Below are 57671 nucleotides of genomic sequence, written 5' to 3'. Positions count from 1 at the left end.
GAGCGAAGTGCTGGCTCTCAACCCGGACGGCGTTTTCCTGTCCAACGGCCCGGGCGACCCTGAGCCTTGCGACTACGCCATTCAGGCGATCAAGGAAATCCTGGAAACCGACATCCCGGTCTTCGGCATCTGCCTGGGTCACCAGCTGCTGGCCTTGGCCTCCGGCGCCAAGACCGTGAAGATGGGTCACGGCCACCACGGTGCCAACCACCCGGTTCAGGACCTCGATACCGGTGTGGTCATGATCACCAGCCAGAACCACGGCTTTGCGGTAGACGAAGCGACCTTGCCTGGCAACGTGCGCGCCATTCACAAGTCGCTGTTCGACGGCACCCTGCAGGGTATCGAGCGCACCGACAAGAGCGCGTTCAGCTTCCAGGGCCACCCTGAAGCGAGCCCAGGCCCGACCGACGTCGCGCCCCTGTTCGATCGTTTCACCGATGCCATGGCCAAGCGCCGCTGAGTCTCCTGCTTCAAGGCCCCGGGCGGCATGTGCCATGCCCGGATGCGCCTGACCCAGATTGTTCAATGCGGCTTGCCGACTGACCCCGGATTTGAGTGACAACCATGCCAAAACGTACAGACATCAAAAGCATCCTGATTCTCGGCGCTGGCCCGATCGTGATCGGCCAGGCCTGCGAATTCGACTACTCCGGCGCCCAGGCTTGCAAAGCCCTGCGCGAGGAGGGGTTCCGCGTCATCCTGGTGAACTCCAACCCAGCCACCATCATGACCGACCCGGCCATGGCCGACGCCACCTACATCGAGCCGATCAAGTGGCAGTCGGTGGCCAAGATCATCGAGAAAGAGCGCCCTGACGCCGTCCTGCCGACCATGGGTGGCCAGACTGCGCTGAACTGCGCCCTGGACCTGGAGCGCCATGGCGTTCTGGAGAAGTTCGGCGTGGAAATGATCGGCGCCAATGCCGACACCATCGACAAGGCCGAAGACCGTTCGCGCTTTGACAAGGCCATGAAGGACATCGGCCTGGAGTGCCCGCGCTCCGGTATCGCCCACAGCATGGAAGAGGCCAATGCGGTGCTCGAGAAGCTTGGCTTCCCTTGCATCATCCGCCCGTCGTTCACCATGGGCGGCACTGGCGGCGGCATCGCCTACAACCGCGAAGAATTCGAAGAAATCTGCACCCGTGGCCTGGACCTGTCGCCGACCAAGGAACTGCTGATCGACGAGTCGCTGATCGGCTGGAAGGAATACGAGATGGAGGTGGTCCGCGACAAGAAGGACAACTGCATCATCGTCTGCTCCATCGAAAACTTCGACCCGATGGGCGTGCACACCGGCGACTCGATCACCGTCGCCCCGGCGCAGACCCTCACCGACAAGGAATACCAGATCATGCGCAACGCCTCCCTGGCGGTGCTGCGTGAAATCGGTGTCGAGACCGGCGGTTCCAACGTGCAGTTCGGCATTTGCCCGAACACCGGCCGCATGGTCGTCATCGAGATGAACCCGCGTGTGTCGCGCTCCTCGGCCCTGGCTTCGAAAGCTACCGGCTTCCCGATCGCCAAGATCGCCGCCAAGCTGGCCATCGGCTACACCTTGGACGAGCTGCAGAACGACATCACCGGTGGCCGCACCCCGGCTTCCTTCGAGCCGTCGATCGACTACGTTGTGACCAAGCTGCCACGCTTTGCTTTCGAGAAATTCCCGAAGGCCGACGCTCGCCTGACGACCCAGATGAAATCGGTCGGTGAAGTCATGGCCATCGGCCGTACTTTCCAGGAATCCTTGCAGAAAGCCCTGCGCGGCCTGGAAGTCGGCGCCTGCGGCCTCGACCCGAAAGTCGACCTGGCCAGCCCCGAGGCTGCCAGCATCCTCAAGCGCGAGCTGACCGTGCCGGGCGCCGAGCGCATCTGGTATGTGGCCGACGCCATGCGTTCGGGCATGACCTGCGAGCAGATCTTTGACCTGACCGGCATCGACATGTGGTTCCTGGTGCAGATGGAAGACCTGATCAAGGAAGAGGAAAAGGTCAAGACCCTGGCCCTCACCGCGATCGACAAGGACTGCATGCTGCGCCTCAAGCGCAAGGGCTTCTCGGACCAGCGTCTGGCCAAGCTGCTGGGCATCACCGACAAGACCCTGCGCCGTCACCGCCACAAGCTGGAAGTGTTCCCGGTGTACAAGCGCGTCGACACCTGCGCCGCCGAGTTCGCCACCGACACCGCCTACCTGTATTCCACCTACGAGGAGGAGTGCGAGGCGAACCCGTCGACCCGCGACAAGATCATGATCCTCGGCGGTGGCCCCAACCGCATCGGGCAGGGCATCGAGTTCGACTACTGCTGCGTGCACGCCGCCTTGGCGCTGCGTGACGACGGTTACGAGACCATCATGGTCAACTGCAACCCGGAAACCGTTTCCACCGACTACGACACCTCCGACCGTCTGTACTTCGAGCCGCTGACGCTGGAAGACGTGCTGGAAGTCTGCCGCGTCGAGAAGCCCAAGGGCGTGATCGTGCACTACGGCGGCCAGACCCCGCTCAAGCTTGCCCGCGCCCTGGAAGAAGCCGGCGTGCCGATCATCGGCACCAGCCCCGACGCCATCGACCGTGCCGAAGACCGTGAGCGCTTCCAGCAGATGGTACAGCGCCTGAACCTGCTGCAGCCGCCAAACGCCACCGTGCGCAGCGAAGAAGAGGCCATCAGCGCCGCTGGCACCATCGGCTACCCGCTGGTCGTGCGTCCATCCTACGTCCTGGGTGGTCGTGCCATGGAGATCGTCTACGAACTGGACGAGCTCAAGCGCTACCTGCGCGAAGCCGTTCAGGTGTCCAACGACAGCCCGGTGCTGCTGGACCACTTCCTCAACTGCGCCATCGAGATGGACGTGGATGCGGTCTGCGACGGTACCGATGTGGTTATCGGCGCCATCATGCAGCACATCGAGCAGGCCGGCGTTCACTCCGGTGACTCGGCATGTTCGCTGCCACCTTACTCGCTGAGCAAGGAAGTGCAGGATGAAGTGCGTGTGCAGGTCAAGAAAATGGCCCTGGAGCTGGGCGTAGTTGGGCTGATGAACGTGCAGCTGGCCCTGCAGGGCGACAAGATCTACGTGATCGAAGTCAACCCGCGTGCCTCGCGTACCGTACCGTTCGTGTCCAAGTGCATCGGCACGTCGCTGGCCATGATCGCCGCCCGCGTCATGGCAGGCAAAACCCTGAAGGAACTGGGCTTCACCCAGGAAATCATCCCCAACTTCTACAGCGTGAAGGAAGCCGTCTTCCCGTTCGCCAAGTTCCCAGGGGTTGACCCGATCCTCGGCCCTGAGATGAAATCGACCGGTGAAGTAATGGGTGTCGGTGACAGCTTCGGTGAAGCCTTCGCCAAGGCCCAGATGGGTGCCAGCGAAGTACTGCCGACCGGTGGCACTGCGTTCATCAGCGTGCGCGACGACGACAAGCCGCAAGTGGCCGGCGTTGCCCGCGACCTGATCGCCCTGGGCTTCGAAGTGGTGGCAACCGCAGGTACCGCCAAGGTCATCGAGGCGGCCGGCTTGAAGGTGCGCCGCGTGAACAAGGTGACCGAAGGCCGTCCTCATGTGGTCGACATGATCAAGAACGACGAAGTGTCGTTGATCATCAACACCACCGAAGGCCGTCAGTCGATCGCCGATTCCTACTCGATTCGCCGCAATGCGCTGCAGCACAAGATCTACTGCACCACGACCATTGCGGCCGGTGAAGCCATCTGCGAGGCGCTGAAATTCGGTCCGGAAAAAACCGTTCGCCGCCTGCAGGATCTGCACGCAGGACTCAAAGCATGAGCATGACCAAATACCCGATGACCGTCCAGGGCGCTCGCGCCCTGGAAGAAGAACTGCTCTTTCTGAGCAAGACCGAGCGCCCGCGCCTGAGCCAAGCCATTGGTGAAGCGCGTGAGCTGGGTGACTTGAAGGAGAACGCCGAGTACCATGCCGCCCGCGAGGAGCAGGGCATGGTCGAGGCCCGTATCCGCGACATCGAAGGCCGTTTGCAGAACTCGGTCGTGATCGACGTGACCGCCATTGCCCATACGGGCAAGGTCATTTTCGGCACTACCGTCGATCTGGAAAACACCGAGACGGGTGATCAGGTCACCTACCAGATCGTTGGCGAGGATGAAGCCGACGTGAAGAAAGGCAAGCTGTCCAGCAGTGCGCCGATCGCTCGCGCCATCATTGGCAAGGAAGAGGGTGACACCGTTGTCGTCAAGACGCCAAACGGTACGGTCGAGTACGAGATTGTCGAAGTCAAGCACATCTGACCGGCGCCTGCGGGCGCCTTCCCTCGAGGGGATCCTCTGGCAGCTGGCCCAGGTATTCTGGGTCGGTGGCCTGTGGGTGTTCCACGTGGGGTTGGTGCCTGCGTTGAAAGTCAGCGGCCTTGCGCCATTGCTTGTCCAGGACATTGCCGGGCAGATCGACCGTTGGTTGATCGGCGTGGCACTGCTCGGCTTGATCACCCAGCTGGCCGTATTGGCGAGGGTGGAAGGCCTGGCTGCCTGGTGGCGCCAGTTCCGTGGCCAGATGCTGTTGCTGGGCCTTGGGGCCTGCATCGGCTACTACACCTTGCGCTACGGGATCTCCGTGGGCGAGCGCTGGCAGATGTTCTGTTTCCTGGTGCTGGGCTTTTCCGGCATCGTGCTGGTCGCCCAGCCCGTTCCACTCAGGGCGCGACATTCGCGCCACTGAGCGGCGCCACCGTTACTTGTAACGGTGGACGTTGGACAGCTGCTTGTTCGGCTGAGGGTTCTTGCGGTAGATCAGCGCCTTCTTGCCGATGGTCTGCACCAGCTCGGCGCGGCCGGCCTTGCACAGCGCGGCAATGGTCTCGGCACGCTCCTCGCGGTCTTCGGAGCGAATTTCGACCTTGATCAGCTCGTGGTCGGCCAATGCGCGTTCCAATTCGGCGACGACACCTTCATTCAAACCGTTGCCAGCAACGATCAGGACCGGCTTGAGGTCATGACCAATGGATTTGTATTGCTTCTTCTGCTCGTTATTGAGCGGCATAATCTGACCCTTTCCGTCTGATTCTGTAAAATTGACCGGCATTTTACCCGAGGGCCACCGGCTCCGCCCAGTCAATCACCACGCATATCATCGAGGTGCCCCGTGGTACAACGTTCCAAAAGCAGCGCAAACTGGCTGCGAGAGCATTTCAACGACCCTTTCGTCAAACAGGCGCAGAAGGACGGCTACCGCTCGCGAGCAAGCTACAAGCTGCTTGAGATCCAGGAAAAGGACCGCCTGATCCGTCCTGGCATGAGTGTCATCGACCTGGGCGCGGCGCCGGGCGGCTGGTCCCAGGTGACCAGTCGTCTGATTGGTGGTCAGGGTCGACTGATCGCCTCCGACATCCTGGAGATGGACTCAATCCCCGATGTCACCTTCATTCAGGGGGACTTCACCCAGGACGAGGTGCTACGGCAAATTCTCGAAGCCGTCGGCGATTCACACGTAGACCTTGTGATTTCGGACATGGCCCCCAATATGAGTGGTACGCCCGCGGTCGACATACCGCGAGCCATGTTCCTTTGCGAGCTGGCCCTGGATTTGGCAACCCGCGTGCTTCGGCCCGGCGGTGATTTCCTGATCAAGATCTTCCAGGGTGAAGGTTTCGATGTGTACCTCAAGGACGTGCGCACCAAGTTCGACAAGGTACAGATGCGCAAACCGTCTTCATCGCGGGATCGCTCCCGCGAGCAGTACCTGCTTGGCAAGGGGTTCAAGGGCGCGTGAACGGTACTAAGCGCAGCGGCCGATAGTTAATTCCAATCGGCCACGGCGTCAGGATCGTCCGAACTTCGTGTAGTCTGGATTTCACAAAGGGTTACAGACGGTGCCTGCGGTTGCGTGGGCAATGTAGTAAGTTAGGGCGATGAATATCATGCGAGGCACGGCTGCGTCGTGCGCCGGCCTCAGAGGGTAGCGAATTGAACGACATGGCAAAGAATCTGATCCTGTGGTTGATCATCGCAGCTGTCCTGGTGACGGTGATGAACAACTTCTCCAGCCCTAACGAGCCGCAGACCCTCAACTACTCCGACTTCATCCAGCAGGTCAAGGATGGCAAGGTCGAGCGAGTGACCGTCGACGGTTACATCATCACCGGCAAGCGCTCCGACGGCGACAGCTTCAAGACCGTGCGCCCGGCGATCACCGACAACGGCCTGATCGGCGACCTGGTGGACAACCACGTTACCGTTGAGGGCAAGCAGCCCGAGCAGCAGAGCATCTGGACCCAGTTGCTGGTTGCCAGCTTCCCGATCCTGGTCATTATTGCCGTGTTCATGTTCTTCATGCGCCAGATGCAAGGCGGGGCAGGTGGCAAGGGTGGCCCCATGAGCTTTGGCAAGAGCAAGGCGCGCCTGCTCTCCGAGGACCAGGTCAAGACCACCCTGGCTGACGTCGCCGGTTGCGACGAGGCCAAGGAAGAAGTGGGCGAGTTGGTCGAGTTCCTGCGCGACCCGGGCAAGTTCCAGCGCTTGGGCGGCCGCATTCCGCGCGGTGTGCTGATGGTGGGCCCGCCCGGTACCGGTAAGACCCTGCTGGCCAAGGCTATTGCAGGCGAGGCCAAGGTGCCGTTCTTCACCATTTCCGGTTCGGACTTCGTTGAAATGTTCGTCGGTGTCGGTGCCAGCCGTGTACGCGACATGTTCGAGCAGGCCAAGAAGCACGCCCCGTGCATCATCTTCATCGACGAGATCGACGCCGTCGGCCGCCACCGTGGTGCTGGCATGGGCGGGGGTCACGACGAGCGTGAGCAGACCCTCAACCAGTTGCTGGTAGAGATGGACGGCTTCGAGATGAACGATGGCATCATCGTCATCGCCGCGACCAACCGCCCCGACGTGCTCGACCCTGCGCTGCTGCGCCCCGGTCGCTTCGACCGTCAGGTCGTCGTTGGCCTGCCGGACATTCGGGGTCGTGAGCAGATTCTTAAAGTGCACATGCGCAAGGCGCCGATCGGCGACAACGTCAACCCGGCCGTCATCGCCCGTGGTACGCCGGGCTTCTCCGGTGCAGACCTTGCCAACCTGGTCAACGAAGCCGCGCTGTTCGCCGCTCGCGCCAACAAGCGCCTGGTCGACATGAAGGAGTTCGAGCTGGCCAAGGACAAGATCATGATGGGCGCTGAGCGCAAGACCATGGTCATGTCCGAAAAGGAAAAGCAGAACACGGCCTACCACGAAGCCGGTCACGCGATCGTCGGTCGCCTGGTGCCCGAGCACGATCCGGTCTACAAGGTGTCGATCATCCCGCGGGGTCGTGCACTGGGTGTGACCATGTTCCTGCCCGAAGAAGACCGCTACAGCCTGTCCAAGCGTGCGCTGATCAGCCAGATCTGCTCCCTCTACGGCGGTCGTATCGCCGAGGAGATGACCCTGGGCTTCGACGGCGTCACCACCGGCGCTTCCAACGACATCATGCGTGCCAGCCAGATCGCGCGGAACATGGTCACCAAGTGGGGCCTGTCCGAGAAGCTGGGCCCGCTGATGTATGCCGAAGAAGACGGCGAAGTGTTCCTGGGTCGTAGCGCAGGCAGCCAGCAGACCAGTGTTTCCGGTGAGACGGCCAAGCTGATCGACTCCGAAGTGCGCAGCATCATCGACCAGTGCTACGCCACTGCCAAGCAGCTGCTGACCGAGAACCGCGACAAGCTCGATGCAATGGCCGAAGCCTTGATGAAGTACGAAACCATCGACGCCGAGCAGATCGACGATATCATGGCCGGCCGTACGCCTCGCGAACCTCGCGATTGGGATGATGATTCGGCTTCCGGTACACCGGCTGCCCAGGGTGACCGCCCGGAATCGCCCATCGGTGGTCCAGCGGCTCAACACTAAGGGCACCTATGAGCTCAGTGCAGCACCCGACCCGATTGCCTTGCGGCAATCGGGTTCTTGATTTGTCGCGTACCCATGTCATGGGTATTCTCAATGTCACGCCCGATTCCTTCTCCGACGGTGGCCGCTTCAGTCGGCGCGACGAGGCTTTGCGCCACGCCGAGGCAATGGTGGCTGCAGGCGCCACGCTGATCGATGTGGGCGGGGAGTCCACCCGCCCGGGTGCGCGGCCCGTTTCGGTCACCGAAGAGCTTGAGCGCGTGGCGCCGATGGTCGAGGCCATCCACCGTCATCTCGATGTCGTGGTGTCGGTGGATACGTCCACGCCTGCCGTCATGCGCGAAGCCGCCCGCCTGGGCGCTGGCCTGATCAACGATGTGCGCGCCCTCGAGCGCGATGGGGCGCTGGACGCCGCTGCTGCAACCGGGCTGCCGGTGTGCCTGATGCACATGCGCGGCGAGCCGGGCACCATGCAGGACGACCCGCATTATGAGAATGTCACCCAGGACGTGGCGCGCTACCTCCAGCAGCGCATGGTGGCCTGTGCGGACGCGGGCATCGAGGCCGACCGCATCGTGCTCGATCCAGGCTTCGGTTTCGCCAAGACCCTGGCCCACAATCTCAGCCTGTTCAAGCACCTCGAAGCGCTCCATCGCCTGGGGCGTCCGCTGCTGGTAGGCGTTTCCCGTAAAAGCATGATCGGCCTGACGCTCGAGCGTCCTGTGGATGAGCGTCTTTATGGCAGCCTGGCGCTCGCGGCGCTGGCCGTGACCAAGGGCGCAAGGATCCTGCGCGTGCATGATGTAGCGCAAACCGTTGACGTGGTCCGCATGATCGCCGCCGTTCAGCACGCCGAATAAGAACATTGGAGTCCCTATGAGCAGAAAATATTTTGGTACCGACGGCATTCGTGGCCGCGTCGGCGAATACCCGATCACCCCAGAGTTCATGCTCAAGCTTGGCTGGGCGGCTGGCATGGCGTTTCGCAAACAAGGCCATTGCCGCGTGCTGGTGGGCAAGGACACGCGGATCTCCGGCTACATGTTCGAATCCGCGCTCGAAGCTGGTCTTTCGGCCGCAGGCGCCGATGTGATGCTGCTGGGCCCGATGCCCACGCCTGCCATCGCCTACCTGACCCGCACCTTCCATGCCGAAGCCGGTATCGTCATCAGTGCCTCGCACAACCCGCACGATGACAATGGCATCAAGTTCTTCTCGGGGCAGGGCACCAAGCTGCCGGACGAAGTGGAGCTGATGATCGAGGAACTGCTCGATCAGCCCATGACCGTCGTGGAGTCGAGCAAGCTGGGCAAGGTTTCGCGCATCAACGACGCAGCCGGTCGCTACATCGAGTTCTGCAAGAGCAGCGTGCCCAGCAGCACCAGCTTCGCCGGCCTCAAGCTGGTGGTCGACTGCGCCCATGGCGCCACGTACAAGGTGGCGCCCAGCGTGTTCCGTGAGTTGGGTGCCGATGTGACGGTGCTGCACGCCCAGCCAGATGGCCTGAACATCAACGAGGGCTGTGGTTCGACCCACATCGAGTCGCTGCAGGCCGCTGTGCTGGTCGGCCACGCAGACCTTGGCATCGCTTTCGACGGTGATGGCGACCGTGTGTTGATGGTCGATCACACCGGCGCGATCGTCGACGGTGACGAGCTGCTGTTCATCATCGCGCGCGACCTGCACGACCGCGGCAAGCTGCAAGGGGGCGTGGTGGGTACGCTCATGAGCAACCTGGGGCTGGAGCTTGCGCTCAAGGACCTGGATATCCCATTCGTGCGTGCCAAGGTCGGTGACCGCTACGTCATGGCCGAGCTGCTCGAGCGCGAGTGGCTGGTGGGTGGGGAGAATTCCGGCCACGTGGTGTGCTGCAACTACACCACCACGGGGGATGCGATCATCGCTGCGCTGCAGGTGCTGATGGCGCTCAAGCGCCGTGGCGAGACCCTGGCCCAGGCGCGCCAGGCGCTGCGCAAATGCCCGCAAGTGCTGATCAATGTGCGCTTCAGTGCAGGCGACGTGGACCCCCTCGAGCACCCGGACGTCAAGCAAGCCAGCGCGCAGGTCACTGAAGCCCTGGCAGGCCGTGGGCGGGTGTTGCTGCGTAAATCCGGGACCGAGCCGCTGTTGCGCGTCATGGTCGAAGGTGAGGATGAACACCAGGTGCGTCTGCATGCCGAAGCACTGGCAAAGCGCGTCGCAGAAGTTTGTGCCTGAAGCCGCTTGCCAGCGCGAATCTGGTTGGGTAAGATCTGCGCCCACTTTGACCGACGAGGTAAAGCATGCGTCGCCCTATGGTTGCTGGTAACTGGAAGATGCACGGTACCCGCGCCAGCGTCGCTGAGCTGACCGAGGGTTTGCGCAATCTTGCCCTGCCGAGCGGAGTGGAAGTCGCGGTATTCCCGCCAACCTTGTTCATCAACCAAGTGGTTGCCGAACTCGACGGCAAGGGTATTATCGTCGGCGCACAGAATTCTGCGGTAATGCCCGAACAGGGCGCGCTGACCGGTGAAGTTGCTCCGGAACAGCTGGTTGAAGCAGGTTGCAAGTTGGTGTTGATTGGCCATTCGGAACGTCGCCAGGTAATCGGCGAAGATGACGAAGTGCTGAATCGCAAGTTTGCAGCGGCTCAGGCCAAAGGTTTGAAGCCCGTGCTCTGTATTGGGGAAACCCTTGAAGAGCGCGAGGCCGGCAAAACGCTCGAAGTTGTTGGGCGTCAACTCAACAGTATCATCGAAGCTTTCGGTGTTAGTGTGTTTGCCAATGCGGTAATTGCCTATGAGCCTGTATGGGCCATCGGCACTGGCCTAACGGCCACGCCTCAGCAGGCCCAGGATGTGCACGCCGCCATCCGCGGCCAGCTGGCGGCAAAAGATGCTGAAGTGGCTGCGAAGGTGCAGTTGCTCTACGGCGGCAGCGTGAAGGCGGCCAATGCGGCCGAACTGTTCGGCATGCCGGATATCGATGGGGGTCTCATTGGTGGGGCTTCCCTGAACGCAGACGAATTCGGTGCAATTTGTCGCGCCGCAGGAAACTGAACAAATGCTGGAAACAGTCATCGTTGTTTTTCATCTGTTGGCAGCGCTTTCGCTGGTAGTGCTGGTACTGTTGCAACAGGGTAAGGGGGCGGAAGCCGGTGCATCTTTTGGTGCGGGTGCTTCCAATACCGTCTTCGGAAGTCAGGGCTCTGCCACCTTCCTAAGTAAATTCACTGCAATACTCGCTGCCACTTTCTTTTTGACAGCACTTGGGTTAGGATACTTCGCGAAGCAACAAGCTCACCAGCTTAGCCAAGCAGGTCTTCCAGATCCAGCCGTGCTAGAAGTGAAAGAGCAGCCAAAACCGGCCATCAATGATGATGTACCGGTGCTCCAAGAACAGAAGAGCGAAGCCACTCCTAATTCGGGTGATGTACCTCCTCCGGCAGAAGAGCAGAAGTAACGGGTTTCAAAGTAGTATTGCCGAGGTGGTGGAATTGGTAGACACGCAACCTTGAGGTGGTTGTGCCCATAGGGTGTAGGGGTTCGAGTCCCCTTCTCGGTACCATTTAAAGCTTGAGAGCCCGCCTTGGCGGGCTTTCTTGCAGGTGAAGGTTTGGATTTGACCCTCAAGTGGGTTCGGTCTTATACTTTCGCCCCAGCTTTGTCGCGGGGTGGAGCAGCTTGGTAGCTCGTCGGGCTCATAACCCGAAGGTCGTTGGTTCAAATCCAGCCCCCGCAACCAGCTTCAGCGAAGCCCCTTTTCAGGGGCTTTTTGCTAACCGAACAGTTCAGGCGTCGTTGTCCAACGGCGCTTTCAGGGATGGGCGCTTCGCCCATTTTTTATTTGCACAGCATGCACGAGGGGGTTCAGGTGTCGAGCAAGCTAGAACAGTTGCAGGCCTTGTTGGCCCCGGTTGTCGAGGGTCTGGGCTATCAATGCTGGGGGATCGAATTCGTTTCCCAGGGCAAGCATTCGGTATTGCGTATCTACATCGACAAGGAAGGCGGCATTCTGGTGGAGGACTGCGAAGCTGTCAGCCGTCAAGCCAGCGCCATCCTGGATGTCGAGGATCCGATCAGCAGCGAGTACACCCTCGAGGTGTCTTCTCCAGGCATGGATCGCCCACTGTTCACACTGGAACAGTTTGCCTCGCATGCCGGCGAACAAGTGAAGATCAAGCTGCGCTCACCCTTCGAGGGTCGTCGTAACTTCCAGGGCCTTCTCCGCGGTGTGGAGGAGCAGGATGTGGTGGTCCAGGTGGACGACCAGGAGTTCCTACTGCCGATCGATTCGATCGACAAGGCCAATATTATTCCCAGTTTTGACTGAGACGTGCCGGGCCCGACGGATTATCCGGGCCCAATGGCTTGCGCAAGGCGAGGCGTACGATGAGCAAAGAAGTACTGCTGGTTGTTGAATCGGTATCCAACGAAAAAGGTGTACCGCCCGGCGTCATTTTCGAAGCGCTGGAGGTGGCCCTGGCCACCGCAACCAAAAAACGTTTTGAAGACGAAGTCGACCTGCGTGTGGAAATCAACCGCCACACCGGTAGCTACGAGACTTTCCGTCGTTGGACCGTGGTCGATGAAGCCGACCTCGATGATCCGGCCATCGAAACCTGGCTGGACAAGATCAAGGACACGCATCCCGAAGCCAAGATTGGCGACGTGATCGAAGAAAAGATCGAATCCATCGAGTTCGGCCGCATCGCCGCGCAGACCGCCAAGCAGGTCATCGTGCAGAAGGTCCGTGAGGCCGAGCGTGCGCAGGTGGTCGATGCCTACCGTGAGCGTGTGGGCGAAATCATCTCCGGTACCGTCAAGAAGGTCACCCGCGACAACGTCATCGTCGACCTGGGCAACAATGCCGAGGCGTTGCTGGCCCGCGAAGACATCATTGCCCGCGAAACTTTCCGTGTGGGTGTGCGCCTGCGTGCACTGCTCAAGGAAATTCGCACCGAAAACCGTGGTCCTCAGCTGATCCTGTCGCGCACCGCGCCGCAGATGCTGATCGAGCTTTTCCGCATCGAAGTGCCGGAAATCGCTGAAGGCCTCATCGAAGTCATGGCCGCTTCCCGTGATCCGGGTTCGCGAGCCAAGATCGCCGTCCGCTCCAAGGACAAGCGCATCGACCCGCAAGGCGCCTGCATCGGCATGCGTGGGTCGCGCGTCCAGGCCGTATCCGGAGAGTTGGGTGGTGAGCGTGTGGATATCGTTCTCTGGGACGATAACCCGGCGCAGTTCGTCATCAACGCCATGTCGCCGGCTGAAGTCGCGGCGATCATCGTTGATGAAGATGCCCATGCCATGGACATCGCCGTCGCCGAAGACAACCTGGCTCAAGCCATTGGCCGTGGCGGTCAGAACGTTCGCCTGGCCAGTCAGTTGACTGGCTGGACCCTGAACGTGATGACCGAGAAGGACATCCAGGCCAAGCAGCAAGCCGAAACTGGCGACATCCTGCGCAATTTCATCGATGAACTGGAAGTCGACGAGGAGCTGGCCCAAGTGCTGGTCGACGAAGGCTTCACCAGCCTTGAAGAAATTGCCTACGTACCGTTGGAAGAAATGCTCAACATCGATGGCTTTGACGAAGATATCGTCAATGAGCTCCGCGCTCGAGCCAAGGACCGTTTGTTGACCAAGGCCATCGCTACCGAAGAAAAACTGGCAGACGCCCATCCGGCCGAAGACCTGCTCTCCCTTGAGGGCATGGACAAGGACCTGGCGGCGGAACTGGCGGTGCGCGGCGTGGTTAACCGCGAAGACCTGGCCGAGCAGTCGATCGACGACCTGCTCGACATCGACGGCATCGACGAAGAGCGTGCCGGCAAGTTGATCATGGCCGCCCGAGCCCACTGGTTCGAGTAATTAGGCGCGGCCTGAGGAGAGAAGTGCATGACGCAAGTCACGGTGAAAGAACTGGCCCAAGAGGTCGAGGCACCGGTAGAGCGCCTGCTGCAGCAGATGCGTGAGGCAGGTCTGCCGCACACCGACGCCGGTCAGGTAGTGACCGACAATGAGAAGCAGACCTTGCTGACTCATTTGAAGAGCAGCCACAAGAGCAAGGCGGAAGAACCGCGCAAGATTACCTTGCAGCGCAAAACCACCAGCACCCTGCGTGTCGCCGGTAGTAAGAGTATCAGCGTAGAAGTACGCAAGAAGAAAGTATTCGTGCAGCGCAGCCCGGAAGAAATCCAGGCTGAGCAGAAGCGTGAGCTCGAAGAGCGCCGTGCAGCTGAAAACGCTGCCCGCGACAAGGTTGACGCTGAAGTGCGTCAGCGCAACGAAGAGCAGGCGCGTCGCCAGGCTGCTGATGCCGCCGCTTCCGCTCCGGCTCCGGCTGCCAAGGCAGAACAGGCTTCTGCCCCTGCCGCTGCGCCGGTCGTAGCCAATGCGCCGACGTCGGAAGACGCTGCCGCCCGTGCGGCCGAGCGCAAGAAAGACGAGACCCGTCGCAACGAAAGCCGCACCCGTGATGACGACCGTCGTCGTGGCGAGGCGCCACGTGTGTCGATCAAGGTCAAGGTCAAGGAAAAGGAAAAGGCTCCGACGCCTCGTGCCGCGCCGCGTACCACCGACGAAGAGAGCGATGGCGCTCGTCGTGGTCGTGGTGGCAAGAGCAAGCTGAAGAAGCGTAACCAGCACGGCTTCCAGAACCCGACCGGTCCGGTCATTCGTGACGTGACCATCGGCGAGACCATCACCGTCTCCGAGCTTGCCAACCAGATGTCCGTCAAGGGCGCTGAAGTGGTCAAGTTCATGTTCAAGATGGGCACCCCGGTGACCATCAACCAGGTGCTCGATCAGGAAACCGCTCAGCTGATCGCCGAAGAGCTGGGCCACAAGGTCACGCTGATCAGCGATTCCGCCCTGGAAGACTCCCTGGCCGAATCCCTGAAGTTCGAAGGCCAGACCGAGTCCCGTGCGCCGGTCGTCACTGTCATGGGTCACGTCGACCATGGTAAGACCTCGCTGCTCGACTACATCCGTCGTGCCAAGGTTGCTGCTGGCGAAGCCGGTGGTATCACCCAGCACATCGGTGCCTACCACGTGGAAACCGACCGCGGCATGGTCACCTTCCTCGACACCCCTGGCCACGCTGCGTTTACCCAGATGCGTGCCCGTGGTGCCAAGGCGACCGACATCGTCATCCTGGTGGTGGCGGCGGACGACGGCGTGATGCCACAAACCCGCGAAGCCGTTCAGCATGCCAAGGCAGCTGGCGTACCGCTGGTGGTTGCGGTCAACAAGATCGACAAGCCTGGTGCTGACCTTGATCGCATCCGTAACGAGCTGTCCGTCGAAGGCGTGACCTCCGAGGACTGGGGTGGTGACACGCCATTCGTCAAGGTTTCGGCCAAGATGGGTACCGGCGTGGACGAGCTGCTCGAAGCGGTGCTGCTGCAGGCCGAGATCCTCGAGTTGACCGCTACGCCGACCGCCCCAGGGCGCGGTGTGGTCGTCGAATCGCGTCTGGACAAGGGCCGCGGCCCAGTCGCTACCATCCTGGTTCAGGACGGTACGCTGCGTCAGGGCGACATGGTGCTGTGCGGCTCCAACTATGGCCGCGTTCGCGCCATGCTGGACGAGAACGGCAAGCCTGTGAAGGAAGCTGGCCCGTCCATCCCGGTCGAAATCCTTGGCCTGGACGGCACACCGGAAGCCGGCGACGAGCTGTCGGTAGTGGCTGACGAGAAGAAAGCCCGCGAAGTTGCCATGTTCCGTCAAGGCAAGTATCGCGAGGTCAAGCTGGCCCGTGCTCACGCAGGCAAGCTGGAAAACATCTTCGAGACCATGGGTCAGGAAGAGAAGAAAACGCTCAACATCGTTCTCAAGACCGATGTGCGCGGTTCTCTCGAAGCGCTGCAGGGTTCGCTCGGCGGCCTGGGCAACGACGAAGTGCAGGTCCGTGTCATTGGTGGCGGCGTAGGTGGTATCACCGAGAGCGATGCCAACCTGGCGCTGGCTTCGAACGCAGTACTGTTCGGCTTCAACGTGCGTGCCGATGCCGGTGCGCGCAAGATCGTCGAGCAGGAAGGTCTGGATATGCGTTACTACAACGTGATCTACGACATCATCGAAGACGTCAAGAAAGCCCTGACCGGCATGCTCGGCAGCGATGTTCGCGAGAACATCCTGGGCGTCGCCGAAGTGCGTGACGTGTTCCGTTCGCCGAAGTTCGGCGCCATCGCTGGCTGTATGGTCATCGAAGGTACCGTCTACCGTAACCGTCCGATCCGCGTACTGCGCGACGACGTGGTCATCTTCGAGGGCGAGCTGGAATCGCTGCGCCGCTTCAAGGACGATGCCGCCGAAGTGCGTAACGGCATGGAGTGTGGTATCGGCGTGAAGAGCTACAACGACGTCAAGGTCGGCGACAAGATCGAAGTGTTCGAGAAAGTCCAGGTGGCTCGTACCCTCTAAGGGTGAGCAGGTTGCAAGCGCCTTGGCGGGCGCTTTGCAGCACCTCTTCAGGCAGCGCCCGGTCAGGCATCGTTCTGACCGGGCGTTTGCCGCTTTACGTTACAGGTAACAAGAATGGCCAAAGAATATAGCCGTACCCAACGCATTGGCGATCAGATGCAGCGCGAGCTGGCTGAGCTGATCCGTCGTGAAGTCAAGGATCCGCGTGTCGGTCTGGTCACCATCACTGCCGTGGATGTGAGCCGCGACCTGGGCCATGCCAAGGTGTTCATCACCGTGATGGGTGAAGAAACCCCCGATGCCGTGCAGCAGTCGCTCAAGGCCCTGAACAGCGCCGCCAGCTTCCTGCGCCTGCACCTGGGTCGCTCCATGCAGCTGCGCAGCGTGCCGCAACTGCATTTCCACTTCGACGAAAGCGTCAGCCGTGGCGTGCACCTGTCGGCATTGATCGAGCGTGCAGTGGCCGAAGACCGCCTGCACAAGGATGCCGACGAGTCTGGCACCAAGGAGTAATCGGTGGCCCAGGTCAAACGCATTCGCCGCAATGTCAGCGGCATCATCCTGCTGGACAAGCCCTTGGGCTTCACCTCCAACGCTGCCTTGCAAAAGGTGCGCTGGTTGCTCAATGCAGAGAAGGCCGGTCACACCGGTAGCCTCGACCCGCTGGCCACTGGCGTCTTGCCGCTGTGCTTCGGCGAGGCCACCAAGTTTTCGCAATACCTGCTCGACTCCGACAAGGGTTACGAGACGGTCATGCAACTGGGCCAGACGACCAACACCGGCGATGCCGAGGGCGAGGTGCTGCGCACCCGCGAGGTGACCGTTGGTCGCGCCGAACTGGAAGCCGCATTGCCCGGTTTTCGTGGCCCGATCAGCCAGATACCGCCCATGTACTCGGCTCTCAAGCGTGACGGTCAGCCGTTGTACAAGCTGGCGCGTGCAGGAGAGGTAGTGGAGCGCGAGGCGCGTTCTGTTACTATTAGCCGTCTTGAACTGCTTGAGTGCGAAGGCACCCGTGCACGCTTGAGCGTTGGCTGCAGCAAAGGCACCTATATTCGTACCCTGGTGGAGGATATCGGTGAAGTGCTGGGCTGCGGTGCGTATGTCGCAGAGCTGCGCAGGACGCAGGCCGGGCCTTTCGCGCTGGCACAGACGGTCACCCTCGAGGAGCTCGAGCAGGCCCACGCCGAAGGCGGCAACGAAGCGCTCGATCGTTTCCTCATGCCGTCGGACAGCGGGCTGCAGGATTGGCCGATGGTGAGTCTGTCCGAGCACAGCGCGTTCTACTGGCTGCATGGGCAGGCAGTGCGTGCACCGGACGCGCCGCAATTCGGCATGGTTCGTGTACAGGATCACAATGCCCGCTTCATCGGTATCGGTGAGGTGAGCGAAGACGGGCGGATCGCGCCACGTCGACTGATTCGGTCGGAATGACCGAAACCATGGGCCCAGGCAGGTGCCGAGGTCCGTGGAGCAGAGGGTGGCTGTCAGTAGGCACGGTCACACCTCTTTCTATTGATACAGGGATAAGTCCCTGGCCTATTGGAACCCGTTCGCGGGGTCCGTTTAATCAGGAGAAGCCTCATGGCCCTCAGCGTTGAAGAAAAAGCTAAGATCGTTGCCGAACACCAGCAAGCCGCCGGCGACACCGGTAGCCCGGAAGTACAGGTTGCTCTGCTGACCGCCAACATCAACAAGCTGCAAGGCCACTTCAAGGCCAACGACAAAGACCACCACTCCCGTCGTGGTCTGATTCGTATGGTCAACCAGCGTCGTAAGCTGCTGGACTACCTGAAGGGCAAAGACACCACCCGTTACAGCGCGCTGATCGCTCGCCTGGGCCTGCGTCGCTAATAGCGGCCTGGTTGGTGGTGTGCATGGCGTGCCGCTGGCTTCGACAGGGCTGTTTCACAGCCTTGTCGTGGGGCACGCCACGCATGACTTCGAGGCTGGCAGCCTGGTAACTCGAGCGGTTTTTTCGTTCGGTTCCAGGCTCCCGGCCTCGAGTTGTATCTGGACGGTAGACAGGGCCGATTCCCTGCACTGCCCAAGCATTCGCAAGAAAACAGTTCCCCCAAGAGCCACTGAAGAAGGTAGGAAACCGTGAACCCGGTAATCAAGACATTCCAGTTCGGTCAATCGACCGTTACTCTCGAAACGGGCCGCATTGCCCGTCAGGCAACCGGCGCCGTGCTGGTCACCGTCGACAACGACGTCACCGTGCTGGTGACCGTGGTCGGTGCCAAGCAAGCTGATCCAGGCAAGGGCTTCTTCCCGTTGTCGGTTCACTATCAGGAAAAAACCTACGCTGCCGGCAAGATCCCCGGTGGTTTCTTCAAGCGTGAAGGCCGTCCTTCCGAGAAAGAAACCCTGACCTCGCGCCTGATCGACCGTCCGATCCGTCCGCTGTTCCCTGAAGGGTTCATGAACGAAGTGCAGGTCGTCTGCACCGTGGTTTCCACCAGCAAGAAGACCGACCCCGATGTCGCCGCGATGATCGGTACCTCGGCGGCCCTGGCCATCTCCGGCATTCCATTCGAAGGCCCGATTGGCGCGGCACGCGTTGCCTTCCACGAAAGCACCGGCTACCTGCTGAACCCAACGTACGAGCAACTGGCGGCTTCTAGCCTGGACATGGTTGTCGCCGGTACCGAAACCGCCGTGTTGATGGTTGAATCGGAAGCCAAAGAGCTCACCGAAGACCAGATGCTGGGCGCCGTGCTGTTCGCCCACGATGAGTTCCAGGCCGTCATCCAGGCCGTCAAGGAACTGGCTGCCGAAGCCGGCAAGCCAACGTGGGACTGGCAGCCCGCTGCCGCCAACACCGAGCTGATGAACCTGGTACGTGCCGAGTTCGGCGAGCAGGTGTCGCAGGCCTACACCATCACCCAGAAAGCGGACCGCTACACCCGCCTGGGCCAGCTGCGCGATGAAGCCATTGCCCGCCTGAGCAACGAAGAAGCCGGCCCGACCGCTGGCCAGATCAAGGAAATCTTCGGCGAGCTGGAATACCGCACCGTGCGCGAGAACATCGTGAACGGCAAGCCGCGCATCGACGGCCGTGACACCCGCACCGTGCGCCCGCTGAACATCGAAGTCGGTGTTCTGCCCAAAACCCACGGCTCGGCACTGTTCACCCGTGGCGAAACCCAGGCGCTGGTCGTTGCCACCCTCGGTACTGCCCGTGACGCACAGTTGCTGGACACCCTGGAAGGCGAAAAGAAAGACCCCTTCATGCTGCACTACAACTTCCCACCGTTCTCGGTCGGTGAGTGTGGTCGCATGGGCGGCGCTGGCCGTCGTGAAATCGGCCACGGTCGTCTGGCGCGTCGCGGCGTGCAGGCGATGCTGCCAAGCGACAGCGAGTTCCCGTACACCATCCGTGTCGTCTCGGAAATCACCGAGTCCAACGGTTCCAGCTCCATGGCTTCGGTCTGCGGTGCCTCGCTGGCCCTGATGGATGCCGGTGTACCGATGAAAGCACCGGTTGCCGGTATCGCTATGGGTCTGGTCAAGGAAGGCGAGAAGTTTGCCGTTCTGACCGACATCCTGGGTGACGAAGACCACCTCGGCGACATGGACTTCAAGGTAGCCGGTACCGCCAAGGGCGTCACCGCCCTGCAGATGGACATCAAGATCAACGGCATCACCGAAGAGATCATGGAAATCGCCCTGGGCCAGGCCCTGGAAGCGCGCCTGAACATCCTCGGCCAGATGAACCAGATCATTGCCCAGTCGCGTACCGAGCTGTCGGCCAACGCGCCGACCATGATCGCCATGAAAATCGACTCGGACAAGATCCGCGACGTGATCGGCAAGGGCGGCGCCACCATTCGCGCCATCTGCGAAGAGACCAAGGCTTCGATCGATATCGAAGACGACGGCTCGATCAAGATCTTCGGCGAAACCAAGGAAGCGGCAGACGCTGCCAAGCAGCGCATCCTGGGCATCACTGCCGAGGCCGAGATTGGCAAGATCTACGTGGGCAAGGTCGAGCGTATTGTCGACTTCGGCGCCTTCGTCAACATCCTGCCTGGCAAGGATGGCCTGGTGCACATCTCCATGCTGAGCGATGCGCGCGTCGAGAAAGTCACCGACATCCTCAAGGAAGGTCAGGAAGTCGAAGTGCTGGTACTGGACGTGGATAACCGCGGCCGTATCAAGCTGTCCATCAAGGACGTCGCGGCTGCGAAGGCTTCTGGCGTCTGATCGCCTAGCGCTTCACAAAGGGCTCCCGCGGGAGCCCTTTTTTTGGATCTATACTGGGCTGTGCCCGTGTAAATACAAAAACAGACACGGAACTTTTAGCGGACTTGCATCTTGCATGCAGGTTTATCGCGCAGGTTGCAGAATGCACGAGCGGTGAACGATGCGATGATACGTAAGTCATTGATTTAAAAGGAATCAAGCGAAGCGTAAAACCTGGCACAAGCCATGCAACTACCTGTTTACCTGCCGCCAGACACATGGCGCAGACCTTTCGAAAAACAGGAGTGACTCACATGAAGAAGTTCGCCATTGCTGCCGCTACTGCTACCGCTCTGACCCTGACCATGGCCAACGCCGCTTTCGCAGCCCAGGCCACCCAGGCTCCGGTAATGCTGGCTGCCAACACTATGGATGACGCTAAGCAAGAAGGCTCTGACACCTGGATCACCACCAAGGTCAAAGCGGATCTGCTGACCGAGAAAGGCGTACCAGGCAGCGACATCAAAGTAGAAACCAGCCACGGCGTAGTCTCTCTGTCCTCGGACGTCAAAGTGACCGAGTCGCAAAAAGAAGTGGCCGTGCGCGTTGCCAAGAACATCAAAGGCGTCAAGAGCGTAATGGCTGACGGCCTGAAAGCTGAATAAGGATCGTCCTGTCGGCCAAATGGATTTGGCCAGCTACAACAAAAGCCCCGGCCTGTGCCGGGGCTTTTTCGTGGAAGCTTTCATTGAGCCGCATAGGCTTGGCATCAAGCCTTAGGAGTCACGATCAGTCGGCATCCAGGTGCATTGGCGTGACAACGCGGCCATCTTTTTCGGGCTGCCCCAGGTGGGTGTCGATGAAGTACACCCTATCGTCTTCAAGCTTGGCTTTGTCCACCAGGTAATCCTTGATACTGCTGGCCCGCTCCTGCCCCAGAGTGCGTAACAGAGCCGTGCTTTCGGCCCAGAACTTGAGCACGGCGTTGCGAAGGTTGGCAGTGCGCGCGTCGCGGTCAAGCTGCTCCCATTCGGCAGGCGGTTGCTGCTTGAGGCGGCTGCGGTAAATGCCTTCGAGCATCGCTGGCTTGTCGGCCTCGTCGACCACCATCAGGGACGCACTGGCCGGTACCTTGTCACCGCGCCGCTGCAGAATCTTGTACCAGGTGGCCTGATATTCCCGCTCCAGACGCTGTTGGGCAAGAATGGGGCCGTCGCTTGCCTGAGCGCTGGTGCCTTCGATTTCCAGGCGCAGTTCCGGCCGCTTTCTCAGCCCTTCGGCAAGTTTATCCAAGGATGCTTGGGCATCGCCTGCCAGCTCGCTGGACCCGGGTGCAAAGGCCACAGTGCCCAAGTCTTCGGCGCCGCCTCCGGCAACAAGGCCACCGATGAGCTTGAACGGTGCCTGCGCGGCGCGCAGCACCAGGTTGCGCAAGGTTTGCCACACGATCGGCATCACGCTGAACTGCGGGTTGTTCAGATCGCCCGCAACGGGCAACTCGATGGAAATCTTGCCGTGAGTGTCTTTGAGCAGCGCCACTGCGAGGCGAATCGGCAGATCGACCGCGTCCGGGCTGTCCACTTTCTCCCCAAGTTGCAACTGCTCAACGACCACCTTGTTCTCGGCTTTGAGTTGGCCCTTGGTGATCAGGTAGTGCAGGTCCAGGTTCAGCCGGCCTTTGCGGATGCGGTAGCCGGCAAACTTGCCCGAGTAGGGCGTCAGGGTGGTCAGTTCGACGCGTTTGAACACGGCGGCGATGTCCAGGCTCGCGAGTGGGTCGAATGGGTTGAGGCCACCTTTGATGGTGACGGGTGCGTACCGGTCAACCTTGCCTTGCACATCCACCGGGGCAGGGAGGGGCTTGCGGTTATCGATGGTCCCCACCTGGCCGTTGAGCTGTTGCACGGCCGTGGCGAAATTGGGCGTGAGCGACAGGTCGGCGAAGTTGGCCGAACCGTCCTTGATCACGATCTGGCCAATGTGGATACCGAGCGGCTTTTCCTCGGTGGCGCTTGCAGGCTGGGGCTGGGCCTTGGCAGGCGCATCGTTTGACTGTGGGATCAACAGGTCATTGATGTTGGTAGTACGGTCTTCGTTGATGATGAAGCGTGCATAAGGCTGTTGCAGTGTCACCTTGGCGATCGACAGGGCATCGCCATGCACATACGTCAGGCCATCGAGGTTGACCTGCTGCCATTTGACGAAGTCCCGGCTCTTGATGGTGTCGAGGGTGTGCAACTGATTCACCTGCGCTTTGCCGCTTACCGTCAAGGCCAACGGCGAGGTACTTTTCAGGTCCACCTTCAGGTCGCTGTCGAGCATACCGCTGCGCAGCTCCAACAGAATGAAGGGGCTGATGTAGGCTTGGGCTAACCGCAGGTCGATGTCCCGGGTGCCGACATCCAGCTTGGCCCACACCGGCGCCAGGTTGACCTGGCCCTGGCCCTGCAGGGTGCCTTGCTTGCCGATGCCGGTGTCGAACTTGACCGTGAAGGGCTTCTGGTTGAGGCTGTCGAAGCCCTTCAAGTCAGCGTTCAAGGGGCCTACGTCCAGGGTGACCGGTTCTTTTTGCGTGCGGTCTGCCAGGTGAACACGGTAGTTCCTGAGCTGGACATCATTAAGCAACACCTGCCAGGGCTTGCTTGGGGCCGCTGGCGTCTGCGGTGCAGCTGAAGCCCCTGCAGTGGGCGGCTCGGCCTTTTCAGCTGGTGTTGGCTTGCCAGGCTCGCCGGCAAACAGCACCTGCCAATCGAGCTGACCGTCCTTCTCCAGCGCTGCCCAGGTTTCCAGTTTTTCACTGCGTACCTTGCCGATCGTGACCTGCTGCTTGACCAGGTCGACGGAGGCATCACTCAACTCCAGATTGGCGAGCCTTGCCAACGGACGACCATTCGGAGCCTTGATGGCAAAGGGCGCCACCCGCACCGAGGCTTTTTCCAGACGCAGTTCGGTCTTATCTGCCAGGTTGAGCCGATAATGCGTGCTCAGGCTGAGCTTGCCGTCTTCCAGCACCAAGGGCACCGCATCGCGCACATAGGGCCAGAACAGCTTCATCTTGCTGTCGGTGACCTTGAGCGTGCCTTCGGACGCGATAGGCGCTAGGCTCAACGTGCCCTGCCAGTCGATGCGCCCACCGTTGGGACCGTTGGCCACCATGGTCATGTCGGCATTGTCATTGGCGAGGGTGCTGAGGTTCTTCAATTCCAGGCCAAGGTTGTCGTAGAGAAACTCGATCGGCTCGCTGGGACGCAGGTCTTCGAAACGCACGAAACCCTGCTCAAGCTTGATGCTGCCGATACGCAGCGGGAAAGGATCGCCTGGGGGTGTATCGGGCTCGCTTTTGCTGGCAGGCAGTTGGAAAAGGCGAGCGAGGTTGAGCGTGCCATCTTTGGCAAATAGCACTTCGGTGCGTGGTTTGACCAACTCGAGGGCGTCAAGGTGCAGCGCGCCGGTCCATAGGCTGTCCAGCGACAGGTTGGCGTACAGTTTTTCGAAGCCAACCTGCTCTTTACCGGGCTCGCCGATCTGCAAGCCCCACAAGGTCAACTCAAGGCTGAAGGGGTTGAACTCGGCCCGCTGGAGGTGGGCCGGCACCGTGGCGTAGTGGGCGAGCTGCTGGTTGGCGATACGCAGCGCGACGCCCGGAAGAATGAAAAAGCCAAGCAGGCTGTACAGGGCGAGCAACGCCAGCAGTGCGCCGATGGCGCGAGTCAGTCCTTTGTACATGAATCGCTTCGTCTGTCCGGGCCGGGATGCCTTGGAGTATGGCACGTTAAATCAGTTCCGCTGAGGTGCGCTCAGTGCTTATTCGATGCCCATGCGGCGCCTGGCCCGGTGCGCAGACCCGTCGCGCATGGCCCAGCGCAATACCGGTGCGGTGCCTTGCACGCCCAGGCGGATCAACCGTTTTTGCCAATGGCCCGGTTCGAGGCCAAGCTGCTGTTGTGCCCACTGTGGCAGCAGCTCGATACCGGCGTTCAGCATCAGCTTGCCCACCGGTTTTGCCAGTCGGCTGGGCGCAGGGGCGTCGAGCAGAATACTCATGACTTCCTGACTGCGGGCATCGCAGCTCAGTTGTGGGCGCATCGCATGCAGGTAGTGTTCGACCTCACGGCGCGAGCGTGGCACGTCCAGGGCGCCCAGGCGTTCGGCGATCAGGGCGATTTCCTGGTAGTAAGCGTCTTGGTCGGCCAGGGACAAGCGGGGGTTGCGGTAACGCAAGTGAGCGGCCAGAAAGCTGCTGACCTCGGCCACATGCACCCAGGTCAGCAGGTGAGGGTCGCTGGCCGCATAGGGGCGGCCATCCGGCGCAGTGCCTTCGACTTGCAGGTGTATCCGGCGCACTTTTTCGATCAGCCAGTGCGCATCTTCGGTCGCACCGAACGTGGTCCCTGAAATGAACTGGCTGGTGCGCCGCAGGCGCCCGATCAAGTCATGGCGAAAGTTGGAATGGTCCCAGACCCCAGCGAGCGCCAGCGGGTGCAGCAACTGCAGCATCAGTGCGCTGATGCCGCCGACCAGCATGCTGGGGAAGTCGCCATGCACCCGCCAACTGACACTGTCGGGCCCGAACAGGCCAGGGTCGCCCTTGGGCGACTCCAGGTCGAGCTGCCCCAACGCCAGGCCGGTGAGGCTCATGGCTTGTTGTTCGATACGGCGGCGAAGCGCTTCCATGGTGACCTGCAGGGCTGGGCAGCCTGGGTAGCGGCCGCCGGTTATCGGTTCAGGCGAGTGTCGATCAACCCTTGGACGACGCTCGGGTCGGCCAGGGTAGAGGTGTCGCCCAGGCTGTCGAGCTCGTTACAGGCGATCTTGCGCAGTATACGCCGCATGATCTTACCCGACCGTGTCTTGGGCAGAGCCGGAGCCCATTGCAGCAGCTCGGGCTTGGCGAAGCTGCCGATCTCCTTGCCGACGAGCGCCAGTAACTGGGCCTTGAGGTCTTCATCGGGGCTGACACCGTTCATGGTGGTCACGAAGGCGTATACACCCTGGCCCTTGAGATCGTGGGGGTAACCCACCACGGCTGCTTCGGCCACGCTGTCGTGAAGCACCAGGGCGCTTTCGACCTCCGCCGTGCCGATGCGATGTCCGGACACGTTGATCACATCGTCCACGCGCCCAGTGATCCAGTAATGCCCGTCGGCATCGCGCCTGGCGCCATCCCCGGTGAAGTAGTAGCCGGGCATGGGCTTGAAGTAGGTGTCGACCATGCGTTGGTGATCGCCATGGACGCTGCGAATCTGCCCCGGCCAGCTGGCCTTGATCGCCAGCAGCCCAGCCCCTGGACCCTCGATGACCTGGCCCTTGTCGTCAAGCAGCACCGGCTGCACGCCGAACATGGGTTGGGTGGCGCAGCCAGGCTTGAGGGTCTGGGTGCCGGGCAGTGGCGTGAGCATGATGCCGCCGGTTTCGGTCTGCCACCAGGTGTCGACGATGGGGCAGCGGCGCTGTCCGACCTCATCGAAATACCAATGTCAGGCTTCCGGGTTGATCGGTTCACCCACGCTGCCCAGCAGGCGCAGGCTCGCACGGGAGGTACTTTGCAGGGGCGCAAGCCCTTCGCGCATCAGGGCGCGCAGGGCGGTGGGTGCGGTGTAGAAGATGTTGACCTGATGCTTGTCCACCACTTGCCAGAGCCGCGAGCTGTCGGGGTAGTTGGGCACGCCCTCGAACATCAGCGAGATGGCGCCATTGGCCAGAGGGCCATACACGATGTAACTGTGGCCGGTGACCCAGCCGACGTCGGCGGTGCACCAGAAGACTTCCCCCTGCCGGTAGTCGAACACCACGTCGAATGTCATGGCCGCTTGCAGCAAGTACCCCGCCGTGGTGTGCAGCACGCCTTTGGGTTTGCCGGTGCTGCCGGATGTGTAGAGGATGAACAGCGGCGCCTCTGCCTCCATGGGTTCGGGCGGGCAAGTCTCGTCGACCTGCTCGATGGCGTGGTGGTACCAGAGGTCACGACCGTCGTCCCACGCGACATCACCCCCAGTGCGCCGCACGACCACGACGGTGCTGACGGCTGGGCAGCTGGCCAGCGCCTTGTCGACATTCTGTTTGAGGGCGATGCGCTTGCCGCCGCGTACGCCTTCGTCAGCGGTGATGACGGTGCGGCAGTCGGCATCGAGGATACGGTCACGCAGCGCGTCGGGGGAAAAACCACCGAACACCACGGAGTGAACAGCGCCTATGCGCGCGCACGCGAGCATGGCGAACGCGGCTTCGGGGATCATCGGCATGTAGATGCATACCCGGTCACCTTTGGCCACGCCTCGCGACTTCAATACATTGGCCAGGCGACACACCTGGCGGTGCAGTTCACGGTAGCTGATGGCCTTGGTGTCACTGGGGTCGTCGCCTTCCCACAGCAGGGCGGTCTGCTCGGCCCGCGTGGCCAGGTGGCGATCGATGCAGTTGTAGCTGACGTTCAGTTGGCTTCCGTCGAACCAACGGGCGTGGCCAGTGCGCAGGTCCGACCGTTGAACCTGGGACCATGGCTTCATCCAGGTCAGGCGTTGCGCTTGAGTGGTCCAGAAGGTATCCGGGTCTTCGACCGACTGGCGGTACAGGCGGTCATAGTCGTCCTGGGAAAGGGCTGCCGCCTGACTGACGGCGAGGGCGTGCGGGTAATGTCGGAGATCGAACATGGCGGTGGTCCTGCTCTTGTAAGGGGCGAGGCACGGCAACGGCTATTGAGTAGGACAGTTTTGGGGGGAGGGGTGTTCAACCGGTCCGGCGATTGGGCGGTCACGGGCTACAGGGACAGTGGAGCTGCAGACTGGCTTGCTGCGCAGGCTTCACTCACGTGCGATAGGCGCTGCGCGGCAGCCCCGCCAATCGCCCGGAAGCGAACTGCAGAAGCTACGGCGCACTTTTTTCACGCCCTGCCTGACGAGCAGGATGCACTGCCAGGCAGAGGGTGGGATCAGCCGCGATGGCGGCCGCGGAAGTAATTGATCAGGCCCTGGGTAGAACCGTCCTCGGCAACCTCTTCCTGGCTGCCCACAAGACGCTGGTACACACCCTTGCCCAGCTCCTTGCCCAATTCCACGCCCCATTGGTCGAAGGCATTGATACCCCAGACCACGCTCTGCACGAACACCTTGTGCTCATACATGGCCACCAGGGCGCCCAGCCGGCGTGGGCTGATACGCTCGACCACCAAGGTGTTGCTCGGACGATTGCCCGGAATGACCTTGTGCGGGGCGAGCTTTTGCACATCGGCTTCGCTCATGCCCTTGGCACGCAGTTCGGTCTCGGCTTCCTCGCGCGTCTTGCCCAGCATCAGCGCCTGGCTCTGGGACAGACAGTTGGCGTACAGCCACTGGTGGTGGTCGGCCACCGGGTTGAAGCTGACGACCGGCACGATGAAGTCGGCCGGGATCAGCTGTGTGCCCTGGTGCAGCAATTGGTGATAGGCATGCTGGCCGTTGCAGCCCACGCCGCCCCAGATCACCGGGCCGGTCTCGGTTTTCACCGGGGTGCCGTCCTGCAGCACGCTCTTGCCGTTGGACTCCATGTCCAGCTGTTGCAGGTGCTTGGTGATGTTGCGCAGGTAGTGGTCGTACGGCAGGATCGCGTGGCTGCTGGCACCCCAGAAATTGCCGTACCACACGCCCAGCAGCGCCAGCAGCACGGGCATGTTCTTCTCGAACGGCGCGCTCTGGAAATGCTGGTCCATGGTGTAGGCACCGGAGAGCAGTTCCTTGAAGTTGGCGGTGCCGATGGCAAGCGCAATCGGCAGGCCGATGGCGGACCACAGCGAATAGCGCCCACCGACCCAGTCCCACATCGGGAAGATGTTCTCTTCGCGGATGCCAAACGCCACGGCGGCGGCCTTGTTGCTGGAAACGGCGATGAAGTGGCGGTACAGCTCGGCTTCCGAGCCGCCCTGGGCCAGGTACCAGGTACGCGCGGCCATTGCGTTCTTCAGGGTCTCGAGGGTGTTGAACGACTTGGACGAGACGATGAACAGGGTGGTTTCGGCGCGCAGGCTGGCCGACAGTTCGTGGAACTCGCTACCGTCGATGTTCGCCAGGTAATGGCAGCGTACACCGCGCTGGGCGTAAGGCATCAGCGCTTCGGATACCAGTTCCGGGCCCAGGAACGAGCCACCGATACCAATGTTGACTACGTCGGTGATGGGCTTTTCGCTGTAGCCACGCCACAGGCCATCATGGATGCGGCCTACCAGCTCGGTGATCTGGTTGAGCACCTTGTGCACTTCCGGCATGACGTTCACGCCGTTGACGCTGAGCTTGTCACCCACCGGGCGGCGCAGGGCGGTGTGCAGCACCGGCCGGCCTTCGGAGGCGTTGATGATCTCGCCGCTGAACATCGAGGTGATGGCGTCCTTGAGGCCCACTTCGTCGGCCAGGTTTACCAGCAGGTCACGTGTCTGTTCGGTGATCAGGTTCTTGGAATAATCCAGGAACAGGCCACAGGAGCTCAGGGAGAATTGTTCGAAGCGCTGAGGATCGGCGGCGAAGGCTTCACGCATGCTGAAGCCTTGCATGGCATCGCGGTGCTGCTTGAGCGCCTGCCAGGCGGGTAGAGCCGTGACATCGTGGGGGGTACGGTAATACGCCATTGCGCGGGGGTCCCTTGGTCCGTGGTGATGCGTTGGACACGGCAGTCATTGCCGGGTTCAGGCTGGCATCATTATAGGCAAAGGTCCGGCGCTGGGAATGGGGGGCGTTCAAGTAGATGAGGTGCCTGGGCACCCCAGGCCGTTCAGGCAGTCGTGTCCTGCACTTGCACGTACAGGTTGTCGATCAGGCGGGTGTTGCCCAGGTAAGCCGCCGCGATGACCACCAGGTCTCGGTCATCGACCACGGCCGGGCGCAGGGTCAGGGCATGCCGTACTTCCAGGTAATCGGTGCGCAGACCGGCTGTACTCAACTGGGCCTGGCCGTCGGCCACCAGCGTGGCGAAGTCCTTTTGGCCATGGGCGATGGCAGCTGCCAGTGTCTGGAGTACCCGATACAGCACTGGCGCTGTTGCCCGCTGCTCTGGGGTGAGGTAGCCGTTGCGCGATGACAGTGCCAAACCGTCTGCGGCGCGCACCGTAGGCAGGCCCATCACCTGGATCGGCATGTTCAGGTCGCGCACCATGGCGCGGATGACTGCCAGCTGCTGATAGTCCTTTTCGCCAAAGACCGCGAGGTCAGGCTGCACCATGTTGAACAATTTGCTGACCACGGTGGCCACGCCTTCGAAGTGCCCTGGCCGACTGGCGCCGCACAGCCCTTGCGACAGGGTGGGCACGCTGACCCGCGTCTGCACGCTCATCCCGTCCGGATACATTTCATCCACGCCAGGGGCAAACAGCAGGTTGCAGCCCGATTCGACCAACAGCTGCTGGTCGGCTGCCAACGTGCGAGGGTATTTGTCCAGGTCTTCATTGGCCCCGAACTGCAGCGGGTTGACGAAGATGCTGGCAACGACGAAGTCGGTGCATTGCGCGGCCTTGACCACCAGGGCCGCATGGCCGCTGTGCAGGTTGCCCATGGTCGGCACGAAGCCGATGCGCTTGCCTTCGTTGCGGGCGCGGGCTACGGCGGCGCGCAGCTCCCGCACGGTCTTGACTGTATTCATGCGCTGAACCCGTGTTCACTGGCGGGGAAGGTGACCTGCTTGACGGCCTGGACATAAGCGGCGAGGGCGCTGGCGATGTCAGGTTGGCCGTCCATGAAGTTCTTCACGAACTTGGGCACCCGACCGCTGAGAGACAGGCCGAGCATGTCGTGCAGCACCAGTACCTGACCATCGGTGGCGTTGCCGGCACCAATGCCGATGACCGGGATGCGCACGGCCTGGGTGATCGCTGCGGCCAGATCGCTCGGCACGCACTCGAGCAAGAGCATCGCGGCGCCCGCGGCTTCAAGGGCGATGGCATCGGCCTGCATCTGCCGGGCTTGTGCCTCAAGGCGGCCTTGTACTTTATAGCCGCCGAGCACGTTTACGGTCTGAGGTGTCAGGCCCAGGTGGGCGCACACAGGCACACCGCGCTCGGCCAGCAGCCGGATGGTCTCGGCCAGCCAGGCTGCACCTTCGATCTTGACCATATGGGCGCCGGCCTGCATCAGCGCCGCACTGTTGGCAAAGGCCGATTCGGGCGTGGCGTGGGCCATGAAAGGCAAGTCGGCGAGAATCAATGCGCCGTGATTGCCGCGCTTGACCGAGGCGGTGTGGTAGGCCATGTCTGCCGTGGTGACCGGCAAGGTGCTGTCATGGCCTTGCAAGACCATGCCCAAGGAGTCGCCCACCAGCAGGACGTCGACGCCAGCCTGGCTGGCTGCCTTGGCGAACGTCGCGTCATAGCAGGTCAGCATGGCGATTTTTTCACCCTTGGCCTTCAGGCCATTGAGGGTGGAAAGGGTTACTTCAGGCATGTAGAGAGTTCCTCATTCTGGCGCCAGGGGAAACGACTGCATGCAACCTGAGTAGTCATCTTCCGCGGCGGCACATCATCGCGCGTGATGTTCTGGCACAGGTCCGTCCGGGCCTCGATAGGGGTGCGCAACACGGGGGTGCTACGCGGGTGGCCTATAGTCGTGAGCGAAATGAGGGAAGTCAATCACCCTGTTACCGCATTGTTACGATCAGAGTGTTACTGGCGTTACTGCCTTAACGAACGGCCGGTTACAGGCGTTCGAGGCCAATGCAAGGGCAGGCGGCGAGCAGCTGGGACAATTGGCGGCCATCGGCAAGCCGGAAGTCTGCAGGTACCAGTTCGGCCAGCGGATAAAGCACGAAGGGCCTGGCATGCATGTGGTAGTGCGGTACCTGCAGGCGCGGCAGGTCCAGCACCTGGTCGCCGTACAGCAGGATGTCCAGGTCGAGGGTGCGCGGCCCCCAGCGTTCCTTGCGCACCCGGCCCTGGTCGTTTTCGATGGCCTGCAAGGCATCGAGCAGGTCAAGTGGCGCCAAGGCGCTGTCGAGCGCGGCGACCGCATTGGTGTAGCGGGGCTGACCCGGCAGTAGCGAATCGCTGGTATACAGCGCCGAAGCAGCCACCAGTCGCGTTGCCTGGACCTGATCGAGGGCGTCCAGGGCGCTGCGCAACTGCTCGGCCGGGGCATCCAGATTGCTGCCCAAGCCGACGTACACGCGGATGCTCACTCGAAGGCCTCTTCACCACCGCGCTTGCGCTTGCTGTTGCTGCGCTTGCGTTTGCGGGACGCACCGCCTTCATCACGGCTGCCCAGGTCGCGAATCATGTCGCGGCGCTCGCTGTCATTGGCTTCCTGATACTCGGTCCACCACTGGCCAAGGTCATCGGTTTCTTCGCCAGCGCTTTCGCGCAGCAGCAGGAAATCGTAACCGGCACGGAAGCGCGGATTGTCCAGCAGCATGTCGGCGCGTTTACCGCTGCGGCGCGGCAGGCGTTCCTGCATATCCCAGATTTCGCGGATCGGCAGCGTGAAGCGCTTGGGGATGGCGATGCGCGCGCATTGCTCGGCGATCAGGTCATGGGCTGCGCCGTTCATGGCCGGAATCGGTGGCACCCCTTGGTTCTGCAGGTGCAGAACGCGTGCTGGCAGGGCAGGCCACAACAGGGCTGCGAACATGAAGGCAGGCGTTACCGGCTTGCCTTGCTTGACGCGCAGGTCCGTGTTGCTCAGCGCCTGGCTGATCAGCGTGTGGGTATAAGTGGGGCGGTCTTCCAGCGCCTGGGCACTGGCGGGGAACAGGGGTTCGAACAGCTGCAGGTCGACCAGCATTTCGAACACCATGGCGCCCTGGCCCGAAAGGAACAGCTTCAGGCTCTCTTCGAACAGCCGCGCCGGCGGTATTTCGCGTAGCAACGGCGCCAGTTCGCGGATCGGCTGTACGGTGTGCTTTTCGATACCGAAGTCGAGCTTGGCTGCGAAACGCACCGCACGCAGCATGCGTACTGGGTCTTCCTGGTAGCGATGGGTAGGATCGCCGATCAGGCGCAACAGGCGATTGCGCACATCGTGCACGCCGTTGGCGTAATCGAGGATGCGCTCGCTGACCGGATCGTAATACAGCGCGTTGATGGTGAAGTCGCGGCGCTGCGCGTCTTCTTCCAAGGTGCCATATACGTTGTCGCGCAAGATTCGCCCGCTGGCATTATGGGACGAGCGGTGGCTGTCGCCCTGATCGTCCTCGGAGTGAGGGGCGCGGAAGGTGGCGACTTCAATGATTTCACGGCCGAAATGCACGTGAACCAACTTGAAGCGGCGGCCGATGATCCGCGCGTTACGGAACTCGGCGCGTACCTGTTCGGGGGTGGCGCTGGTGGCCACGTCGAAGTCTTTCGGCGTGATGCCCAGCATCAGGTCGCGGACACAACCACCGACTAGATAAGCCTGGTAACCGGCGCTCTGCAGGCGCTCCACGATGTTTACCGCATGGCGGCTGAACTGGTGGCGCTGCAGCGAATGCTGGCTTTTGTTGATCACCTCGGGCGTGGTACGCCGGTGGTGCTGGCCCGGTACGGGCGGGCGGAACGACTGGAACAGCTTCTTCAGCATGGGATGCACTGTTTGAAGGAATGTTCGGCCAAGAATATGAGAATGGCCGCATGATAGGCGGGGATTCTAGCATTTACTCGCGGGATGGTGTAGGCGGTCGCAGAATGCCTGCCCAAAGGCAGAAACGACAAGGGGAGCCTAAGCTCCCCAAGAAGTCGTTGCGTGTGCTCTTATTGTTTTTTTTGCGGGCTTCTTGTTTTTGTTGAGCGCCCTGCCACTAAGCGCGAAGCTTGTGGACGACCCCCAAGCCAGGGGTAAAGAGCAAACGGATTGCTTTGGCCGCTGATGTCACGTTGATCGTCGATCCATCCAGTTCAGGTGCTGCTTTTTAGTGCAGTTTTTGTTGTTCTCTGCCTGGGTGTGGGGCAAGCCCCAAACATGCATCCTCTCCAAAAGAATCAGTTAGCTGCGCCTCCGCCGTCTTGTTCTTATTGTGCGTGAGTCGTTTCGTCTTGTTCTTATTGTGGGTTGCAGTGCTTGTTATTGTTTTTGTACTAAGCATATAGCAGAAGGCGTGCCAACTTTGGCTGGCCCAGCAAATCCGGGGGTTTGGTCATTTCTGCAGGGTTGCATCCCAGGGGCGCAACGTGTTTTTCGTTACCGTTTGCCTCGGTAACTGTTACGTGCCAGCAGGCAGGTAACAGATTTTTGCAGAGGGGGAGGGTGCGGGGAATGGGTTTGAGCCCTATTACGAGGAAGGGCTTTGCAGGGTGACCGAAGACGGGCAGGAGATGACGCCTGCCCGGTTGAATCAGTTCTCGCTGGTGGCGTTGGTTTTACGGCGTGGAATACCCAGGCGCTGCCTGCGCTCCCAAAGGCATTTACGGCTGACGCCCAGCTTGCGTGCCAGCTCGGTCTCCGTCATGTGGTCCTGATGCTCCAACACGAAATGCTGGAAGTAGTCCTCCAGCGACAGGTCTTCGGTCGGCTCATGACTGGCCGTGGCGGCACCGGCCACGGTCAGCGTACTGTCGAGCAGCTCGTCCTCGTCCAGCTCGCTGAGCTCGATGTCGATGCCCAACAGCTCCGCCGAAATTTCCGGGCTCTCGCTCAGGATCACCGCGCGCTCCACGGCGTTTTCCAGTTCTCGCACGTTGCCGGGCCAGCTGTAGTGACGAATGGCCTGCTCTGCCTCGGAAGAGAAGTGCAGATCGTCGCGCCCGATCCGCGCGCACTGGCGGGCCAGGAAGGCACTGGCAATTTCGTTCACATCGCTGCCACGCTCGCGCAGGGCAGGTAGCTTGAGCGCGATCACGTGCAAGCGGTAATACAAGTCTTCACGGAACTGACCGGCCTTGGCCAGGTTTTTCAGGTCTCGGTGAGTGGCCGCGATCAGGCGCACGTCGACCTTTTGCGACTGCACCGAACCCACCCGGCGAATTTCCCCTTCCTGAAGCACGCGCAACAGGCGCGCCTGAGCTTCGAGTGGCAGTTCGCCGATCTCGTCAAGGAACAAGGTGCCGCCGTCAGCAGCCTCCACCAGCCCGGCCCGGCCTGCGCTGGCGCCGGTAAAGGCGCCCTTTTCGTGACCGAACAGCTCGGACTCGATGAGCGTTTCGGGAATCGCCGCGCAGTTGACCGAAATCATCGGTGCCTTGGCCCGCCGAGACAGGTTGTGCAGCGCGCGGGCGACCAGTTCCTTGCCGGTGCCTGATTCACCCTGGATCAGCACATTGGAATCGGTAGGGGCGACCTTGCGGATCTTGTTGAACATGTCCTGCATGGGGGCGCAGGAACCGATGATGCCGATATCTCCGTTGGTCGCCGGTGCGCTGGCTTTGTCCGCCGGGGCAGACTTGCCGGAAACCGGGCGTGGCTCAGGGGCTGCGGGAGGCGCGCTTGGCCGATCACGCAGGATGCGCGCAACCGCCTGGAGCATCTCATCATGATCGAACGGCTTGGCGATGTAGTCGACCGCGCCCATTTTCATCGAGTCCACGGCCGAGCGCAGGCTGGCGTAGCTGGTCATGATCAGCACAGGCCTGCCCTCGCCGAGCTTGATCAACTCGGTGCCAGGGGCACCCGGCAGGCGCAGGTCGCTGACGATCAGGTCGAAGGTCGCAATGCTGAAGCGTTCCTGTGCTTCCTGCACCGAGCCGGCTTCGCTGACCTGGTACTGGTTCCGTTCGAGCAGGCGTCGCAGGGCCGAGCGGATGATGGTTTCGTCTTCGACGATCAGAATATGCGGCATTGATTCAATTCTCTCGACGGTCTCGATTTTCAGGGGACGTCGCTACGACATGCCGGGGCAGGGTCACGCGGATCCGTGTGCCACGTTGCCGTTCGATATCGGCCGGGCTGTCGATGGTGATTTGTCCATAATGCTCTTCCACGATGGAATAGACCAGCGCAAGGCCCAGCCCGGTTCCCTCGCCAGGGTCCTTGGTGGTGAAGAAGGGTTCGAACAAGCGATCCATGATGTTCTTCGGAATGCCGCTGCCCTCATCCTCCACGATCAGGTCGACCGTGTGCTCGCAGCCCACGGTGCGCACGCGGATCGCGCTGCCGGGTGGGGAAGCGTCCCGCGCATTGGACAGCAGGTTGATCAGCACCTGGGCCAGGCGCTGCGGGTCGCCCTCTGCCCAGTGGTCGGGGTCGCACAGGTTGAAGAACTGCACGTCGAAGTTGCGCCGATTCAAGGCCAGCAGGCCAATGGCGTCCTGGGCCACTTCGGCCAGGCACACGGGTTCTTCGCTGTTCTGATGACTGCCGCCTGCATGGGCGAAGCTCATCAGCGACTGTACGATGCGCGACACCCGCTTGGTCTGTTCGAGGATCTGGCTGGACAGCTCGATGATTTCCCCATCCCCTTCGCGCTCCTCGCGAAGGTTCTGCGCAAGGCAGGCGATGCCGGTGATCGGGTTGCCGATCTCGTGGGCCACACCCGCCGCCAGGCGACCGATGCTGGCCAGGCGTTCGGAGTGCACCAGCTTGTCTTCCAGGGCCTGGGTGTCGGTCAGGTCTTCCACCAGCAGCACCAGGCCACTGTTGCCTGGGGCCAGCGGTTCGTCGATGGCGGCCTTGTGCAGGTTCAGCCAGCGCGGCTGGCCGTCCAGGGCCAGGCGCTGCTTGTGCAAGTGTTCATCCGGCACATTGATGAAGCCCTGCAGCAGGCCCCGCCAGGGTTCGGCAATGGTGATCAGGCGCGAACCGACCACGTGCTTGGCCGCAATGCCGGTCAGCTCTTCCATGGCCTTGTTCCACATGAGGATTTCCTGGTCCTTGGCCAGGGAACATACCCCCATCGGCAGCTCCTGAAGCGTCTGGCGGTGATAGCGGCGCAACGCGTCGAGTTCGGCAGCCAGGCCGGTCAGGCGCGAGTGGTAGTCTTCCAACCGGCTTTCGATGAAGTGGATGTCTTCGGTCACATAGTTTTCATTGCCCGACTTGTAGGGCAGGAAGGTCTCCACCATGTCCTGGGCCACGCTTGGGCCCATCAGGCCGGACAGGTTGGCCTCGATGCGGTCGCGCAACCGACGCAGGGCGTAGGGGCGCCGCTCGTCGAAGGGCAGATACAGGTCGCGCAGGGCTTGCTCCACTTCTTTCTGCGCGGCCTTGGCGCCCAGTGGCTTGGCCAACTGGGTGGCGAACTCCTGTGGCGAGGCGGCGTGCAGTTCGCGGCGCTGGGGACGGCGGACGTTGTCGACGGCGCAGGCTTCGGCCGCGGCCACCTCTTCGTTGCTGGCATTGGTGAACAAGGAGATCAAGGTGAACAGCAGCACGTTGGCGGCCAGCGATGCAATGGCTGCCATGTGCCAGCTGGTGTCGTCGAGCACGTAGATCATGTCCAGCAAGGGGATGTAGAAACCCTGCAGGTTACCCAGCAGCGGCAGCAGCATGGTGCCCATCCACACCAGGGTGCCCGCCACTAAGCCGGCAATGAACCCCCGCCTATTCGCCGTGGGCCAGTACAGCACCGACAGGACCCCTGGCAGGAACTGCAAGGTGGCCACGAACGCGACGATGCCCAGGTTGGCCAGGCTCTGGTGGTTGCTCTGGGTGAGGTAGAACATGAAGCCGGCGGTGATGATGGCCACGATCAAGGCCCGGCGCGTCCACTTCAGCCAGCGGTAGATGTTGCCCTCGGCAGGCGGCTGGTACAGCGGCAGGACCAGGTGATTGAGCGCCATGCCCGAGAGGGCGAGGGTGGTCACGATGATCAACCCGCTGGCTGCCGAAAGCCCGCCGACATAGGCCAGCAGGGCCAAGGCCTGGTTGTTGGCCGCGATGCCCAACCCCAAGGTGAAGTATTCCGGGTTGGTACTGGCGCCCAGGCGCAAGCCGGCCCACAGCACCAGGGGCACGGCCAGGCTCATCAGCAGCAGGAACAGCGGCAGCCCCCAGCTGGCGCTGACCAGCGAACGCGGGTTGAGGTTTTCGGTGAACGCCATGTGGTACATGTGCGGCATGACGATCGCCGAGGCGAAGAACACCAGCAGCAAGGTGCGCCACGGGCCTTCCTGCAAGGGCGTGTGCAGGGCCGCGAGCGCCGTCTGGTTCTGCAGCAGCCAGACCTCCAGGCCGTGGGGCCCGCCAAAGACACCATACAGGGCATAAAGGCCGATGCCGCCCAGGGAGATGAGCTTGATCACCGACTCGAAGGCGATGGCGAAGACCAGCCCCTCGTGCTTCTCACGGGTAGCGATGTGCCTTGAACCGAAGAAGATGGTGAACAGGATGATGAGGGCACAGAAGGCGAACGCTACCCGGGCCTTGACCGGCTCCCCGGTGAGGATGCTGATGGAGTCGGCCACGGCCTGGATCTGCAGGGCAAGCAGCGGCAACACCCCGATCAGCATGATCACCGTGGTCAGAGCCCCGGCCCAGGTGCTGCGAAAGCGAAAAGCCAGCAGATCGGCCAGGGACGATAGCTGGTAGGTCCGGGTGATCTTCAGGATCGGATACAGCAACACCGGTGCCAGCAGGAACGCCCCGGATACCCCCAGGTAACAGGCCAGAAAGCCGTAGCCGTACTGGTAGGCCAGCCCGACCGATCCGTAGAACGCCCAGGCGCTGGCATAAACCCCCAGCGACAAGGTGTAGGTAAGGGGGTGGCGGATGATCGAGCGCGGTATCAAGCCGCGTTCGCTGACCCAGGCCACGCCGAACAGCACCAGCAGGTAGCCGGCACTGATCAGGATCATCTGGGTCAGGCTAAAGCTCATCGGCATCTCGTTGGCTCTGCAGGATGAAAGTGACGACGATCAGGATGAGCCAGAGCAGGTACGGGCGGTACCAGGCTCCGGTGGGCTCGATCCACCAGTCCATGATGGCCGGGGAGAACAGGTAGATCCCCACGACCAGAAGCAGGACCAAACGATAGATGTACATGCGGGCCTCGACGGTTGGGCGCTGCGGGTGTGGATCTATTATTGGCGCATATGGCGTGGCGGATGCTAGCGGGAATCGGCAGCGTTGGCCAAGGGTTTGAATTTCATGGCCTTTTGATTCAGGTTGGCGGGTTATCGAAACCCGGCCTAGCGCAAGTCGGCCTCAGGGACCGTGGTGCGCTGGGCAATGCGTTCGGGCCGCCACTGCGCACGTGCCAGGGCCAGCACTTCGGTCGGGGTGGCACTTGCGAGCTGCGCGGGCGTGTCCTGGCCCAGTGCCCTGAGCGCGCGCAGCAGCAGCGGGGTGGCCTGGTCGGCCTGCAAGGGCGGGGAGCGGTACGACTTGCCCAGCTTGTGGCCGTCAGGCTGGACGATCAGCGGGACATGCAGGTAGCGCGGCTGCGTGAAGCCGAGCAACTCCTGCAGGTACAGTTGACGGGGAGTGTTGTCGAGCAAGTCGGCGCCGCGCACGATGTCGGTGATGCCTTGCCAGGCGTCATCGAGCACCACCGCCAACTGATAGGCATAGAGCCCGTCGCGGCGCTGAATGACGAAGTCGCCGACGTCGCGGCCCAGGTGCTGCTGGTACTCGCCTTGTACCCGGTCGGTGAAGCGGTAGGTCAGCTCCGGTACCCGGATACGAATCGCCGCACCTTCGCGGGCGTGCCCGGCGTTGCGACAAAAGCCGGGGTAGATGCCGCCGTACGCTTCCAGCTGCTTGCGCGAACAGGTGCAGGCGTATGCCAGGCCCATGTTGAACAGGCGGTCGACCACGCTGGCATAGACATCAAAGCGCAGGCTCTGGAAAGCCACTTCGCCATCCCATTCCAGGCCGTAGCGCTCCAGGGTTTGCAGGATGGCATCGCGCGCGCCGGGCATTTCCCGTGGCGGGTCGGTGTCCTCCATGCGCAGCAGCCAACGCCCGCCCACGGCTCGGGCGTCCAGCCAGGACGCCAGGGCGGCTACCAGGGAGCCAAAATGCAGGAAACCGCTGGGGGTGGGGGCAAAGCGGCCGATGTAACGGGACTGGGTCATGATCGGGCAGGGTATATAAATGAAGCGGGGCGCATGATGCGCCCCGTTTGGAGAAGAAGACGATCAGCCTTTGCCGACGGTCTTTTCTTTCTTCTCGGCAATTTCCTTGCAGTCAAAGCACAGGTCGGCGGTAGGACGGGCCTCCAGACGGCGCAAGCCAATCTCGATCCCGCAGGAATCGCACCAGCCGTATTCTTCGTCCTGAATCTTTTGCAGGGTCTTGTCGATTTTCTTGATCAGCTTGCGCTCGCGGTCGCGGTTGCGCAGCTCGAGGGCGAATTCTTCTTCCTGGCTGGCACGGTCGGCCGGGTCGGGGAAGTTCGCCGCTTCGTCCTTCATGTGGTCCACGGTGCGGTCCACGCTCTGCATGAGCTCGCCTTTCCAGGCATTGAGAAGCTTGGTGAAGTGCTTCTTCATGGGCTCACCCATGTATTCTTCGCCCTTGGTCTCTTGATAGGGCTCGACACCGTACATGGTTTGACCGGTTTTTTGCTTTTCTACGGTGGACATGAATAGACCGCCTCTCACTCATCTGATCCTATGCGCAGGATGCTCCATCTCCGGCGACCGCCGGCCCTGCGACTGCGAGCCGCCGAACTTACCAGATAGATCGGGGGTGCGCTAGCCCGCCCGATCCTGCTTACTGACACCGGCGCGAACCGTACGTTCGATTGCGCGCAAGGGTAGAATCCCAAGTTTAGACCCGATTGAGAGAAGGACATGGCCCAACCCTACAGTGCGCGCAGTCGCGCCATCGAACCCTTCCATGTCATGGCGCTGCTGGCGCGTGCCAATGAGCTGCAGGCAGCCGGGCATGACGTGATCCACCTCGAGATCGGCGAGCCGGACTTCACCACGGCGGCGCCCATCGTTGCCGCTGGGCAAGCCGCGCTTGCCGAAGGCCACACCCGGTACACGGCCGCCCGTGGTCTGCCGGCACTGCGCCAGGCAATCGCCGGTTTCTATGGTCAGCGCTACGGCCTTGACGTCGATCCGGAGCGCATCCTGATCACGCCAGGTGGTTCCGGGGCGCTGCTGCTGGCCAGCAGCCTGCTGGTCGATCCCGGCAAGCATTGGCTGCTGGCCGACCCGGGCTACCCGTGCAATCGCCACTTCTTGCGCCTGATCGAGGGCGGGGCGCAGTTGGTGCCCGTAGGGCCTGAGGTGAACTATCAGCTCGATGCAGAGCTGGTGCACAAACACTGGAATGCCGATACGGTCGGCGCCTTGGTGGCATCACCTGCCAACCCGACGGGGACGGTGCTGGGGCGCGAGGCGTTGGCCAGCCTTGCCCAAGCCACGCGCGCCCGCGCCGGTCACCTGGTCGTGGACGAGATCTACCACGGCCTGACCTATGGCATGGATGCGCCCAGCGTGCTCGAGGTGGACGATTCGGCCTTTGTGCTAAATAGCTTTTCCAAATATTTCGGCATGACCGGTTGGCGCCTGGGTTGGTTGGTGGCACCCGAAGATGCGGTGGCTGACCTTGAGAAATTGGCGCAAAACCTCTACATCAGCGCACCCAGCATGGCCCAGCACGCCGCGCTGGCCTGCTTCCAGCCGGAGGCGCTCGGGATCTTCGAGACGCGCCGGGCAGAATTTGCCAAACGCCGTGATTACCTGCTGCCAGCCCTGCGCAGCCTGGGTTTCAAGATTGCCGTGGAGCCCCAGGGCGCGTTTTATCTGTACGCCGATATCAGCGCATTCGGGGGTGATGCCTTCGGCTTCTGCCGACATTTCCTGGAAACCGAGCACGTGGCGTTTACCCCTGGGCTGGACTTTGGTCGCCACCTGGCCGGCCATCATGTGCGCTTCGCCTACACCCAAAGCCTGCCGCGCCTGGAGCAAGCGGTCCAGCGGATTGCCCGTGGCCTGCAGAGCTGGCAGGGCTGATGCGCTTTTCTCCTGCCCTTGAACAAGGTCGGCTGCTGCGCCGGTACAAGCGCTTTCTGGCCGACATCGAACTGGCCACTGGCGAGCAGCTGACCATCCATTGCCCCAACACCGGCTCCATGCTCAATTGCATGCGCGAGGGTGGCCTGGTGTGGTTCAGTCGCTCAAGTGACCCGAAACGCAAACTGCCAGGCACCTGGGAAATCAGCGAAACCCCGCAAGGTAGGCTGGCGTGCGTCAACACCGGCCGCGCCAACGCATTGGTGGAGGAGGCGCTGCGGGCGGGGATCATCACCGAACTGGCAGGTTTCACTGCACTCAAGCGGGAGGTGGCCTACGGTGAAGAAGGCAGTCGCATCGATTTTCGTCTGGAATTCGACGGTGCACCGGCTTACGTGGAAGTGAAAAGCGTAACCCTGGGTTACGCCGACAGCACCACGGCGGCGTTCCCGGACGCCGTCACCCAGCGCGGTGCCAAGCACCTGCGCGAGCTGGCCAAGCTGGCGCGTCAAGGCATACGGGCGGTTCAGCTGTATTGCGTGAACCTGACGGGTATCGAGGCCGTACGACCGGCCGATGAGATCGACATGGCCTATGCCCAAGCGCTGAAGGTGGCGGCGGCCGAGGGGGTCGAAGTGCTGGCCTATGGAACCCGGCTGGATGCCGAGGGCATCGTCATTGACCGGCGCCTGCCGGTGATCCTCACGCCTTGAGCCAGATGCCCTGACTGTCTTCGAGGCAGTCCAGGGCCTGCAACGACTCGCCTTCGCAAGGCCCGGACACACATTCGCCCGTCTCGATCAAAAAGAGTGCGCCGTGGTGGCTACAGTGAATAAGGCTGTTGCTGCCGTCCAGAAAACGTTCCTGCGGCCCGTTCAATGCAATGCCACGGTGCGGGCAGCGGTTGCGGTAGAGGTAGACGCTGCCTTGGCGGCGAACGCCCAGCAGGAGAACGCCGTCTACATCGAACGGGCGGCTCTGGCCTTCGGGCAAGCTGTGGGAGGGGCAAAGAAAGTGCATGGCAGGCCTGACTCTTGGAACGGTGGTCGACTTGACGCGTCAATGCGAACAATTATCAAATGGCTGTCATTCGCTGCGCCTGGCGTTGCATGGTGCGCAGTTCTGCCGCCTGCTACAAGGTGTGGGGGCCAATCCAATAAAGGAAATCCAATGATGCGTCGCCTTGCCGCCGTGCTTGTTCTTGCCGCCTGCCCACTGCTCTGCACCAAGGCCCTGGCAGCCGAACAGTCAAGCCGTTGGGTCAGTGCTGGCGGTGCCTTGAGCGAGTGGGTGGTCGCGTTGGGCGCTGAGCGGCGGTTGGTCGGCGTCGATACCACCAGCCAACACCCAGCCTCCTTGAAAGCACTGCCCAGTATTGGTTATCAGCGCCAGTTGTCCGCCGAAGGCATTCTGAGCCTGCGCCCTGACAGGTTGATAGGTACGGATGAAATGGGCCCACCGCCGGTGTTGGCACAGATCACCAGGGCCGGCGTGCCCGTCGAGGTGTTCTCCAGCCAGCCCGATATCGATGCCCTCGGGCAGACCCTCAAGCGCCTGGGCGATCTGCTTGGGGCCCAGGCGCAGGCCGCACGTGCGACTGAAGACTTTCGCCATCAGCTCGATGAACTGCACGACAAGGTACGCCAGGCACAAGCCGAGCAGCCCGCGCCCGGCGTGGTGTTGCTCGTGGGGCATGCCGGTGCCAAGCCGCTGTTGGCAGGTACCGGCACGGCAGGGGATTGGGTCTTGCAGCAGGCCGGGGGACGTAACCTTGCAACCCATCAGGGCTACAAGGACTTTTCCAGCGAGGCGCTCGCGGCGCTGGACCCGGACGTCATCGTGTTCTCGGACCGCGTGCTCACCGATCAAGCAGCCTTGCAGGCACTGTTGAAGGAAAACCCTGCACTGGCCGCCTCGCGTGCAGTGCACGATCAGCGCCTGGTTCAGCTTGACCCGACCTTGCTGGTCGGTGGGCTGGGGCCGCGCTTGCCAGCCACGCTTAGGGTGCTGGCCGCTGCGTTCTATCCGTCGGCCACTATCCGCTTCGCGCCATGAGGCCACGGGTTCGACCGCGCACGTTGTTCATCTGGCTGGGCTGTGCATGCGTGCTCGCCATCCTGCTTTCCTTGTCGCTGGGGCCCGTGAGTCTGCCGCTGACCGATACCCTGCAGGCCAGCTTGCGGCTTTTGGGTGTACCGCTTGCAGCAGAGGGTTTGCAGCAGGCGCAGATGATCATTGGCCAGATCCGCCTCCCGCGAACGCTACTGGGGCTGGCTGTGGGCGCGGTGCTGGCCTTGTCGGGGGTGGCCATGCAGGGTTTGTTTCGCAACCCGCTGGCAGACCCTGGGCTGGTAGGCGTGGCGGCCGGTGCGGCGGTTGGCGCCGCAGTCGCGATCGTTGGGAGTCAATGGCTGGGTAACATACCCGAGGGTTTGTCACCGTATCTGTTGTCGCTGTGTGCGTTTCTGGGCGGACTGGGTGTGACCGCGCTGGTATACCGGCTAGGCAGGCGCGACGGGCAGACCAATGTGGCCACCATGCTGCTGGCCGGGGTGGCCATGACCGCACTGGGCGGCGCGACCGTGGGGCTCTTCAGCTACCTGGCAGATGACGCCACCCTGCGCACCTTGACGTTCTGGAACCTGGGCAGCCTCAATGGCGCAAGTTACGCGCGGATCTGGCCTCTGCTGCTGGTCGCGACGGGCGTTTCGCTCTGGCTACCTCGCCGGGCGAGGGCGCTCAACGTGCTGATGCTGGGGGAGTCCGAAGCCCGCCATCTGGGTATCGACGTCGAGCGCCTGAAGCGCGAGTTGGTGTTCTGCACGGCATTGGGCGTCGGGGCGGCGGTGGCCGCAGCCGGCTTGATCGGTTTCATCGGCCTGGTGGTGCCGCATTTGGTGCGAATGCTGGCCGGCCCTGACCACCGGGTGGTATTGCCTGCCTCGTTGTTGGCAGGTGGCGCTTTGATGCTGATGGCCGATCTGGTGGCGCGGCTGCTGCTGGCCCCTGCCGAGCTTCCCATTGGTATCGTCACCGCTTTCATTGGCGCGCCGTTTTTCCTGTACCTGCTGATCCGAGGGCGCGCGTGATGCTGCAAACCGAAGGCCTCTACCTGCGCCGTGGTCAACAGGACGTTCTGCGGGGTATCGATCTGCAGCTACCGCCTGGGCAGATCGTCGGTGTATTGGGCCCGAATGGTGCGGGCAAAAGCAGTCTACTGGGAGCGCTCAGTGGCGAACTCGTGCCTGCGCAGGGGCGAGTGACACTGCAAGGGCGACCGCTTTCGGGCTGGGCCGGCCCCGAGCGCGCGCAGCGATTGGCGGTGTTGCCACAGGTGGCCAGCCTCGGTTTTGCGTTCCAGGTGCAGGACGTCGTGGGGATGGGGCGCATGCCGCATGCCACAGGGCGCCTGCGTGACGCACAGATTGTGGAGGCGGCATTGCAGGCAGCAGATGCAGCCCACCTTGCACAGCGCAGTTACCTGGCGCTGTCGGGTGGCGAGCGCCAGCGGGTGCACCTGGCACGGGTGATGGCGCAGTTGTGGCCGGGCGAAGAGGGCGTGACGTTGTTGCTCGACGAGCCCACCTCCATGCTCGACCCGCTGCACCAGCACACGACCCTGGAGGCGGTGCGTCGTTTCGCGGATCGTGGCGCTGCCGTTTTGCTCATTCTGCATGACCTTAACCTGGCAGCGCGGTTCTGTGACCAGATCCTGTTGCTGGAACAGGGGCGCAGTTACGCCTTGGCCAGCCCTGCCCGTGTGCTCACACCAAAGGCGCTCAAGGCCGTCTTCGGAATCGACGTCATCGTGCAGGCGCACCCTGAGCGTGGGCATCCGTTGGTCATCGCCCGCTGAAAGAGAAGCAGGCGTGTTCAAGACGTCGGTCAGGTACTCGACCTGAACAGCCAGGCAAAAAAAGACCCGGCAAAGTGCCGGGTCAATAACCGTGATTAGCCTGATGAGGAGATAATCTGAGAGTCCGAACCAAGGGCTCTGAGGCTATCCAACCAGTCTCGCGACCAGTTGTGATAATCATAACGATTCTCATTCATGGGTCAATAGCTTATTACACTTTATTTTTGCCTCGCGCCGAGTGGCGGCTTCCAGCAGCTCGAGCAGTGCCGTCTTGCGCGGGTGCGGCAGCGCTCTCCAGGCAACATCCAGCAGGGCGCCTTCGATGGCGAACAGCAGTACCTTGGTAGCGCGAAAACCGCGAGCCTTCACCGTCAAGTAGGCCTGGACTGCGCCAAGGCGGCGCAGATCCGACGGGGTTTGCACGCCGGCGGCCTTAAGCCACTGGACTGACGTCTTGCCAAGGTTTTTCAGGCATTGCAGATCCTCGGTCATCACGCCTCCTTGCGATGGTTGAGGAAAGAGCGCATGGCGCTGGAGCAAGTGTAGCGGGGCCCTACACGTGCGCGGCCTTTTGACAAGGCCGCAGGTCGGAGGCGCGTCGCTTGAAACGGCGTCTTGCCGCTTCAGGTATCAGAGCCCTGGCAGGCGCTGACGGATTTGCTCGATGACATGGTCCATGCTGCTGCTCGCCTGGGTGTCTACCGGCGTGCTCAAGGCGACTTCCTCGGCAGCCAACGGCTCACGGCTTGCCTGTTGGGCCTGAACGACCTCCAGGGTGGCATCCGACGGATCCTGGTTCTGCGCCTGGCGTTGCTGCAGCCAGCTGTTGATCACGGCATCCGGGGCATGGCAATCGAGGATCAGGAAGGGGACGCCTGTTTGGCTCGCGACGTCGGCGGCGGCTTGGCGCTGTGCATGCTTGAGGTAGGTGGCGTCGAGTACCACCGGCAAGCCTGCCCGCAGCACGGTACCTGCAATCTGGTGAAGGCGCTGGTAAGTGGCTGCACTGGCCTCTTGGTCGTAGATGCCTGCGCTCAACTGGCCTGTCGTGTCTTGCGCCTGTTCGCCGAACAGACGTTTGCGTTCCACATCCGAGCGCACGCGCACGGCGCCCAGCGCTTCGACCAGACGCATGGCGACATGGCTCTTGCCGACTGCCGAAACCCCATGGGTAATGGCCAGCAGGCGTGAAGGAATGGCGCTGTAGCTTTCTGCGAGATTGGCGTAGTTGCGGTAGGTACGCAGGGTCGTGGCCTTCTGTACGCCATCGGCGTCGGCAGGCATGCTGAACAGCGCGACCTTGGCACGCACCAGGGCGCGGTAGGCCTTGTAGAAGTTGAGCAACTCCAGCCCTTCATAGTCGCCGGTCAGTTCCAGGTACTGGCTGATGAAACGCCGGGCCAGGCACTTGAGCCCGCGGTCCTCCAGGTCCATGGCCAGGAAGCCGGTATCGGCATAGACGTCGGTCAGGCGGAAGGGCTCATTGAATTCGATGCAATCGAAGATCACCACCTGGCCATCGATCAGGGTCGCGTTGCCCAGGTGAATGTCGCCGTGGCATTCGCGAATGAAACCTTCGGCCTTGCGGCGTTCGAGCAGCCCATGCAAGCGGTCGAAACTGCTGCGCGCCCAAGCTTGCAGGGCGTCGAGCTGTTGCAGGTCGGCCTTGTCGCTCAGAAACGGACGGATCTGTTCGAAGTTCTGCTCCACCGGTGCCATCACGCTTTCTGGCGTACCCAGCGGGTGCTCCACCGGCACGCGAGGCGCCTGCATGTGGAACTCGGCGATCTGGCGGGCCATCTGGTCGACATGGGCAGCGGTCAGCTTACCGTTGGCCTGGAGAGTTGACAGCATCTGTCCCTGTGGGAATTGGCGCATTTTCAAAGCGAATTCGATGGCCTGGCCCTCTCCACCGATCTGCGGGGCGTCGGCGGTGCCGGTGATTGGCAGCACCTCCAGGTACAGACCGTCGGTCAGGCGCTGATTCAGGCGCAGTTCTTCGTTGCAGAAGTGCTGGCGCTGATCCAGGTGGGTGAAGTCGAGGAAGCCGAAGTTCATCGGCTTCTTGATCTTGTAGGCATACTCACCCGTGAGCAATACCCAGGAGATATGCGTCTCGATGAGGTGGAACCCATCCACGGGGTGGGGGTACAGGGCAGGGTTCTGCAACGCAGTGATGAGGGCTTGGCTCACGGGAAATCCTTCCGGGGGCAGGGAATTCGAATCGGCCATTATGGTCAATGGTGCCGTCCCTGCCTACCGCCGGGCCGCCTGCCCAGCCTCAGTAAAGTGCGTATAATCCGCCGCCATGACTCGATCTCGAAATTCCCGTACCCCCAAAAAACGCCCGACCTGCCGCTCCCGTGCCTGGCTGGGCTGGGCTTTGAAGCTCAGCCTGGTCGGCTTGGTGATCATCGCTGGCTTCGCGGTCTACCTCGATGCCGTCGTGCAGGAAAAGTTTTCCGGCAAGCGCTGGACTATCCCCGCCAAGGTGTATGCCAGGCCGCTGGAGCTGTTCACCGGCCAGAAACTGAGCAAGAACGACTTCCTCACCGAACTCGACGCGCTGGGTTATCGCCGTGAAAGTGCCGCCAATGGGCCAGGCGCGGCAGCGGTGAACGGCAACACGGTGGACCTCAATACACGTGGGTTCCAGTTCTATGAGGGCATGGAGCCTGCCCAGTTCGTCCGTGTACGGTTCTCCGGCGATTACGTGGCGGGACTGGCGGGCGCCGACGGCAAGGCCTTGGATGTGGTGCGGCTGGAGCCGCTGATGATCGGCGGCATCTACCCCAAGAACCTGGAGGATCGCATCCTGATCAAGATCGACCAGGTGCCCAAGTACCTGCTCGAAACCCTTGTGGCCACCGAAGACCGCGATTTCTACAGTCACTTGGGCGTGTCGCCCAAATCCATCGCCCGGGCCATGTGGGTCAATACCTCGTCCGGATCGATGCGCCAGGGTGGCAGTACCCTGACCCAGCAGTTGGTCAAGAATTTCTACCTCACCAGTGAGCGCAGCCTGAGCCGCAAGCTGACCGAGGCGATGATGGCGGTATTGCTGGAACTGCATTACGACAAGCGCGAAATCCTGGAGGCCTACCTTAACGAGGTGTTCGTCGGCCAGGACGGTCAGCGTGCCGTGCACGGTTTCGGCCTGGCCAGCCAGTTCTTCTTCAGCCAGCCGTTGTCCGAGCTCAAGCTGCATCAAATTGCGTTGCTGGTCGGCATGGTCAAGGGCCCGTCCTACTACAACCCGCGCCGTTACCCGGAACGTGCGTTGGCCAGGCGTAACCTGGTACTGGACCTGGTCGCCGAGCAGGGTGTGGCCAGCCAGGCCGAAGTGGATGCGGCGAAGAAGATGCCGCTGGGCGTCACCAAGCGCGGCAGTCTGGCCGACAGTTCGTTCCCGGCCTTCCTCGACCTGGTCAAGCGCCAGCTGCGTCAGGACTACCGCGACGAAGACTTGACCGAAGAAGGGCTGCGCATTTTCACCAGCTTCGACCCGATCCTGCAGATGAAAGCCGAAACCTCGATGAACGAGACGTTCAAGCGCCTGGCCGGGCGCAAGGGCGCCGACGAGGTGGAATCGGCGATGGTCGTGACCAACCCGGAGACCGGCGAGGTGCAGGCACTGATCGGCAGCCGCCAGTCGGGCTTTGCCGGCTTCAACCGAGCCATCGATGCCGTGCGCCCGATTGGTTCCCTGGTCAAGCCGGCGGTGTACCTGACGGCCCTCGAGCAGCCGAGCAAGTACACCCTGACCAGCTGGGTGCAGGACGAACCGTTCTCGGTCAAGGCTGCCAACGGACAGGTATGGCGCCCGCAGAACTACGACAGGCGTTCGCACGGCACCATCTACCTGTACCAGGGGCTGGCGCACTCGTACAACCTCTCCACCGCCAAGCTCGGCCTGGAAGTGGGTGTGCCGAACGTGATCAAGACCATCGGGCGCCTGGGTGTGGATGTGGACTGGCCGGCGTTCCCATCGATGTTGCTGGGTGCAGGCGGGATGTCGCCGATGCAGGTCGCGACCATGTACCAGACCCTGGCCAACGGCGGCTTCAACACGCCGATGCGCGGTATTCGCAGTGTACTGACAGCCGAAGGCGAACCGCTCAAGCGCTACCCGTTCCAGATCCAGCAGACGTTCGACCCGGCGGCCATCTACCTGGTCCAGAACGCCATGCAGCGGGTCATGCGTGAAGGCACCGGGCGCTCGGTATACAACACCTTGCCGCGCACCCTCACCCTGGCGGGCAAGACCGGTACCAGCAACGATTCACGTGACAGCTGGTTCTCAGGCTTCAGCCAGGACCTGCTGGCAGTGGTCTGGATGGGCCGCGACGACAACGGTAAAACGCCCTTCACCGGCGCTACCGGCGCGCTGCAGGTGTGGACCAGCTTCATGAAAAAAGCCGACCCACTGCCGCTCGACATGCCCCAGCCCGACAACGTTGTGCAGGCCTGGATCGATCCGTACAGCGGCCAGGGGTCTGACAGCAGCTGTCCGGGCGCCGTGCAGATGCCGTATATTCGCGGGAGTGAACCGCCTGCCGGCGCGACCTGTGGCGGCGAGCAGAATCCAGCTGAATCGGTCATGGACTGGGTCAAGGGCTGGATGAATTAAGCACAGGCTGCATTGAAGAGGTGTGACGTGAACAAGTGGCTGTTTCCTGCCGTGACGGCGCTGGTGGTGCTCCAGGGGTGCTCCAGCGTGCCTCGCGGCAATATACCGGTGGTCGACTCCAGTACCCGCGTGTCCAACAGCGAGCGCGTCACGGCCAAGCGCCAGGCCCCTGGCATCAACGCCGGCACGCCCCAGGCGCAGACCCTGCCGGAGGATTCCGGCGTCACGGTGATGATTCCCCAGGGGGCCGGGGCGTCCGGCATCCAGACGTTCCCTGCTGGCAATGGCGCGGCGCCTATCAGCACGACGCCGATCACCACCGAGCCGGTTAACGCCCAACCGATTACCACTGACCCTAACCCCATTGCCGACGAGCCTTTCGATATCGCGTCAATGAACAGCGCATCGGCCCCCAAGGCCAACAGCGCGCCTACCGGCATTCCGCGTAGCGGCGCTGGCGGCGGGTTGTCCGCTGACGAACAGCTCGATGGGCCGGTGCTGGCACTGCTGACCACCGCCCAGACGCAGCAGGGCAGCGGCGATTTCAACGGCGCGGCGTCGAGCCTGGAGCGGGCCCAGCGGATCGCACCGCGCGAGCCGCAGGTGCTCTACCGGTTGGCGCAGGTAAGGCTGTCCCAAGGCGACGCCCCACAGGCCGAGCAGTTGGCGCGCCGTGCGCTGACCTATGCCAATGGTCGTCCGAGCTTGCAGGCCGAGTTGTGGAATACGATCGCCCAGGCGCGTGAAAAGCAAGGCGACAGTGCCGGGGCAGCGCAGGCACGGCAAAAGGCACGGGTGAGCTCGTGACGGTGGAACCGCGGGTACTGGCCATTGCCGATCACCTGATGCTGATCGAGCGTGAGTTGCAGGTGCAAGGTTGGTGGGACGACGAGGCGCCTGACGACGATGCCCTGGAGAGCACGGTGCCCTTTGCGGTCGACACCTTGCGTTTCGAGCAGTGGCTGCAGTGGATTTTTCTGCCGCGCATGAAGATCATCATCGAGTTGGGGCATCCATTGCCCAACGCGTCGGGGATCCTCACCATGGCTGAAACCGTGTTCGTGAACCGGCCGGAGCAGAGCCGGGAGCTGCGCCGACTGTTGGCAGCATTCGACCAATTGATCGCCCCGACCGCCTGATTTCTTCCAATTTTCCTTCAAGGGCCGCAGATTGTGGCCCTTTTTTACGGAAATCTTAATTTTCCTGCTGCTTTAGTGATTTTTAGTGGTGCCAGGAATTCATCTTGGCTGAAAATTGGCAATAATTTTTCTTGACTTGTCGCCGCCAAATCACAAGAATCCAACTTCCGCTGTAGTGGGACTGCCAGAAGCAGACCCGCTAAGCAGATCATGAGGCGCACACCCGCGCCGACCTGTTACACCCCGCAACGCGTTACCTCGCGCTGGGTGGGAAACCCCCGCAACACTCTGGGGAGCTCCCAATACTTGCTCAGTCAGTGCTGACGTTCGCTCATGCTCTGCTTGGCAGTAAACCTATTAAGACCCGCCTGTTGGGGCGGTATTCTGGCGTTTTAGAGGTGAACAACGTGGAGCTTTTATCTGGCGCTGAGATGGTCGTCCGCTTCTTGCGTGACGAAGGCGTTAAGCACATCTACGGGTACCCTGGTGGTGCTCTCCTGCACGTCTACGACGCGCTGTTCAAGGAACCGGAAGTCGAGCACATCCTGGTTCGCCACGAACAGGCGGCGACTCACATGGCCGACGGCTACGCCCGCGCTACCGGCAAGGCCGGCGTGGTGCTGGTGACGTCCGGCCCGGGTGCGACCAATGCCATCACGGGCATTGCCACTGCCTACATGGACTCCATTCCGATGGTCATTCTGTCCGGCCAGGTGCCTAGCACCATGGTAGGTACCGATGCCTTCCAGGAAACCGACATGATCGGTATCTCCCGGCCTATCGTGAAGCACAGCTTCATGATCAAGAACCCGACCGAGATTCCGGAAATCCTGAAAAAAGCGTTCTACCTGGCGCAATCCGGCCGCCCAGGCCCGGTGGTGGTCGATATCCCCAAGGACATGACCAACCCGGCTGAAAAATTCGAGTACGTGTATCCCAAGAAGGTCAAGCTGCGCTCCTACAGCCCGGCCGTGCGCGGTCATTCCGGGCAGATTCGCAAGGCAGCAGAAATGCTGCTGGCTGCCAAGCGCCCAATCGTCTACGCCGGCGGCGGCGTGATCCTGGGTGGTGGATCCGAGTCCCTGACCGAGATCGCCAAGTCGCTGAACTTGCCCGTCACCAATACCCTCATGGGGTTGGGCTGCTTCCCGGGTACCGATCGCCAGTTCCTTGGCATGCTGGGCATGCATGGCAGCTTCACCGCCAACATGGCCATGCACAACGCCGATGTCATCTTCGCCGTAGGCGCGCGTTTCGACGACCGTGTGGTCAACGGCCCGGCCAAGTTCTGCCCGAACGCCAAGATCATCCACATCGACATCGACCCGGCGTCGATCTCCAAGATGATCAAGGCCGACGTACCGATCGTTGGCCCAGTGGACAGCGTGTTGTCCGAGATGATCGGCATTCTCAAGGAAATCGGCGAGCAGCCTGAGAAGGCGTCGCTGGATGCCTGGTGGAAGCAGATCGACGAATGGCGTGGCAATGGCGAGCTGTTCCCTTATGACAAGGGCGACGGCAATGTCATCAAGCCGCAGAAAGTCATCGAGACCCTGTGCGAAGTTACCAACGGCGATGCCTTTGTGACCTCGGACGTGGGCCAGCACCAGATGTTCGCTGCCCAGTACTACCGCTTCAACAAACCCAACCGCTGGATCAACTCCGGTGGCCTGGGCACCATGGGCTTCGGCTTCCCGGCAGCGATGGGCATCAAGCTCAATTTCCCGGACCAGGACGTGGCCTGTGTAACCGGTGAAGGCAGCATCCAGATGAACATCCAGGAGCTGTCGACCTGCATGCAGTACGGCCTGCCGGTCAAGATCGTCAACATGAACAACGGTGTGCTGGGCATGGTTCGCCAGTGGCAGGACATGGCCTACAACGGCCGTCACTCGCACTCTTATGTCGAGTCGCTGCCCGACTTCATCAAGCTGGCCGAGGCCTATGGCCATGTGGGTATCCGCATTACCAGCCTGAAGGACCTCAAGCCCAAGCTCGAGGAAGCCTTCGCGATGAAGGATCGCCTAGTGTTCATCGACATCGCGGTTGACCGTAGCGAGCATGTCTATCCGATGCAGATCAAGGACGGTTCGATGCGTGACATGTGGCTGAGCAAGACGGAGCGTACCTGATATGCGGCACATCATCTCCCTGCTGCTGGAAAACGAACCGGGTGCCTTGTCCCGTGTGGTCGGCCTGTTCTCCCAGCGCAACTACAACATTGAAAGCCTGACCGTGGCGCCGACTGAAGACCCGACCCTGTCGCGTCTGACGTTGACCACCGTTGGCCATGACGAAGTGATCGAACAGATCACCAAGAACCTGAACAAGCTGGTCGAAGTGGTCAAGCTTGTCGACCTGTCGGAAAGCGCTCATATCGAACGCGAGCTGATGTTGGTCAAGGTCAAGGCCACCGGTGCCCAGCGTGCCGAGATCAAGCGCACCACGGATATCTTCCGTGGCCAGATCGTCGATGTGACCGCCAGCGTGTACACCGTGCAACTGAGCGGCACCAGCGACAAGCTGGACAGCTTCATCCAGGCCATCGGCACCGCATCGATTCTCGAAACCGTGCGCAGCGGCGTTACCGGCATTGCCCGTGGCGACAAAGTGCTCAGCATCTGAATTCAACAATAAATTAGCGATGGCTCCTTTGGGGCCGGGATATAACCAGGGGTATTTCATGAAAGTTTTCTACGATAAAGACTGCGACCTTTCCATCATCCAAGGTAAGAAAGTCGCCATCATCGGCTACGGCTCCCAAGGCCACGCTCAGGCGTGCAACCTGAAAGACTCCGGTGTGGACGTCACTATCGGTCTGCGTAAAGGTTCGGCCACCGTTGCCAAGGCAGAAGCCCACGGCCTGAAAGTGACCGACGTAGCCTCGGCGGTCGCCGCTGCCGACCTGGTCATGATCCTGACCCCGGACGAATTCCAGGGCCAGCTGTACAAGCAGGAAATCGAACCGAACATCAAGAAGGGCGCTACCCTGGCGTTCTCCCATGGCTTCGCGATTCACTACAACCAGGTGGTTCCACGCGGCGACCTCGACGTGATCATGATCGCACCGAAAGCCCCGGGTCACACCGTGCGCTCCGAGTTCGTCAAAGGTGGCGGTATCCCTGACCTGATCGCCATCTATCAGGATGCTTCTGGCAATGCCAAGAACGTTGCCCTGTCCTACGCCTCGGGTGTGGGTGGTGGCCGTACCGGTATCATCGAAACCACCTTCAAGGACGAGACCGAAACCGACCTGTTCGGCGAGCAGGCCGTGCTGTGTGGCGGTACCGTCGAACTGGTCAAGGCTGGTTTCGAGACTCTGGTCGAAGCGGGCTATGCCCCTGAAATGGCCTACTTCGAGTGCTTGCACGAGCTGAAGCTGATCGTTGACCTCATGTACGAAGGCGGTATCGCCAACATGAACTACTCGATCTCCAACAACGCCGAATACGGCGAGTACGTGACCGGTCCGGAAGTCATCAACGAAGAATCCCGTAAAGCCATGCGCAATGCACTCAAGCGCATCCAGGACGGCGAGTACGCGAAGATGTTCATCTCCGAAGGTGCTACCAACTACCCATCGATGACCGCCAAGCGCCGTAACAACGCCGCGCACGGCATCGAAGTCATCGGCGAGAAACTGCGTTCGATGATGCCGTGGATCTCGGCCAACAAGATTGTCGACAAGACCAAGAACTAAGGTTCGTCGAACGATGAAAAACGCGGCTTAGGCCGCGTTTTTTCGTTCTGGCAGCCAGCTTCTGGTATAAAGCAGACCAGTGGCCCGCCGTCAGAACCTGTTTAGCGGGCCCGTGTCGAACTTTTTCCATCCTGTTGCAAGGTACCCTCCATGAGCGAACGTCCCGAAGAGCCGAACAAGCCCTCCGACGCCGAAAGCCTGCTACCTGTCGATGAGCACATTGAAGAGGGGCATGACGACGAAGGGCGCAAGGTGCGTCATCGCGGCATTTATCTGCTGCCCAACCTGTTCACCACCGCGAACCTGTTCGCCGGTTTCTATTCCATCATCAGTTCGATGAACGCGCAGAGTGCCCTGAGCGCTGGCGATCCACGCGAAGCGAGCAAGTATTTTGCCTTTGCTGCCATCGCCATCTTCGTGGCCATGGTGCTCGATGGCCTCGATGGCCGGGTGGCGCGCATGACCAATACCCAGAGCGCCTTCGGCGCCGAGTACGACTCGCTGTCGGACATGGTCGCCTTCGGCGTGGCCCCGGCCCTGCTGGCCTTTGGCTGGGCGCTGGGTGACATGGGCAAGGTCGGCTGGATGGTGGCCTTCATTTATGTGGCCGGTGCTGCGCTTCGCCTGGCGCGTTTCAATACACAGGTGGGAACCGCCGACAAACGCTATTTCATCGGCTTGGCCAGCCCGGCTGCGGCCGGTGTGGTAGCCGGTACCGTATGGGCGTTCAGCGACTATGGCATCCAGGGCTCGAAGCTCTCGTTCCTGGTGGCGCTGTTGGTGGCGGCTGCGGGCATGCTGATGGTCAGCAACATCAAGTACAACAGTTTCAAGGAGCTTGACCTCAAGGGGCGTGTACCTTTCGTGGCGATCCTTGCCGTGGTGCTGGTGTTCGCGGTGGTCTTCAGCGATCCACCGCGCATTCTGCTGCTGGCCTTCCTGGCCTATGCGGCTTCCGGCCCCATTCAGTTCCTGCTGCGCTCGCGTCGCCGAAAAGGGTGATAATCGCTTAATTGTGGAATAACCCTCCGGCTCCATAGTCTTACTGGTACATCCGTTATCCAGTGCTGTGGAGCCGCTCATGCTTATCAAGCTTTCCAGGTCTTCCGAATGCAAGGCGTCGGAGATCACCCCTGAAGGTCTCTATCTCTCGCGCCGCGCCCTGATGGGCGGTTCGCTCGCGGGTCTGGCACTGGGTACGTTGCCAGGCAATGTCCTGGCTGGCGAGCCGTCTCGCTATCCTGACGTACAGGCTGGCAAGGCGCCTGCCTGGTTTGCGGAAAAGCTGCCCGATACCCGCTGGCAGGCGGTGACAGTCCAGAACGAAGCCGTGACCCCCTTCAAGGATGCCACCCACTACAACAACTTCTATGAGTTCGGGCCCGACAAGGGCGACCCGGCTGCCAACGCAGACAGCCTCAAGACCGAACCCTGGAGCGTTGTCATCGATGGGGAAGTGGGTAAACCCGGTCGCTATGCACTGGAGGACTTCGTCAAACCCTACCAACTTGAAGAGCGTGTCTACCGGCTTCGCTGCGTGGAGGCGTGGTCGATGGTCATTCCGTGGCTGGGTTTTCCATTGGCGCACGTGCTCAAGCAGGTCGAGCCCACCTCCAAGGCCCGTTATGTCCGTTTCGAAACGCTCGAGGATCCCAAGAGCATGCCCGGCCAACGTTCTGGCTTTGCATTGATCGATTGGCCTTATGAAGAGGGGCTGCGCCTGGATGAGGCGATGCATCCGTTGGCCATCCTGGCAGTCGGTATGTATGGCCGGGAGCTGCCGAACCAGAACGGGGCGCCGCTCAGGTTGGTCGTGCCTTGGAAGTATGGTTTCAAAAGCATCAAGTCGATCGTGCGCATCAGCCTGGTGGCAGAACAACCGAAAACCACGTGGCAGGGGTTGGCCCCGGACGAGTATGGTTTCTATGCCAATGTGAACCCGACGGTCGATCACCCGCGCTGGAGCCAGGCTCGTGAACGCAGGTTACCTAGCGGGCTGTTCAGTCCCAACGTGCGGGAGACACAGATGTTCAACGGCTATGCCGATGAGGTGGCGTCGCTATATGACGGGCTCGATCTGCGGAAGAACTACTGATGCGATACCCCTGGTTTCGTCTGGGCATATTCATGGCAGGCTGCTTGTTTCCGGCCTGGTGGCTCTATGAGGCCTCGGTCAACCTGTTGGGCCCTGATCCGGGCAAGGTGTTGATGGATCGATTGGGGTTGGGCGCCTTGGTGTTTCTATTGATCAGCCTGTGCATGACGCCATTGCAGCGGGTTACGGGTTGGCCGGGCTGGATCGTGGTGCGACGTCAACTTGGGCTGTGGGTGTTTGCCTACATAGTGTTGCACGTGCTGGCGTATCTGTTCTTTATCCTGGGGTTGGACTGGGGACAGTTGACGGTAGAGCTGCGCAAGCGGCCGTACATCATCGTCGGTGCGCTTGGCTTGCTGGGTTTGCTGGTGTTGGCGGTCACCTCCAATCGCTACAGTCAGCGCCGCCTGGGCGCGCGATGGAAAAAGCTGCACAGGCTGGTCTACGCGGTACTGGGCTTGGGGCTGCTGCATTTCCTATGGATTGTGCGATCTGACCTGCGGGAGTGGGCTGTCTATGCCTTTATTGGGCTGCTATTGATAGTGCTGAGGATACCGGCTGTTGCCCGTTCGCTTCCCCGCGTACACCGCCGACAGGGAAGGTCGGCTTGAGTTGGTATTGGGGTAATAGGTGCTTGTCTCGCGATTTCTGAAAATAGTGGTTGACGCAGTTCCTAATCCGCTTATAATGCGCCCCACTTCCAGCGACATCGGAACGCGAAACTCCTTGAGATTCAATGAGTTAGCTAGTTCGGGTGGTGCTGAAAGGGCTACGATCGAATAGATCGGCGGCGGTTGAGAAGAAGGTTGACAGCGTGTTGAAACGCTGTAGAATTCGCCTCCCGCTACGAGAGATCGAAGCGAGTCAAGTGGTTGAAGTTGAACGAGTTTCTCGAAACAACCTTCAAAATAAACGCTTGACAGGCAATGAGGAAAGCGTAGAATGCGCGCCTCGGTTGAGACGAAACACTCTTAGCCAAACGCTCTTTAACAAATCGAATCAAGCAATTCGTGTGGGTGCTTGTGAGTACGGACTGAT

Annotated in this window: 48 protein-coding genes, 2 tRNA genes and 1 pseudogene (1 of these 51 running past the window's edge); 34 read left to right on the top strand and 17 right to left on the bottom strand. The window is 61.6% G+C overall.

Annotated elements, in window-relative coordinates; genetic code table 11:
• The 4 genes from carA to CRP40_RS19810 form a co-directional block, all read left to right on the top strand.
• Positions 1-463: the 3' end of a glutamine-hydrolyzing carbamoyl-phosphate synthase small subunit gene (gene carA, locus CRP40_RS19825; RefSeq protein ID WP_027915419.1), read on the top strand. It extends 674 nt beyond the left edge of the window; 463 of the gene's 1137 nt are visible here — the last part of the coding sequence; the start codon falls outside the window, past its left edge; its stop codon occupies positions 461-463.
• Positions 464-567: 104 nt separating this feature from the next.
• Complete coding sequence (gene carB / locus CRP40_RS19820) at positions 568-3789, top strand: carbamoyl-phosphate synthase large subunit (protein WP_027915418.1); 3222 nt, start codon at positions 568-570, stop codon at positions 3787-3789.
• Positions 3786-4268 (top strand): transcription elongation factor GreA, encoded by a 483-nt coding sequence (greA, locus tag CRP40_RS19815; protein ID WP_176417795.1) that lies wholly within the window; start codon positions 3786-3788, stop codon positions 4266-4268. The genes carB and greA overlap by 4 nt, the downstream gene beginning before the upstream one ends.
• Positions 4246-4695 (top strand): MFS transporter, encoded by a 450-nt coding sequence (locus CRP40_RS19810; protein ID WP_080992917.1) that lies wholly within the window; start codon positions 4246-4248, stop codon positions 4693-4695. The genes greA and CRP40_RS19810 overlap by 23 nt, the downstream gene beginning before the upstream one ends.
• A gap of 12 nt (positions 4696-4707) precedes the next feature.
• Here the strand turns inward: CRP40_RS19810 and yhbY are convergent, their stop codons facing one another.
• Positions 4708-5016 carry a ribosome assembly RNA-binding protein YhbY gene (yhbY, locus tag CRP40_RS19805; RefSeq protein ID WP_023533185.1) on the bottom strand — a complete coding sequence of 103 codons (309 nt, stop codon included), beginning with the start codon at positions 5014-5016 and terminating at the stop codon, positions 4708-4710.
• 102 nt (positions 5017-5118) lie between these two features.
• On the opposite strand from yhbY, the gene rlmE reads away from it, so the two are divergent.
• From rlmE to CRP40_RS19725, 16 genes are all read left to right on the top strand, one after another.
• Positions 5119-5745 (top strand): 23S rRNA (uridine(2552)-2'-O)-methyltransferase RlmE, encoded by a 627-nt coding sequence (rlmE, locus tag CRP40_RS19800; RefSeq protein ID WP_027915415.1) that lies wholly within the window; start codon positions 5119-5121, stop codon positions 5743-5745.
• Positions 5746-5948: 203 nt separating this feature from the next.
• Entirely contained in the window at positions 5949-7853 is a 1905-nt protein-coding gene (gene ftsH, locus CRP40_RS19795) for an ATP-dependent zinc metalloprotease FtsH (protein WP_027915414.1), read from the top strand.
• Between the two features lie 8 nt (positions 7854-7861).
• Entirely contained in the window at positions 7862-8713 is an 852-nt protein-coding gene (gene folP, locus CRP40_RS19790; RefSeq protein ID WP_027915413.1) for a dihydropteroate synthase, read from the top strand.
• A 16-nt stretch (positions 8714-8729) separates the two neighbouring features.
• Complete coding sequence (glmM, locus tag CRP40_RS19785) at positions 8730-10070, top strand: phosphoglucosamine mutase (protein ID WP_027915412.1); 1341 nt, start codon at positions 8730-8732, stop codon at positions 10068-10070.
• Positions 10071-10135: 65 nt separating this feature from the next.
• Entirely contained in the window at positions 10136-10891 is a 756-nt protein-coding gene (gene tpiA / locus CRP40_RS19780; protein WP_027915411.1) for a triose-phosphate isomerase, read from the top strand.
• A gap of 4 nt (positions 10892-10895) precedes the next feature.
• Positions 10896-11294, top strand: coding sequence for a preprotein translocase subunit SecG (secG, locus tag CRP40_RS19775; protein ID WP_027915410.1), 399 nt, complete (start codon positions 10896-10898; stop codon positions 11292-11294).
• Positions 11295-11313: 19 nt separating this feature from the next.
• A tRNA-Leu gene (locus CRP40_RS19770) sits at positions 11314-11399 on the top strand.
• Between the two features lie 100 nt (positions 11400-11499).
• A tRNA-Met gene (locus tag CRP40_RS19765) sits at positions 11500-11576 on the top strand.
• 129 nt (positions 11577-11705) lie between these two features.
• Complete coding sequence (gene rimP / locus CRP40_RS19760; RefSeq protein ID WP_027915409.1) at positions 11706-12164, top strand: ribosome maturation factor RimP; 459 nt, start codon at positions 11706-11708, stop codon at positions 12162-12164.
• Positions 12165-12223: 59 nt separating this feature from the next.
• Positions 12224-13705 (top strand): transcription termination factor NusA, encoded by a 1482-nt coding sequence (gene nusA / locus CRP40_RS19755; protein WP_023533184.1) that lies wholly within the window; start codon positions 12224-12226, stop codon positions 13703-13705.
• A 27-nt stretch (positions 13706-13732) separates the two neighbouring features.
• Positions 13733-16261 carry a translation initiation factor IF-2 gene (gene infB / locus CRP40_RS19750; RefSeq protein WP_027915408.1) on the top strand — a complete coding sequence of 843 codons (2529 nt, stop codon included), beginning with the start codon at positions 13733-13735 and terminating at the stop codon, positions 16259-16261.
• A 114-nt stretch (positions 16262-16375) separates the two neighbouring features.
• Positions 16376-16774 carry a 30S ribosome-binding factor RbfA gene (rbfA, locus tag CRP40_RS19745; RefSeq protein WP_012274243.1) on the top strand — a complete coding sequence of 133 codons (399 nt, stop codon included), beginning with the start codon at positions 16376-16378 and terminating at the stop codon, positions 16772-16774.
• A gap of 3 nt (positions 16775-16777) precedes the next feature.
• Positions 16778-17695, top strand: a complete 918-nt coding sequence (gene truB, locus CRP40_RS19740; protein ID WP_027915407.1) for a tRNA pseudouridine(55) synthase TruB — start codon at positions 16778-16780, stop codon at positions 17693-17695.
• Between the two features lie 150 nt (positions 17696-17845).
• A complete protein-coding gene (rpsO, locus tag CRP40_RS19735) occupies positions 17846-18115 on the top strand; it encodes a 30S ribosomal protein S15 (RefSeq protein ID WP_023533188.1) in 270 nt (89 codons plus the stop codon).
• Positions 18116-18364: 249 nt separating this feature from the next.
• Positions 18365-20470, top strand: coding sequence for a polyribonucleotide nucleotidyltransferase (gene pnp, locus CRP40_RS19730; RefSeq protein ID WP_023533183.1), 2106 nt, complete (start codon positions 18365-18367; stop codon positions 20468-20470).
• Between the two features lie 293 nt (positions 20471-20763).
• Positions 20764-21114, top strand: a complete 351-nt coding sequence (locus CRP40_RS19725) for a BON domain-containing protein (protein ID WP_027915406.1) — start codon at positions 20764-20766, stop codon at positions 21112-21114.
• A 124-nt stretch (positions 21115-21238) separates the two neighbouring features.
• On the opposite strand, the gene CRP40_RS19720 is transcribed toward CRP40_RS19725, so the two are convergent.
• From CRP40_RS19720 to dksA, 13 genes and pseudogenes are all read right to left on the bottom strand, one after another.
• A complete protein-coding gene (locus CRP40_RS19720) occupies positions 21239-24175 on the bottom strand; it encodes a DUF748 domain-containing protein (protein WP_027915405.1) in 2937 nt (978 codons plus the stop codon).
• Positions 24176-24253: 78 nt separating this feature from the next.
• Entirely contained in the window at positions 24254-25123 is an 870-nt protein-coding gene (locus CRP40_RS19715) for an oxygenase MpaB family protein (RefSeq protein ID WP_027915404.1), read from the bottom strand.
• Between the two features lie 41 nt (positions 25124-25164).
• Positions 25165-27099: pseudogene (gene acs / locus CRP40_RS19710) on the bottom strand (acetate--CoA ligase).
• Positions 27100-27377: 278 nt separating this feature from the next.
• On the bottom strand, positions 27378-29042 hold the full coding sequence (gene pgi / locus CRP40_RS19705) for a glucose-6-phosphate isomerase (RefSeq protein ID WP_027915403.1): 1665 nt from the start codon (positions 29040-29042) through the stop codon (positions 27378-27380).
• Positions 29043-29185: 143 nt separating this feature from the next.
• The gene (gene panC, locus CRP40_RS19700; RefSeq protein ID WP_027915402.1) at positions 29186-30049 is read right to left on the bottom strand and encodes a pantoate--beta-alanine ligase; all 864 of its coding nucleotides are present in this window, start codon (positions 30047-30049) and stop codon (positions 29186-29188) included.
• The gene (gene panB, locus CRP40_RS19695) at positions 30046-30846 is read right to left on the bottom strand and encodes a 3-methyl-2-oxobutanoate hydroxymethyltransferase (RefSeq protein WP_027915401.1); all 801 of its coding nucleotides are present in this window, start codon (positions 30844-30846) and stop codon (positions 30046-30048) included. Before panB ends, panC begins: the two co-directional genes overlap by 4 nt.
• Positions 30847-31096: 250 nt before the next feature.
• Complete coding sequence (gene folK, locus CRP40_RS19690; protein WP_027915400.1) at positions 31097-31576, bottom strand: 2-amino-4-hydroxy-6-hydroxymethyldihydropteridine diphosphokinase; 480 nt, start codon at positions 31574-31576, stop codon at positions 31097-31099.
• On the bottom strand, positions 31573-32955 hold the full coding sequence (locus tag CRP40_RS19685; RefSeq protein WP_027915399.1) for a polynucleotide adenylyltransferase PcnB: 1383 nt from the start codon (positions 32953-32955) through the stop codon (positions 31573-31575). Before CRP40_RS19685 ends, folK begins: the two co-directional genes overlap by 4 nt.
• A 751-nt stretch (positions 32956-33706) precedes the next feature.
• Complete coding sequence (locus tag CRP40_RS19680; RefSeq protein WP_027915398.1) at positions 33707-35146, bottom strand: sigma-54 dependent transcriptional regulator; 1440 nt, start codon at positions 35144-35146, stop codon at positions 33707-33709.
• Between the two features lie 4 nt (positions 35147-35150).
• The gene (locus CRP40_RS19675; RefSeq protein WP_027915397.1) at positions 35151-38126 is read right to left on the bottom strand and encodes a sensor histidine kinase; all 2976 of its coding nucleotides are present in this window, start codon (positions 38124-38126) and stop codon (positions 35151-35153) included.
• Positions 38110-38286: a hypothetical protein gene (locus CRP40_RS19670; protein WP_003250005.1), complete on the bottom strand. Its 177-nt coding sequence runs from the start codon at positions 38284-38286 to the stop codon at positions 38110-38112. Before CRP40_RS19670 ends, CRP40_RS19675 begins: the two co-directional genes overlap by 17 nt.
• Positions 38287-38432: 146 nt before the next feature.
• Positions 38433-39320 carry a tRNA glutamyl-Q(34) synthetase GluQRS gene (gene gluQRS, locus CRP40_RS19665; protein ID WP_027915396.1) on the bottom strand — a complete coding sequence of 296 codons (888 nt, stop codon included), beginning with the start codon at positions 39318-39320 and terminating at the stop codon, positions 38433-38435.
• Between the two features lie 63 nt (positions 39321-39383).
• Positions 39384-39830 (bottom strand): RNA polymerase-binding protein DksA, encoded by a 447-nt coding sequence (gene dksA / locus CRP40_RS19660; RefSeq protein ID WP_023533176.1) that lies wholly within the window; start codon positions 39828-39830, stop codon positions 39384-39386.
• Between the two features lie 210 nt (positions 39831-40040).
• Here dksA and CRP40_RS19655 point away from each other — a divergent pair, with 210 nt between their 5' ends.
• Together CRP40_RS19655 and sfsA are read left to right on the top strand one after the other, a co-directional pair.
• Entirely contained in the window at positions 40041-41213 is a 1173-nt protein-coding gene (locus CRP40_RS19655; RefSeq protein ID WP_027915395.1) for a pyridoxal phosphate-dependent aminotransferase, read from the top strand.
• Positions 41213-41926: a DNA/RNA nuclease SfsA gene (sfsA, locus tag CRP40_RS19650; protein ID WP_027915394.1), complete on the top strand. Its 714-nt coding sequence runs from the start codon at positions 41213-41215 to the stop codon at positions 41924-41926. Before CRP40_RS19655 ends, sfsA begins: the two co-directional genes overlap by 1 nt.
• On the opposite strand, the gene CRP40_RS19645 is transcribed toward sfsA, so the two are convergent.
• On the bottom strand, positions 41916-42233 hold the full coding sequence (locus CRP40_RS19645) for a Rieske 2Fe-2S domain-containing protein (RefSeq protein WP_027915393.1): 318 nt from the start codon (positions 42231-42233) through the stop codon (positions 41916-41918). The two genes, sfsA and CRP40_RS19645, sit on opposite strands and share 11 nt — an antisense overlap.
• A gap of 150 nt (positions 42234-42383) precedes the next feature.
• Here CRP40_RS19645 and CRP40_RS19640 point away from each other — a divergent pair, with 150 nt between their 5' ends.
• Genes CRP40_RS19640 through CRP40_RS19630 form a run of 3 tightly spaced genes read left to right on the top strand, consistent with a single transcriptional unit; the run spans position 42384 to position 45069 of the window.
• Entirely contained in the window at positions 42384-43268 is an 885-nt protein-coding gene (locus tag CRP40_RS19640; RefSeq protein ID WP_027915392.1) for an ABC transporter substrate-binding protein, read from the top strand.
• A gap of 50 nt (positions 43269-43318) precedes the next feature.
• Entirely contained in the window at positions 43319-44302 is a 984-nt protein-coding gene (locus CRP40_RS19635; RefSeq protein ID WP_173645898.1) for an iron ABC transporter permease, read from the top strand.
• On the top strand, positions 44302-45069 hold the full coding sequence (locus tag CRP40_RS19630) for a heme ABC transporter ATP-binding protein (protein ID WP_027915390.1): 768 nt from the start codon (positions 44302-44304) through the stop codon (positions 45067-45069). The genes CRP40_RS19635 and CRP40_RS19630 overlap by 1 nt, the downstream gene beginning before the upstream one ends.
• 189 nt (positions 45070-45258) lie before the next feature.
• On the opposite strand, the gene CRP40_RS19625 is transcribed toward CRP40_RS19630, so the two are convergent.
• Together CRP40_RS19625 and CRP40_RS19620 are read right to left on the bottom strand one after the other, a co-directional pair.
• The gene (locus tag CRP40_RS19625; protein WP_027915389.1) at positions 45259-45561 is read right to left on the bottom strand and encodes a TfoX/Sxy family protein; all 303 of its coding nucleotides are present in this window, start codon (positions 45559-45561) and stop codon (positions 45259-45261) included.
• Positions 45562-45699: 138 nt separating this feature from the next.
• Complete coding sequence (locus CRP40_RS19620) at positions 45700-47262, bottom strand: bifunctional aminoglycoside phosphotransferase/ATP-binding protein (protein WP_027915388.1); 1563 nt, start codon at positions 47260-47262, stop codon at positions 45700-45702.
• Positions 47263-47377: 115 nt separating this feature from the next.
• Between CRP40_RS19620 and mrcB the strand changes: the two genes are divergently transcribed.
• From mrcB to msrQ, 9 genes are all read left to right on the top strand, one after another.
• A complete protein-coding gene (gene mrcB, locus CRP40_RS19615; protein ID WP_027915387.1) occupies positions 47378-49699 on the top strand; it encodes a penicillin-binding protein 1B in 2322 nt (773 codons plus the stop codon).
• A 27-nt stretch (positions 49700-49726) separates the two neighbouring features.
• Positions 49727-50506, top strand: coding sequence for a tetratricopeptide repeat protein (locus CRP40_RS19610; RefSeq protein ID WP_027915386.1), 780 nt, complete (start codon positions 49727-49729; stop codon positions 50504-50506).
• Positions 50503-50838, top strand: a complete 336-nt coding sequence (locus tag CRP40_RS19605; RefSeq protein ID WP_033695088.1) for a YqcC family protein — start codon at positions 50503-50505, stop codon at positions 50836-50838. The genes CRP40_RS19610 and CRP40_RS19605 overlap by 4 nt, the downstream gene beginning before the upstream one ends.
• Positions 50839-51245: 407 nt before the next feature.
• Complete coding sequence (locus tag CRP40_RS19600; RefSeq protein WP_023533127.1) at positions 51246-52970, top strand: acetolactate synthase 3 large subunit; 1725 nt, start codon at positions 51246-51248, stop codon at positions 52968-52970.
• Between the two features lies 1 nt (position 52971).
• Positions 52972-53463, top strand: a complete 492-nt coding sequence (gene ilvN, locus CRP40_RS19595) for an acetolactate synthase small subunit (protein WP_003250040.1) — start codon at positions 52972-52974, stop codon at positions 53461-53463.
• Between the two features lie 58 nt (positions 53464-53521).
• The gene (gene ilvC, locus CRP40_RS19590) at positions 53522-54538 is read left to right on the top strand and encodes a ketol-acid reductoisomerase (RefSeq protein ID WP_023533144.1); all 1017 of its coding nucleotides are present in this window, start codon (positions 53522-53524) and stop codon (positions 54536-54538) included.
• A 150-nt stretch (positions 54539-54688) separates the two neighbouring features.
• The gene (gene pssA / locus CRP40_RS19585) at positions 54689-55540 is read left to right on the top strand and encodes a CDP-diacylglycerol--serine O-phosphatidyltransferase (protein ID WP_023533151.1); all 852 of its coding nucleotides are present in this window, start codon (positions 54689-54691) and stop codon (positions 55538-55540) included.
• A 79-nt stretch (positions 55541-55619) separates the two neighbouring features.
• Positions 55620-56633, top strand: coding sequence for a protein-methionine-sulfoxide reductase catalytic subunit MsrP (gene msrP, locus CRP40_RS19580; protein WP_027915385.1), 1014 nt, complete (start codon positions 55620-55622; stop codon positions 56631-56633).
• Positions 56633-57244 carry a protein-methionine-sulfoxide reductase heme-binding subunit MsrQ gene (gene msrQ, locus CRP40_RS19575; RefSeq protein WP_027915384.1) on the top strand — a complete coding sequence of 204 codons (612 nt, stop codon included), beginning with the start codon at positions 56633-56635 and terminating at the stop codon, positions 57242-57244. The genes msrP and msrQ overlap by 1 nt, the downstream gene beginning before the upstream one ends.
• Positions 57245-57671 lie beyond the last annotated feature (427 nt).

The organism is Pseudomonas sp. URMO17WK12:I9 (assembly GCF_900230165.1).
GTDB lineage: Bacteria > Pseudomonadota > Gammaproteobacteria > Pseudomonadales > Pseudomonadaceae > Aquipseudomonas > Aquipseudomonas fulva.
Note: the sequence above shows the minus strand (reverse complement) of the source record. Positions and strands in the feature narration are given on the sequence as shown.

Coding starts and splice junctions, on each gene's coding strand:
- carB (WP_027915418.1), top strand. CDS start 568: ATGCCAAAACGTACAGACATCAAAAGCATCCTGATTCTCGGCGCTGGC.
- greA (WP_176417795.1), top strand. CDS start 3,786: ATGAGCATGACCAAATACCCGATGACCGTCCAGGGCGCTCGCGCCCTG.
- yhbY (WP_023533185.1), bottom strand. CDS start 5,016: ATGCCGCTCAATAACGAGCAGAAGAAGCAATACAAATCCATTGGTCAT.
- ftsH (WP_027915414.1), top strand. CDS start 5,949: ATGGCAAAGAATCTGATCCTGTGGTTGATCATCGCAGCTGTCCTGGTG.
- folP (WP_027915413.1), top strand. CDS start 7,862: ATGAGCTCAGTGCAGCACCCGACCCGATTGCCTTGCGGCAATCGGGTT.
- glmM (WP_027915412.1), top strand. CDS start 8,730: ATGAGCAGAAAATATTTTGGTACCGACGGCATTCGTGGCCGCGTCGGC.
- tpiA (WP_027915411.1), top strand. CDS start 10,136: ATGCGTCGCCCTATGGTTGCTGGTAACTGGAAGATGCACGGTACCCGC.
- secG (WP_027915410.1), top strand. CDS start 10,896: ATGCTGGAAACAGTCATCGTTGTTTTTCATCTGTTGGCAGCGCTTTCG.
- nusA (WP_023533184.1), top strand. CDS start 12,224: ATGAGCAAAGAAGTACTGCTGGTTGTTGAATCGGTATCCAACGAAAAA.
- infB (WP_027915408.1), top strand. CDS start 13,733: ATGACGCAAGTCACGGTGAAAGAACTGGCCCAAGAGGTCGAGGCACCG.
- rbfA (WP_012274243.1), top strand. CDS start 16,376: ATGGCCAAAGAATATAGCCGTACCCAACGCATTGGCGATCAGATGCAG.
- rpsO (WP_023533188.1), top strand. CDS start 17,846: ATGGCCCTCAGCGTTGAAGAAAAAGCTAAGATCGTTGCCGAACACCAG.
- CRP40_RS19725 (WP_027915406.1), top strand. CDS start 20,764: ATGAAGAAGTTCGCCATTGCTGCCGCTACTGCTACCGCTCTGACCCTG.
- CRP40_RS19720 (WP_027915405.1), bottom strand. CDS start 24,175: ATGTACAAAGGACTGACTCGCGCCATCGGCGCACTGCTGGCGTTGCTC.
- CRP40_RS19715 (WP_027915404.1), bottom strand. CDS start 25,123: ATGGAAGCGCTTCGCCGCCGTATCGAACAACAAGCCATGAGCCTCACC.
- pgi (WP_027915403.1), bottom strand. CDS start 29,042: ATGGCGTATTACCGTACCCCCCACGATGTCACGGCTCTACCCGCCTGG.
- panC (WP_027915402.1), bottom strand. CDS start 30,049: ATGAATACAGTCAAGACCGTGCGGGAGCTGCGCGCCGCCGTAGCCCGC.
- panB (WP_027915401.1), bottom strand. CDS start 30,846: ATGCCTGAAGTAACCCTTTCCACCCTCAATGGCCTGAAGGCCAAGGGT.
- CRP40_RS19685 (WP_027915399.1), bottom strand. CDS start 32,955: ATGCTGAAGAAGCTGTTCCAGTCGTTCCGCCCGCCCGTACCGGGCCAG.
- CRP40_RS19680 (WP_027915398.1), bottom strand. CDS start 35,146: ATGCCGCATATTCTGATCGTCGAAGACGAAACCATCATCCGCTCGGCC.
- CRP40_RS19675 (WP_027915397.1), bottom strand. CDS start 38,126: ATGCCGATGAGCTTTAGCCTGACCCAGATGATCCTGATCAGTGCCGGC.
- CRP40_RS19670 (WP_003250005.1), bottom strand. CDS start 38,286: ATGTACATCTATCGTTTGGTCCTGCTTCTGGTCGTGGGGATCTACCTG.
- gluQRS (WP_027915396.1), bottom strand. CDS start 39,320: ATGACCCAGTCCCGTTACATCGGCCGCTTTGCCCCCACCCCCAGCGGT.
- dksA (WP_023533176.1), bottom strand. CDS start 39,830: ATGTCCACCGTAGAAAAGCAAAAAACCGGTCAAACCATGTACGGTGTC.
- CRP40_RS19655 (WP_027915395.1), top strand. CDS start 40,041: ATGGCCCAACCCTACAGTGCGCGCAGTCGCGCCATCGAACCCTTCCAT.
- sfsA (WP_027915394.1), top strand. CDS start 41,213: ATGCGCTTTTCTCCTGCCCTTGAACAAGGTCGGCTGCTGCGCCGGTAC.
- CRP40_RS19645 (WP_027915393.1), bottom strand. CDS start 42,233: ATGCACTTTCTTTGCCCCTCCCACAGCTTGCCCGAAGGCCAGAGCCGC.
- CRP40_RS19640 (WP_027915392.1), top strand. CDS start 42,384: ATGATGCGTCGCCTTGCCGCCGTGCTTGTTCTTGCCGCCTGCCCACTG.
- CRP40_RS19630 (WP_027915390.1), top strand. CDS start 44,302: ATGCTGCAAACCGAAGGCCTCTACCTGCGCCGTGGTCAACAGGACGTT.
- CRP40_RS19625 (WP_027915389.1), bottom strand. CDS start 45,561: ATGACCGAGGATCTGCAATGCCTGAAAAACCTTGGCAAGACGTCAGTC.
- mrcB (WP_027915387.1), top strand. CDS start 47,378: ATGACTCGATCTCGAAATTCCCGTACCCCCAAAAAACGCCCGACCTGC.
- ilvN (WP_003250040.1), top strand. CDS start 52,972: ATGCGGCACATCATCTCCCTGCTGCTGGAAAACGAACCGGGTGCCTTG.
- ilvC (WP_023533144.1), top strand. CDS start 53,522: ATGAAAGTTTTCTACGATAAAGACTGCGACCTTTCCATCATCCAAGGT.
- pssA (WP_023533151.1), top strand. CDS start 54,689: ATGAGCGAACGTCCCGAAGAGCCGAACAAGCCCTCCGACGCCGAAAGC.
- msrP (WP_027915385.1), top strand. CDS start 55,620: ATGCTTATCAAGCTTTCCAGGTCTTCCGAATGCAAGGCGTCGGAGATC.
- msrQ (WP_027915384.1), top strand. CDS start 56,633: ATGCGATACCCCTGGTTTCGTCTGGGCATATTCATGGCAGGCTGCTTG.